This is a genomic window from Rhodococcus sp. KRD197 (assembly GCF_017168235.1).
Lineage (GTDB): Bacteria > Actinomycetota > Actinomycetes > Mycobacteriales > Mycobacteriaceae > Rhodococcoides.
Map to the genome: position 1 here is coordinate 128,922 of NZ_JABFAO010000016.1, position 57,671 is coordinate 186,592.

Annotated in this window: 57 protein-coding genes, 1 tRNA gene, 1 rRNA gene and 3 pseudogenes (1 of these 62 only partly in view); 49 read left to right on the top strand and 13 right to left on the bottom strand. The window is 63.3% G+C overall.

Annotated elements, in window-relative coordinates; genetic code table 11:
* Positions 1–6 precede the first annotated feature (6 nt).
* From rrf to J1M86_RS22585, 19 genes are all read left to right on the top strand, one after another.
* Positions 7–123, top strand: a 5S ribosomal RNA gene (rrf, locus tag J1M86_RS22495).
* Positions 124–264: 141 nt separating this feature from the next.
* Positions 265–1,191, top strand: a complete 927-nt coding sequence (locus J1M86_RS22500; RefSeq protein ID WP_206511419.1) for a hypothetical protein — start codon at positions 265–267, stop codon at positions 1,189–1,191.
* Entirely contained in the window at positions 1,188–2,213 is a 1,026-nt protein-coding gene (locus tag J1M86_RS22505) for an HAD-IIA family hydrolase (RefSeq protein WP_307786716.1), read from the top strand. The genes J1M86_RS22500 and J1M86_RS22505 overlap by 4 nt, the downstream gene beginning before the upstream one ends.
* Positions 2,214–2,265: 52 nt before the next feature.
* On the top strand, positions 2,266–2,481 hold the full coding sequence (locus tag J1M86_RS22510; RefSeq protein ID WP_075837526.1) for a hypothetical protein: 216 nt from the start codon (positions 2,266–2,268) through the stop codon (positions 2,479–2,481).
* Position 2,482: 1 nt separating this feature from the next.
* Entirely contained in the window at positions 2,483–3,334 is an 852-nt protein-coding gene (locus tag J1M86_RS22515) for a TlyA family RNA methyltransferase (protein WP_206511420.1), read from the top strand.
* Positions 3,334–4,272 (top strand): NAD kinase, encoded by a 939-nt coding sequence (locus tag J1M86_RS22520; RefSeq protein ID WP_206511421.1) that lies wholly within the window; start codon positions 3,334–3,336, stop codon positions 4,270–4,272. Before J1M86_RS22515 ends, J1M86_RS22520 begins: the two co-directional genes overlap by 1 nt.
* A gap of 2 nt (positions 4,273–4,274) precedes the next feature.
* A complete protein-coding gene (gene recN / locus J1M86_RS22525; protein ID WP_206511422.1) occupies positions 4,275–6,041 on the top strand; it encodes a DNA repair protein RecN in 1,767 nt (588 codons plus the stop codon).
* A gap of 90 nt (positions 6,042–6,131) precedes the next feature.
* Positions 6,132–7,316, top strand: coding sequence for a putative cytokinetic ring protein SteA (gene steA / locus J1M86_RS22530; RefSeq protein WP_206511522.1), 1,185 nt, complete (start codon positions 6,132–6,134; stop codon positions 7,314–7,316).
* Positions 7,313–8,254 carry a copper transporter gene (locus tag J1M86_RS22535; RefSeq protein WP_206511423.1) on the top strand — a complete coding sequence of 314 codons (942 nt, stop codon included), beginning with the start codon at positions 7,313–7,315 and terminating at the stop codon, positions 8,252–8,254. Before steA ends, J1M86_RS22535 begins: the two co-directional genes overlap by 4 nt.
* A 149-nt stretch (positions 8,255–8,403) precedes the next feature.
* Positions 8,404–10,164: a CTP synthase gene (locus J1M86_RS22540; protein WP_206511424.1), complete on the top strand. Its 1,761-nt coding sequence runs from the start codon at positions 8,404–8,406 to the stop codon at positions 10,162–10,164.
* Positions 10,161–10,805, top strand: a complete 645-nt coding sequence (locus tag J1M86_RS22545; RefSeq protein WP_206511425.1) for an NUDIX hydrolase — start codon at positions 10,161–10,163, stop codon at positions 10,803–10,805. Before J1M86_RS22540 ends, J1M86_RS22545 begins: the two co-directional genes overlap by 4 nt.
* Positions 10,806–10,811: 6 nt before the next feature.
* On the top strand, positions 10,812–11,726 hold the full coding sequence (gene xerD / locus J1M86_RS22550) for a site-specific tyrosine recombinase XerD (protein WP_206511426.1): 915 nt from the start codon (positions 10,812–10,814) through the stop codon (positions 11,724–11,726).
* A gap of 55 nt (positions 11,727–11,781) precedes the next feature.
* The gene (locus J1M86_RS22555; protein WP_241260532.1) at positions 11,782–12,864 is read left to right on the top strand and encodes a ParA family protein; all 1,083 of its coding nucleotides are present in this window, start codon (positions 11,782–11,784) and stop codon (positions 12,862–12,864) included.
* Positions 12,865–12,867: 3 nt separating this feature from the next.
* Positions 12,868–13,707 (top strand): ScpA family protein, encoded by an 840-nt coding sequence (locus tag J1M86_RS22560; RefSeq protein ID WP_206511427.1) that lies wholly within the window; start codon positions 12,868–12,870, stop codon positions 13,705–13,707.
* Positions 13,700–14,374 (top strand): SMC-Scp complex subunit ScpB, encoded by a 675-nt coding sequence (scpB, locus tag J1M86_RS22565; RefSeq protein ID WP_206511428.1) that lies wholly within the window; start codon positions 13,700–13,702, stop codon positions 14,372–14,374. The genes J1M86_RS22560 and scpB overlap by 8 nt, the downstream gene beginning before the upstream one ends.
* Positions 14,375–14,385: 11 nt before the next feature.
* Positions 14,386–15,510, top strand: a complete 1,125-nt coding sequence (locus J1M86_RS22570) for a pseudouridine synthase (protein ID WP_075837534.1) — start codon at positions 14,386–14,388, stop codon at positions 15,508–15,510.
* Complete coding sequence (gene cmk / locus J1M86_RS22575; RefSeq protein WP_206511429.1) at positions 15,510–16,193, top strand: (d)CMP kinase; 684 nt, start codon at positions 15,510–15,512, stop codon at positions 16,191–16,193. Before J1M86_RS22570 ends, cmk begins: the two co-directional genes overlap by 1 nt.
* Positions 16,190–17,629: a ribosome biogenesis GTPase Der gene (gene der, locus J1M86_RS22580; protein WP_206511430.1), complete on the top strand. Its 1,440-nt coding sequence runs from the start codon at positions 16,190–16,192 to the stop codon at positions 17,627–17,629. The genes cmk and der overlap by 4 nt, the downstream gene beginning before the upstream one ends.
* A gap of 86 nt (positions 17,630–17,715) precedes the next feature.
* A tRNA-Pro gene (locus J1M86_RS22585) sits at positions 17,716–17,789 on the top strand.
* Between the two features lie 132 nt (positions 17,790–17,921).
* Here J1M86_RS22585 and J1M86_RS22590 read toward each other — a convergent pair.
* The gene (locus J1M86_RS22590; protein WP_206511431.1) at positions 17,922–19,160 is read right to left on the bottom strand and encodes a site-specific integrase; all 1,239 of its coding nucleotides are present in this window, start codon (positions 19,158–19,160) and stop codon (positions 17,922–17,924) included.
* Positions 19,161–19,398: 238 nt separating this feature from the next.
* Between J1M86_RS22590 and J1M86_RS22595 the strand changes: the two genes are divergently transcribed.
* The 9 genes from J1M86_RS22595 (at position 19,399) to J1M86_RS22635 (ending at position 25,537) form a co-directional block, all read left to right on the top strand.
* Positions 19,399–19,614, top strand: coding sequence for an AlpA family transcriptional regulator (locus J1M86_RS22595; protein ID WP_206511432.1), 216 nt, complete (start codon positions 19,399–19,401; stop codon positions 19,612–19,614).
* A 282-nt stretch (positions 19,615–19,896) separates the two neighbouring features.
* Entirely contained in the window at positions 19,897–21,681 is a 1,785-nt protein-coding gene (locus J1M86_RS22600; RefSeq protein WP_206511433.1) for an AAA family ATPase, read from the top strand.
* Between the two features lie 291 nt (positions 21,682–21,972).
* Positions 21,973–22,239, top strand: a complete 267-nt coding sequence (locus tag J1M86_RS22605) for a hypothetical protein (RefSeq protein ID WP_206511434.1) — start codon at positions 21,973–21,975, stop codon at positions 22,237–22,239.
* Entirely contained in the window at positions 22,236–23,273 is a 1,038-nt protein-coding gene (locus J1M86_RS22610; protein ID WP_206511435.1) for a hypothetical protein, read from the top strand. The genes J1M86_RS22605 and J1M86_RS22610 overlap by 4 nt, the downstream gene beginning before the upstream one ends.
* Positions 23,273–23,557 carry a hypothetical protein gene (locus J1M86_RS22615; RefSeq protein WP_206511436.1) on the top strand — a complete coding sequence of 95 codons (285 nt, stop codon included), beginning with the start codon at positions 23,273–23,275 and terminating at the stop codon, positions 23,555–23,557. Before J1M86_RS22610 ends, J1M86_RS22615 begins: the two co-directional genes overlap by 1 nt.
* Before the next feature lie 408 nt (positions 23,558–23,965).
* Entirely contained in the window at positions 23,966–24,133 is a 168-nt protein-coding gene (locus J1M86_RS22620) for a hypothetical protein (protein ID WP_206511437.1), read from the top strand.
* 6 nt (positions 24,134–24,139) lie between these two features.
* On the top strand, positions 24,140–24,565 hold the full coding sequence (locus tag J1M86_RS22625; protein ID WP_206511438.1) for a hypothetical protein: 426 nt from the start codon (positions 24,140–24,142) through the stop codon (positions 24,563–24,565).
* Positions 24,558–24,899 (top strand): hypothetical protein, encoded by a 342-nt coding sequence (locus J1M86_RS22630; RefSeq protein WP_206511439.1) that lies wholly within the window; start codon positions 24,558–24,560, stop codon positions 24,897–24,899. Before J1M86_RS22625 ends, J1M86_RS22630 begins: the two co-directional genes overlap by 8 nt.
* Entirely contained in the window at positions 24,896–25,537 is a 642-nt protein-coding gene (locus J1M86_RS22635; protein ID WP_206511440.1) for a hypothetical protein, read from the top strand. Before J1M86_RS22630 ends, J1M86_RS22635 begins: the two co-directional genes overlap by 4 nt.
* 1,403 nt (positions 25,538–26,940) lie before the next feature.
* Here J1M86_RS22635 and J1M86_RS22640 read toward each other — a convergent pair.
* Together J1M86_RS22640 and J1M86_RS22645 are read right to left on the bottom strand one after the other, a co-directional pair.
* Complete coding sequence (locus tag J1M86_RS22640) at positions 26,941–27,612, bottom strand: hypothetical protein (RefSeq protein WP_206511441.1); 672 nt, start codon at positions 27,610–27,612, stop codon at positions 26,941–26,943.
* 62 nt (positions 27,613–27,674) lie between these two features.
* Positions 27,675–27,851 carry a hypothetical protein gene (locus J1M86_RS22645; protein ID WP_206511442.1) on the bottom strand — a complete coding sequence of 59 codons (177 nt, stop codon included), beginning with the start codon at positions 27,849–27,851 and terminating at the stop codon, positions 27,675–27,677.
* 434 nt (positions 27,852–28,285) lie between these two features.
* Between J1M86_RS22645 and J1M86_RS22650 the strand changes: the two genes are divergently transcribed.
* The 9 genes and pseudogenes from J1M86_RS22650 to J1M86_RS22690 all read left to right on the top strand — a co-directional run bounded on the left by J1M86_RS22650 (position 28,286) and on the right by J1M86_RS22690 (position 37,495).
* The gene (locus J1M86_RS22650) at positions 28,286–28,783 is read left to right on the top strand and encodes a hypothetical protein (RefSeq protein WP_206511443.1); all 498 of its coding nucleotides are present in this window, start codon (positions 28,286–28,288) and stop codon (positions 28,781–28,783) included.
* A 26-nt stretch (positions 28,784–28,809) separates the two neighbouring features.
* Positions 28,810–29,957 (top strand): IS3 family transposase gene (locus J1M86_RS22655; RefSeq protein ID WP_206511444.1). Its coding sequence is split into 2 segments (ribosomal slippage): positions 28,810–29,077 and positions 29,077–29,957, totalling 1,149 coding nucleotides; the frame shifts between segments, so codons are not numbered across the junction.
* A 125-nt stretch (positions 29,958–30,082) separates the two neighbouring features.
* The gene (locus J1M86_RS22660; protein ID WP_206511445.1) at positions 30,083–31,192 is read left to right on the top strand and encodes an MFS transporter; all 1,110 of its coding nucleotides are present in this window, start codon (positions 30,083–30,085) and stop codon (positions 31,190–31,192) included.
* Between the two features lie 102 nt (positions 31,193–31,294).
* Positions 31,295–31,696 carry a hypothetical protein gene (locus J1M86_RS22665; protein WP_206511446.1) on the top strand — a complete coding sequence of 134 codons (402 nt, stop codon included), beginning with the start codon at positions 31,295–31,297 and terminating at the stop codon, positions 31,694–31,696.
* Positions 31,697–31,711: 15 nt separating this feature from the next.
* A pseudogene (locus J1M86_RS22670) lies at positions 31,712–32,179 on the top strand (serine hydrolase); the annotation flags it as partial.
* 116 nt (positions 32,180–32,295) lie between these two features.
* Positions 32,296–32,646: a TetR-like C-terminal domain-containing protein gene (locus tag J1M86_RS22675; protein ID WP_206511447.1), complete on the top strand. Its 351-nt coding sequence runs from the start codon at positions 32,296–32,298 to the stop codon at positions 32,644–32,646.
* The gene (locus J1M86_RS22680) at positions 32,643–33,818 is read left to right on the top strand and encodes an SGNH/GDSL hydrolase family protein (RefSeq protein ID WP_206511448.1); all 1,176 of its coding nucleotides are present in this window, start codon (positions 32,643–32,645) and stop codon (positions 33,816–33,818) included. The genes J1M86_RS22675 and J1M86_RS22680 overlap by 4 nt, the downstream gene beginning before the upstream one ends.
* A gap of 38 nt (positions 33,819–33,856) precedes the next feature.
* The gene (locus J1M86_RS22685; RefSeq protein ID WP_206511449.1) at positions 33,857–34,003 is read left to right on the top strand and encodes a hypothetical protein; all 147 of its coding nucleotides are present in this window, start codon (positions 33,857–33,859) and stop codon (positions 34,001–34,003) included.
* A 468-nt stretch (positions 34,004–34,471) separates the two neighbouring features.
* Entirely contained in the window at positions 34,472–37,495 is a 3,024-nt protein-coding gene (locus tag J1M86_RS22690; protein ID WP_206511450.1) for a DEAD/DEAH box helicase, read from the top strand.
* Positions 37,496–37,608: 113 nt separating this feature from the next.
* Here J1M86_RS22690 and J1M86_RS27030 read toward each other — a convergent pair whose 3' ends face one another.
* From J1M86_RS27030 to J1M86_RS27035, 3 genes and pseudogenes are all read right to left on the bottom strand, one after another.
* Positions 37,609–37,971 carry an integrase core domain-containing protein gene (locus tag J1M86_RS27030; RefSeq protein WP_206511451.1) on the bottom strand — a complete coding sequence of 121 codons (363 nt, stop codon included), beginning with the start codon at positions 37,969–37,971 and terminating at the stop codon, positions 37,609–37,611.
* On the bottom strand, positions 37,893–38,300 hold the full coding sequence (locus tag J1M86_RS22700; protein ID WP_368857273.1) for a transposase family protein: 408 nt from the start codon (positions 38,298–38,300) through the stop codon (positions 37,893–37,895). The genes J1M86_RS27030 and J1M86_RS22700 overlap by 79 nt, the downstream gene beginning before the upstream one ends.
* A pseudogene (locus tag J1M86_RS27035) lies at positions 38,295–38,399 on the bottom strand (IS3 family transposase); the annotation flags it as partial. The pseudogene J1M86_RS27035 and the gene J1M86_RS22700, both read right to left, overlap by 6 nt.
* A 493-nt stretch (positions 38,400–38,892) precedes the next feature.
* Here J1M86_RS27035 and J1M86_RS22705 point away from each other — a divergent pair.
* From J1M86_RS22705 to J1M86_RS22715, 3 genes and pseudogenes are all read left to right on the top strand, one after another.
* Positions 38,893–39,198: a transposase gene (locus J1M86_RS22705; protein WP_206511452.1), complete on the top strand. Its 306-nt coding sequence runs from the start codon at positions 38,893–38,895 to the stop codon at positions 39,196–39,198.
* Positions 39,195–39,428: a hypothetical protein gene (locus J1M86_RS22710; RefSeq protein ID WP_206511453.1), complete on the top strand. Its 234-nt coding sequence runs from the start codon at positions 39,195–39,197 to the stop codon at positions 39,426–39,428. Before J1M86_RS22705 ends, J1M86_RS22710 begins: the two co-directional genes overlap by 4 nt.
* Positions 39,429–39,674: 246 nt before the next feature.
* Positions 39,675–40,292 (top strand): annotated as a pseudogene (locus tag J1M86_RS22715) (NAD(P)H-dependent flavin oxidoreductase); the annotation flags it as partial.
* Positions 40,293–40,367: 75 nt separating this feature from the next.
* Here J1M86_RS22715 and J1M86_RS22720 read toward each other — a convergent pair.
* Together J1M86_RS22720 and J1M86_RS22725 are read right to left on the bottom strand one after the other, a co-directional pair.
* On the bottom strand, positions 40,368–41,519 hold the full coding sequence (locus J1M86_RS22720) for an acetyl-CoA C-acetyltransferase (RefSeq protein WP_206511455.1): 1,152 nt from the start codon (positions 41,517–41,519) through the stop codon (positions 40,368–40,370).
* A 119-nt stretch (positions 41,520–41,638) separates the two neighbouring features.
* Positions 41,639–42,631, bottom strand: a complete 993-nt coding sequence (locus J1M86_RS22725; RefSeq protein ID WP_206511524.1) for a LacI family DNA-binding transcriptional regulator — start codon at positions 42,629–42,631, stop codon at positions 41,639–41,641.
* Between the two features lie 233 nt (positions 42,632–42,864).
* On the opposite strand from J1M86_RS22725, the gene J1M86_RS22730 reads away from it, so the two are divergent.
* Both J1M86_RS22730 and J1M86_RS22735 read left to right on the top strand, forming a co-directional pair.
* Positions 42,865–43,770 carry a sugar phosphate isomerase/epimerase gene (locus J1M86_RS22730; protein ID WP_075837611.1) on the top strand — a complete coding sequence of 302 codons (906 nt, stop codon included), beginning with the start codon at positions 42,865–42,867 and terminating at the stop codon, positions 43,768–43,770.
* Between the two features lie 24 nt (positions 43,771–43,794).
* On the top strand, positions 43,795–44,820 hold the full coding sequence (locus tag J1M86_RS22735) for a Gfo/Idh/MocA family protein (RefSeq protein ID WP_206511456.1): 1,026 nt from the start codon (positions 43,795–43,797) through the stop codon (positions 44,818–44,820).
* Between the two features lie 22 nt (positions 44,821–44,842).
* Here J1M86_RS22735 and J1M86_RS22740 read toward each other — a convergent pair whose 3' ends face one another.
* Complete coding sequence (locus J1M86_RS22740) at positions 44,843–45,304, bottom strand: MarR family winged helix-turn-helix transcriptional regulator (RefSeq protein WP_206511457.1); 462 nt, start codon at positions 45,302–45,304, stop codon at positions 44,843–44,845.
* Between the two features lie 181 nt (positions 45,305–45,485).
* Here J1M86_RS22740 and J1M86_RS22745 point away from each other — a divergent pair, with 181 nt between their 5' ends.
* On the top strand, positions 45,486–46,388 hold the full coding sequence (locus J1M86_RS22745) for a CPBP family intramembrane glutamic endopeptidase (protein ID WP_307786717.1): 903 nt from the start codon (positions 45,486–45,488) through the stop codon (positions 46,386–46,388).
* A gap of 96 nt (positions 46,389–46,484) precedes the next feature.
* Positions 46,485–47,861 carry an MCE family protein gene (locus J1M86_RS22750; RefSeq protein ID WP_206511458.1) on the top strand — a complete coding sequence of 459 codons (1,377 nt, stop codon included), beginning with the start codon at positions 46,485–46,487 and terminating at the stop codon, positions 47,859–47,861.
* Positions 47,862–47,924: 63 nt separating this feature from the next.
* Here J1M86_RS22750 and J1M86_RS22755 read toward each other — a convergent pair whose 3' ends face one another.
* Positions 47,925–49,079: an alpha/beta hydrolase gene (locus J1M86_RS22755; protein WP_206511459.1), complete on the bottom strand. Its 1,155-nt coding sequence runs from the start codon at positions 49,077–49,079 to the stop codon at positions 47,925–47,927.
* 184 nt (positions 49,080–49,263) lie between these two features.
* On the opposite strand from J1M86_RS22755, the gene J1M86_RS22760 reads away from it, so the two are divergent.
* Entirely contained in the window at positions 49,264–49,548 is a 285-nt protein-coding gene (locus J1M86_RS22760) for a DUF1490 family protein (protein ID WP_075840299.1), read from the top strand.
* 38 nt (positions 49,549–49,586) lie between these two features.
* Positions 49,587–51,761, top strand: coding sequence for a cation-translocating P-type ATPase (locus J1M86_RS22765; protein ID WP_206511526.1), 2,175 nt, complete (start codon positions 49,587–49,589; stop codon positions 51,759–51,761).
* 20 nt (positions 51,762–51,781) lie between these two features.
* Here J1M86_RS22765 and J1M86_RS22770 read toward each other — a convergent pair whose 3' ends face one another.
* The 3 genes from J1M86_RS22770 to J1M86_RS22780 form a co-directional block, all read right to left on the bottom strand.
* Complete coding sequence (locus J1M86_RS22770) at positions 51,782–52,075, bottom strand: protealysin inhibitor emfourin (RefSeq protein WP_075840297.1); 294 nt, start codon at positions 52,073–52,075, stop codon at positions 51,782–51,784.
* 26 nt (positions 52,076–52,101) lie between these two features.
* Complete coding sequence (locus tag J1M86_RS22775; protein WP_206511460.1) at positions 52,102–53,199, bottom strand: M4 family metallopeptidase; 1,098 nt, start codon at positions 53,197–53,199, stop codon at positions 52,102–52,104.
* A gap of 65 nt (positions 53,200–53,264) precedes the next feature.
* Entirely contained in the window at positions 53,265–54,599 is a 1,335-nt protein-coding gene (locus J1M86_RS22780) for an EAL domain-containing protein (RefSeq protein WP_206511461.1), read from the bottom strand.
* A gap of 220 nt (positions 54,600–54,819) precedes the next feature.
* On the opposite strand from J1M86_RS22780, the gene J1M86_RS22785 reads away from it, so the two are divergent.
* From J1M86_RS22785 to J1M86_RS22795, 3 genes are all read left to right on the top strand, one after another.
* Positions 54,820–56,481: an FAD-binding dehydrogenase gene (locus J1M86_RS22785; RefSeq protein ID WP_206511462.1), complete on the top strand. Its 1,662-nt coding sequence runs from the start codon at positions 54,820–54,822 to the stop codon at positions 56,479–56,481.
* 80 nt (positions 56,482–56,561) lie between these two features.
* Positions 56,562–57,182, top strand: a complete 621-nt coding sequence (locus J1M86_RS22790) for a CoA pyrophosphatase (protein WP_075837661.1) — start codon at positions 56,562–56,564, stop codon at positions 57,180–57,182.
* Between the two features lie 64 nt (positions 57,183–57,246).
* Positions 57,247–57,671 carry the 5' portion of a CDP-alcohol phosphatidyltransferase family protein gene (locus J1M86_RS22795; protein WP_206511463.1) on the top strand. It continues 187 nt past the right edge of the window, so 425 of the gene's 612 nt are visible here — the first part of the coding sequence; its start codon is at positions 57,247–57,249; its stop codon lies off the right edge, out of view.

A 57,671-nucleotide genomic window follows, 5' to 3' on the forward strand; every position in this document is an offset into this window, starting at 1 on the left:
CAGAGTTACGGCGGCCATAGCGGAGGGGAAACGCCCGGTCCCATTCCGAACCCGGAAGCTAAGCCCTCCAGCGCCGATGGTACTGCACTCGACAGGGTGTGGGAGAGTAGGACACCGCCGAACACAACCTCACAAAAAGGGGACCCACCAAGGTGGGTCCCCTTTTTGCGTTTCTACAGACGGCGTGCGTTTCGATGCCACTGCCTGTAGGACGGACTCTTTCTGATTTCATTGGAACACCACGCACGACCGAAAGGAACCCCTGTGTCGGAAGACAGCAACGACCGCCGACCCTTCCGCGGCGACGGATCAGGTCGACCGGACGGTCCACGAGGGCGCACTGGCGGTCGGCCGGACGGTGCCGGACGCTCCGGAAACCCACGTCGCCCCGAGGGGGGATCCGGTGGACGTGACGATCGGCGATCGGACGGCCCCCCACGTCGGCGCGGTGGTGAAGGTGGATTCTCGGGTGATCGCCGGGCCGAAGGTGGATCCGCCGAACGGCGTCCGCCACGTCCCGATGAGCCCGATCTGCCCGACGAAATCGAAGCCGGCCAACTCGACCAAGCTGTTCGACGCGACCTGCTCAGCCTCGACAAGAACAACGCCACGGCAGTCGCCCGCCACATGGTGATGGCAGGAAAACTCGTCGACGACGATCCAGAGCTCGCGCTGCAGCACGCGCGCGCCGCACGTCAACGTGCAGGCCGCATCGCCGTTGTTCGCGAGACTGCGGGATTGACCGCATACCACGCAGGCGAATGGGCCGAAGCGCTCTCCGAGCTGCGCGCTGCGCGGCGGATGGCCGGTGGACCAGGCCACCTCGCGGTGATGGCCGACTGCGAACGTGGACTCGGCCGCCCAGAACGCGCCATCGAACTCGGACGCAGCGACGAAGCACGCCAGCTCACCGGAGACGAAGCGTCAGAACTTCGCATCGTTGTTGCTGGGGCCCGGATGGACCTCATGCAGTTCGACCAGGCCGTCGTCACGCTGCAAACTCCGGATCTGGATGCGTCGCGATCCGGAACTCCGGCTGCGCGTCTGTTCTACGTCTACGCTGACGCCCTTGTCGCGGCCGGGCGAGTGGACGAGGGCATCAAGTGGTTCCTCAACGCCGCCGCCGCGGACATCGAGGGTGAGACCGACGCCGAGGAGCGTGTCGAGGAGCTGTCCGGGAACAACCAGTGAGCGCAGCGAACGAGCCGATCGCCTCGCCTGCAGCGACCCTGCGCGAGTTGTTCGATGTGCTGCTACTCGACCTCGACGGCACCGTATATCAAGGCAAGAACCCCATCGAGGGGGCTGTGGACGCGCTGCGGCTCGGCAGCGAGAAGCAGTACTTCGTCACCAATAACGCGAGCCGTTCACCGTCGGATGTCGCCGAGCATCTCGTCGATCTCGGATTCGACACCTCGGAGAAATTCGTGGTCACGAGTGCCCAGGTCGCCGCGCGGATGTTGGCCGAGCGTATTCCGGCTGGGTCCGCCGTCGTCGTCGTGGGAACCGATGCGCTTGCGCAGGAGGTTGCACTCGTCGGGTTGAAACCGGTGCGTAGCGCCGACGAGGGCGCCGTTGCCGTCGTTCAGGGGCACAGTGCCGAGACAGGGTGGTCGATACTCGCAGAGGCCACTCTCGCGATACGCGGCGGAGCGCTCTGGGTCGCCGCGAATACCGACGCGACACTGCCCACCGAGCGCGGTCTGGCCCCGGGCAACGGCGCAATGGTGTCGGCAGTGCGGGCAGCGACCGGCCAGGAACCGCTGGTTGCAGGCAAGCCGGCTGCGCCGATCATGGACGATGCCATCCGCTCGAGCGGGGCGAGGCGGCCCCTCGTGGTCGGTGACCGCCTCGATACCGACATCGCCGGCGCCAATGCGACGGCAATCGCATCCTTGCTCGTCCTCACCGGTGTCAGCAGCGCTGTGGATGTACTTCGCGCGGACCACAGTGAACGCCCACATCACATCGGATTCGACCTCGACATCCTCAACCAGAGCGCCGACACGTCCGCAATCGGGCCGAAACCTGGGTGGTCTGCCGAGATCGAGGGCGACGTTCTGGTCATCGTTCACGACGGCACTGCGCCAATCGACACGCTCGGCGGGCTACTGACGGCTACGGCCTCGGCCTGGGAGAACACAGGTTCGTGGAACAGCATCCGCGTGCTCGGCGCCGGGACGGACGAGCTGCGTCGTCTCCTCGAACTCTGACGATCGAACGCGGGCGGGCGTCCATCGGACCGATCCGATAGCGTTGGCGGCAATGAGCGCGCCGATTCCACTTCCAGGACAACATCGCCCGCACGGTCCAGAGACCGTTGCGGTGGATCCGGACGTGGTCCAGGCCGAGGTCGACCGTCTCCTCGACCGGCTGCCGACAGACGGTGACGCGCCGATGGACCTGACGGTCCAAGCGCAGATTCTCGAACGAGCCCACGACGTCCTCGTCGAGGCACTGTCCTCCGTGGACAAGAGCTGATATGGCGCGACGCGCACGCGTCGACGCCGAACTCGTACGTCGGGGTCTGGCGCGCTCACGTGAGCACGCCGTCGAGCTGATCGATGCGCGTCGAGTCAAGATCGCCGGCACGTTGGCCACCAAAGCGGCCACTGCCGTCGAAGCGGGTACACCGCTGGTGGTTCTCGTCGAGGACAACGAGGTGCACTGGGCCTCGCGTGGCGCTCACAAGCTCCTCGGCGCCCTCGAGGTGTTCGAGCGAGGCGGACTGTCGGTCGCCGGCAAACGCTGCCTCGACGCGGGCGCGTCGACAGGCGGTTTCACCGACGTTCTGCTCAGCAAGGGTGCCCGCGAGGTGGTCGCCGTCGACGTCGGTTACGGCCAGCTGGTGTGGCGCCTGCAATCGGACGACCGAGTTCACGTCATCGACCGCACCAACGTGCGTTCGATCGACGCGGAGACGATCGGTGGAGCGGTGGATATGATCGTCGCCGACCTGTCGTTCATCTCGCTCGAGCTGGTCCTTCCGGCGTTCGTGGCATGTTCTGGACCCGGGGCGGACATGGCGTTGATGGTCAAACCACAGTTCGAGGTGGGCAAGGACCGCGTGGGCTCGGGCGGGGTGGTCAGGGATCCGGAGTTGCGGATGTCCGCGGTGGTGAAGGTCGCGTCGGCGGCCGCCGGACTCGGTCTGGCGTTGCAGGATGTGACGGCAAGTCCGCTGCCAGGGCCCTCGGGCAACGTGGAGTACTTCCTGTGGCTACGATCGCTGGCCGATGGCCCCGACGCCAGCACCAACGATGGCCCCAAGGGCGAGGTCGAACGCGATATTCCAACTGCTGTACGCCGCGCAGTCGAGGAAGGACCACAGTGATGCCGGAGTCGGAATCCGCGCGCGAAGTTCTGCTCGTTGCCCATCCGGGACGGCGTGATATCGCCGACACCGCACGAAGAGTAGGAAAGGTCTTCGAGGAGGCCGGAATTTCACTTCGTGTCCTCGTGGACGAGGTCGACACCTCCCGCATCGAGGCGCAGGGCGTCACCCAGGGCGTCGGATCCGACCTACAACTCAACGTCGTCGAATTCGGACCGGAAGCGGCCCTGGGGTGCGAACTGGTTCTCGTCCTCGGCGGCGACGGGACGTTCCTGCGCGCCGCCGAAGTTGCGCAAGCTGCCGACATACCGGTCCTGGGAATCAATCTCGGCCGCATCGGATTTCTGGCCGAGGCCGAGGCGGATCATCTCGAGGACGCCTTGGCGCGTGTGGTCCGTCGCGACTACCGCATCGAGCATCGCATGACCCTCGATGTGAGCGTCCGGGTCGGAGACAGGGTGATCGAGCACGGCTGGGCGCTGAACGAGGCGAGTATCGAAAACGGTTCGCGGCTGGGCGTGCTCGAGGTCGTACTGGAAGTCGACGACCGTCCGGTGTCGGCTTTCGGGTGCGACGGTGTGCTGATCTCGACGCCGACGGGTTCCACGGCCTACGCATTCTCTGCAGGTGGCCCCGTGGTGTGGCCGGAGCTCGAGGCCATCCTGGTGATTCCGAGCAACGCGCACGCTCTTTTCGCGCGACCGCTGGTGACCAGTCCGGAATCGGTGATCGCCGTCGAAACCGATGGCGGGGGCCACGACGCCCTGGTGTTCTGTGATGGCAGAAGAACGATGAAGCTACCCGCGGGCGGACGTGTCGAGGTCATCCGAGGCGCCACACCGATCAAGTGGGTTCGGCTGGACTCGGCACCGTTTGCCGATCGTATGGTGACCAAGTTTGCATTGCCCACCTCTGGGTGGCGGGGGAGAGCGAGGTAAGCATGCTCGAAGAAATTCGAATCGACAGCCTCGGTGTCATCTCGGCGGCGAGTGCGCAGTTCCACGAAGGTCTGACGGTGCTGACGGGTGAGACCGGTGCCGGCAAGACCATGGTCGTCACCAGCCTGCATCTGCTCTCGGGCGCGCGGGCGGACGCCGGGCGGGTGCGGTTGGGTGCCGATCGGGCGGTGGTCGAAGGACGATTCAGTACCGAGACTGCGTCGGCGCAGGTGGTAGACGAGGTCGAGAGAGTCCTCGAATCTGCTGGTGCGCAACGTGACGAGGACGAGTCCATAATTGCGCTGCGTACCGTGGGCGCAGACGGACGCTCGCGCGCCCACTTGGGTGGCCGAAGTGTTCCCGCAGCTGTGTTGTCGGGGTTCACCGATTCGCTGCTCACCGTGCATGGCCAGAACGACCAGCTCCGGCTGCTGCGATCGGATCGCCAACTCGAAGCACTCGACCGCTTCGCCGGGGAGTCCGTCGCCGGTCCGCTGAAGAAGTATCGCGCCGCCCGGTCCCAATGGCTGGCTGCGAGAACCGAACTGATCGATCGCACCGAACGCAGTCGAGAACTCGCACAGGAAGCCGATCGACTGCAATTCGGGCTCCAGGAAATCGATGCTGTCGCCCCGCAGCCGCAGGAAGATGTCACCATCTCCGCCGACGTGCGTCGACTGGGTGACCTCGATTCGCTGCGGGAGTCGGCAGAGGGCGCCGGGGCCGCACTCGTCGGTGCATCCGACGATCTCGGCGAGAGCGTCTCGGCGCTGCATCTGCTCGGCGCCGCACGCACTCGGCTCGAAAGTGTCGACGACGCGGTTCTGACGGACCTGCTTCCTCGGCTGAACGAGGCCATGGCTGTGGTGACCGATGTCGGAGCCGACATCACCTCCTACCTTTCCGACCTGCCCTCGGACCCGAGTGCCCTGGAGACGCTGCTGACCAGGCAGGCCGAGCTCAAAGGCCTGACCCGCAAGTACGCCGCAGACGTCGACGGCGTGATCGCGTGGGCGGAGGACGCACGTGAGCGGCTGTCGAGGATCGACGTCTCGGCCGACGCGCTGGCCGAGTTGTCCACACGAGTGAAGGAGACATCGGAGCAGGTCGCCGCCGCTGCGAGCAAGCTCTCGGCCGCACGGAGCAAGGCCGCGGTCAAGCTCGCGAAAGCGGTCAGCGGCGAGCTCGCCGGTTTGGCGATGGGCAAGGCCAAGATCGAGCTCGATCTCCGAACCATCCCCGCGGGACCGCAGGATTCCGCGCCCTTGACCGTCGACGGAGTCGACCTCCATGCAGGCAGCAGCGGCGTCGACGAGGTGGAGTTCAAGCTGTCCGCGCATGACGGCGCGCAGGCGCTCCCGATCAGCAAGAGTGCCTCCGGCGGTGAGCTCTCCCGGGTAATGCTGGCACTGGAAGTGGTGCTCGCTGGTTCGGACAAGGGCGCGACGATGGTGTTCGACGAGGTCGACGCCGGAGTGGGTGGTCGCGCGGCCGTCGAGGTCGGCCGTCGTCTGGCGCGATTGGCCCGCACGCACCAGGTCATCGTCGTCACCCACCTTCCTCAGGTGGCGGCATTCGCCGACACGCATCTCGTCGTCGACAAGTCCGATGCCAAGAGGGGCGCCGCGAACAGCGGTGTGAAGACGCTCTCTGCAACCGAACGTGTCGTAGAGCTCGCCCGTATGTTGGCCGGTCTGGACGATACGGAGACAGGCCGAGCCCACGCCGAGGAGCTACTGGCGACAGCACGGGCAGACCGCGAACGCTGACCCCGGCACTTGTTGCAGATGTGAACAGTGTGGTAGTTGTTTCGGCGCGCCTCCAACGTCGGGTGTGTCGCCGGAGTCATCATGAAGAACATGAAGATGCCGGCACTGTTATCACGTAGTCAGGATTCGTTGCCCGGGATCAGCGGTATCGCCCGGGTCGATCGCAACACAGCCAAGCTGCTCAAGCGTGTCGGTCCGGGAGATGTCGTCGTTCTCGACGAACTCGACCTGGATCGCCTGACGGCAGACGCGCTCGTCGAGGCGGGGGTGCTGGCCGTCGTCAACGCCTCCCCGTCGATATCGGGCAGATACCCGAACCTCGGCCCCGAGGCCATCGTCGCCAACGGCATCATGTTGATCGACTCCGCGGGCTCCGAGGTCTTCAAGAAGATCAAGGACGGATCCAAGATCCGCCTCAACGAGGGCGGTATCTACACCGGGGATCGGCGACTCGCCAAGGGCGAGGAGCAGAGCGAAGCCGAGATCTCGGACAAGATGATCGAGGCCAAGACCGGTCTGGTGGATCACCTCGAGGCGTTCTCGGGCAACACCATCGAGTTCATCCGCAGCGAGAGCCCGTTGCTCATCGACGGCGTCGGCGTACCGGATGTGGACATCGTGCTGCAGGACCGCCACGTCGTCGTGGTCGCGGACGGCCCCGGTCATGCCGAGGACCTGAAGAACCTCAAGCCGTTCATCAAGGAGTACGCACCGATCATCATCGGTGTCGGCGCAGGCGCGGACACCGCGATGAAGGCGGGCTACCGTCCCGACCTCATCGTCGGTGATCCCGAGGACATCACGGCCCAGACGCTCAAATGCGGCGCGGAGGTGGTTCTTCCGGCCGACTCCGACGGGCACGCCAACGGACTGGAACGAATCCAGGACCTCGGTATCGGCGCCATGACGTTCCCGGCGACGGGTGCACCCGCAGATCTGGCGTTGCTCCTCGCCGATCATCACGGTGCCTCGCTCATCGTCACTGTCGGCTCTCCTGCGAGTCTCGACGAGTTCTTCGATCGGGGACGCCGGAACACCAACCCCGCAGCCTTCATGACCCGGTTGAAGGTCGGCGCCAAGCTTGTCGACGCCAAGGCCGTGGCAACGCTGTATCGCAGTCGTGTGTCGGGCGGAGCCATCGCGCTGCTCGTTCTCGCGGCGCTGGTTGCGATCATCGTCGCTCTCGTCGTGTCCAACATGGGCGGCGAAGTTCTCGACTGGGCTGTCCAACTGTGGAATTCGTTCGCAACGTGGGTTCAGGGGCTGCTCGAGTGATTTCCATGCGTCAACACGCCATCTCGATCGCGGCGATCTTCATTGCACTTGCCATCGGAGTGGTGCTCGGGTCGGGACTGCTCTCGAGCGGACTGGTCTCGGGATTGCGCGATGACAAGTCCGATCTCGAGAACGAGATCGGTGCGTTGCAGGAAACGAACAACCGGCTCGGCGAGCAACTCAATGCCGCCGACAGCTTCGACGACGCGGTGTCCGGCCGCGTAGTACGTGACGCGCTGGCCGATCGCAGCGTCGTGGTGATCACCACCCCCGACGCCGATCCCGGTGATGTCGACGGCATCGAGAACGCGATCGGAGCGTCCGGCGCCGCCGTGACCGGACGCGTCTCGCTCACCGACTCGTTCGTTTCCGCTGCCAGCGGCGACGATCTGCGAACCAGACTGACCAACGTGGTACCCGCCGGCATTCAGTTGCGTACGGGAGCGGTCGATCAGGGCAGCATGGCGGGCGACTTGCTCGGCTCGGTGCTCCTGCTCAACCCGGAAACGGCTCAGCCGCAGTCCTCGCCGGAAGAGCTGGCGCTGGCGCTGGAAACGTTGCGCAGCGGCGGGTTCATCGCCTACGACAACGGTGCAGTCGCCCCCGCTCAGCTCGCGGTGCTCGTCACCGGTGGCAGCAGCAGTGAGGACGGCAATCGCGGTGCAATCGTTGCGAGGTTCGCCGGTGGCCTCGACGGCAGAGGTGCCGGCACGGTCCTGGCCGGTCGAACCGCGGCTGCCGAGGGCAACGGCCCCATCGCGGTCGTGCGCGCCGACGCTGCATTGTCGGCCGGGGTGAGCACGGTGGACAACGTCGATCGTGTGGCGGGCCGCGTCACCACCGCGTTGGCTCTCCAGGAACAGCTGGACGGCGCTGCCGGTCGGTACGGAACGGGACCGAACGCCACAGCCGTCACCGTCGGAGCCCCGGCTCTGTAATTTCCGCGCTCACGCGTGCCGTTCGCGATGGATCCGCGCAAAGGTGTTACCGTGAAGTCCCGTGGGTAGCAGGCCCATTTTTCACGCATTACCTCTCTTGCCAGCTCTCTGGCAGGAGCAAGCCCTGCAGAGTGGTCACGGGAGCATCATTGTCACGCCTTCAGTCGCGATCTGACACAAAGCACATCTTCGTCAGTGGGGGCGTCGCGTCCTCGCTAGGCAAGGGCCTGACGGCGTCAAGCCTCGGCCAGCTGCTGACAGCACGTGGTCTACGCGTCACCATGCAAAAGCTCGATCCCTATCTCAACGTCGATCCCGGAACGATGAACCCGTTCCAGCACGGTGAGGTGTTCGTCACCGAGGATGGGGCCGAAACCGACCTCGACGTCGGCCACTACGAACGTTTCCTCGATCGTGATCTCTCCGGTTTCGCCAACGTCACCACCGGACAGGTGTACTCGACGGTCATCGCGAAGGAACGTCGCGGGGAGTACCTCGGCGACACCGTTCAGGTCATCCCGCACATCACCGACGAGATCAAGCGTCGCATCCTGGCGATGAACGGCCCGGATCTACAGGGGCATCTACCCGACGTCGTCATCACCGAGATCGGCGGCACCGTCGGCGACATCGAGTCGCAGCCGTTCCTCGAGGCCGCCCGCCAGGTCCGCCACGATGTGGGCCGGGAGAACGTCTTCTTCTTGCACGTCTCCCTCGTTCCGTTCCTCGCTCCGTCCGGTGAGCTCAAGACCAAGCCGACGCAGCATTCCGTGGCCGCGCTTCGAAGCATCGGTATTCAGCCCGATGCGCTCATCCTGCGCTGCGACCGTGAGGTCACCCCCGGGCTGAAGAACAAGATCGCGCTGATGTGCGATGTCGACGTCGACGGATGCATCTCCACCCCGGACGCGCCGTCGATCTACGACATCCCCAAGGTCCTCCACAAGGAGGGACTCGACGCCTACGTCGTTCGCAAGCTCGGATTGCCGTTCCGTGACGTCGACTGGACGGTGTGGGGCGGTCTCCTCGAGCGCGTCCACGAGCCCCGCGAGACGGTGCGGGTCGGACTCGTCGGCAAGTACGTCGATCTGCCCGACGCCTACCTGTCGGTCACCGAGGCGTTGCGCGCCGGCGGTTTCGCGCACCGCGCCAAGGTGGAGATCAAGTGGGTGCCCTCCGACGAGTGCGCAACACCTGCTGGTGCCCAGGCAGCGCTCGGTGACGTCGACGCCGTGCTCGTTCCCGGCGGGTTCGGTATCCGCGGTATCGAAGGCAAGCTCGGCGCCATCGAATACGCCCGTGTCCGCAAGGTTCCGCTGCTGGGTCTGTGTTTGGGTCTGCAGTGCATGGTCATCGAAGCTGCGCGGTCGGTCGGACTCACCGACGCCAACTCGGCCGAGTTCGAACCGGAGACCGATTACGCCGTCATCTCGACGATGGCGGACCAGGAAGATGCCGTCGCCGGTGAAGCCGACCTCGGTGGCACGATGCGACTCGGGGCGTATCCAGCGACGCTGCTCAAGGGATCGGTAGTTGCCGGTGCCTACGGCACCACGGAGGTCTCCGAGCGCCATCGTCACCGCTACGAGGTCAACAACACCTACCGCGATCGGATCTCCAAGAGCGGACTGGTCTTCAGCGGAACCTCGCCGGATGGTCATCTCGTCGAGTTCGTCGAATTGCCTGCCTCGACGCACCCGTTCTTCGTCGGCACGCAGGCTCATCCTGAGCTCAAGAGCCGTCCGACCCGTCCGCACCCGCTGTTTGCGGCGTTGGTCAATGCAGCGCTGAAATACAAGGCGGCCGAACGGCTTCCCGTCGACATTCATGGTGACGGTGGCAGCGACGAGCAGGCCGGCACGGACTCGGAGTTCCCGGTGTCGGGAGCCACCGCCGAGAGCATCGGATGACCGAATCGCCCGAGGGGACGCGTTTCGAATTCGCCACCGTCGGAACGAGGACCGTCTACGAGGGCGCAATCCTGGCGCTGCGACTCGACCAGGTCGAGATGCCCGGGGGACGCGTCGCCGAGCGTGAAGTGGTCGAGCACCACGGCGCGGTCGGTGTCGCTGCCGTAGACGATCAAGGCCGGATCGCGATGATCGAGCAGTACCGTCACCCCATGGGCCGTCGCTTGTGGGAGTTGCCTGCGGGATTGTTGGACGAGATCGGCGAGCCTCCGGTGGAGGCAGCCAAGCGTGAGCTGGCCGAGGAAACCGGTCTCGCCGCGGAGCGGTGGTCGGTGCTCGTCGATGTCGCAGCGTCACCGGGATTCACCGACGAGATCGTTCGGATCTTTCTCGCCGAGGGATTGAGCGAGGTCGATCGTCCCGAGGCCGAGCACGAGGAAGCCGATATCGTGCTCGAGTTCGTCCCGCTCACCGAGGCGGTCGAGCGCATATTGTCCGGGGATATCGTCAACGCCTCGGCCGTCTCTGGGATACTCGCTCTTGCCGCACATCGGGCCGGTTCGACGGCCCTTCGCCCCGCCGACGCTCCGTGGCCGGATCTCCCGACTACCTTCGAGCGTCGGAAGAATCCGCGCGGGTAGTCGCCCGTGCTGGCAGACCAGATATCGACCTACCTCGACCACCTCGAGGTCGAGCGCGGTGCTGCCAAGAACACACTGTCCTCGTACCGCCGGGACCTTCGGCGGTACGAGACCTTTCTGTCCGGGCACCGGATCGACGATCTGGACCGGGTGAGCGAAGGCGATGTGTCGGCGTTCGTCGTCGACCTGCGCCGGGGGAGCGAGGAGTTCCCGCCGCTCGCCGCGAGCTCGGCCGCTCGAACACTCATCGCCGTGCGCGGACTGCACAAGTTCGCGGCGGCCGAGGGGATGACTCGGCTCGACGTGGCCAGCGCCGTCAAGCCGCCCACGCCGAGCCGTCGGCTGCCCAAGTCCCTTCCGCTCGACGACGTGATCGCCATACTCGACTCGGCAGGCGTCGAAGGCGAGGATGCACCGCGCGGGCTGCGGGACAAGGCCCTGCTCGAGCTGCTGTACTCGACCGGAGCGCGGATCTCCGAGGCGGTGGGACTCGACGTCGACGACATCGATACCGACAATCGGTCGGTTGTGCTGCACGGTAAGGGAGACAAGCAGCGCCTCGTGCCCGTCGGCCGCCCCGCGATCGAAGCGATCGACGCCTATCTCGTCCGAGGCAGGCCCGCGCTGGCGAAGAAGGCGACGCCGGCACTGTTCCTCAACGCGCGCAGCGGTCGACTCTCGCGTCAGAGCGCATGGCAGGTTCTGCATTCCGCCGCGGAAAAAGCGGGGATCGCGACGCCGGTGTCGCCGCACACGCTGCGCCACTCCTTCGCCACCCACTTGCTCGACGGCGGCGCCGATGTGCGAGTGGTGCAGGAACTCCTGGGCCACGCATCGGTGACCACGACGCAGATCTACACGCTCGTGACCGTCAACACGCTGCGAGAAGTGTGGGCTGGGGCGCACCCGCGCGCCCGCTGATGGTTTTGCGCGTGTCCGGCGAAGGTGCCGCACGTGTACGCGGTAGCGTTAACCGTTGGCAGTACACACGCCAACCGAAGAATGGACAGGGGGCGCTGAGGAAGTGTCGACACCGCAGCCGCCAGCGGCGGAGTCAGGCCCAGGGCAGATGGCGCCGCGCGTTGCCGATACGTCGTACCGGTCCTACGAGGCGGTTCCCGACGGCCTGTCGACCGAGCATTCCCACAGTGACGGCGCCCTGTTCCACACGCGCCAACCCGAAACCAGCCGTGAGACACGAGACGTCGTTCCGGCGGCCAACGAGCTGGGTCCGACCGGGCGCAAGACCCGCGAGGTACCCCAGCCGACGCCACTCTCGAGCCATGGCCCGGCCAAGGTCATCGCGATGTGCAATCAGAAGGGCGGCGTCGGTAAGACCACGTCGACCATCAATCTCGGTGCCTCGCTCGCCGCTTACGGGCGCCGGGTCCTCCTCGTCGACCTCGACCCGCAGGGCGCGCTGTCCGCGGGCCTGGGCGTCGCGCACCACGAACTGGACCTGACTGTCTACAACCTGCTGGTGGAGCCGAAGATCTCCGCGGACGACGTGCTCATGCGTACCCGCGTCGAGAATCTCGATCTGCTGCCCAGCAACATCGATCTCTCGGCCGCTGAGATTCAGCTCGTCACGGAGGTCGGCCGCGAGCAGACCCTCGGCCGGGTGCTGCACCCGGTGCTCGATCGGTACGACTACGTACTGATCGATTGCCAGCCTTCTCTCGGCCTGTTGACGGTCAATGCCCTGACGTGCGCCGACGAGGTGCTCATTCCGATGGAGTGCGAGTACTTCAGTTTGCGCGGACTCGCCTTGCTCAACGACACCGTCGAGAAGGTGCGCGACCGGCTCAATCCGCGACTCAAGCTCGCGGGAATCGTCGTCACGATGTTCGATGCGCGCACGCTGCATTCACGTGAGGTGATGACGCGGGTGGTCGAGGTGTTCGGTGATGTCGTCTACGACACGGTGATCACCAGGACCGTGCGTTTCCCGGAAACCAGTGTAGCGGGGGAGCCGATCACCACGTGGGCGCCCAAATCTTCTGGCGCACAGGCCTATCGGGCGTTGGCCCGAGAGGTGATCTACCGGTCCGGCCCGTAGTCGATGACGCAGTCCGTTGCCGAGAACGTCGCCGTCGAGGTCCCTGAAAACGAGGATCCGTCGCGGTTTCGCGTTCGCTTGCTCAACTTCGAAGGCCCGTTCGATCTGCTGTTGACGCTTATCAGTCAACATCGCCTCGATGTCACCGAGGTGGCGCTGCACACCGTCACCGACGATTTCATCGCGTTCACCAAGAGCCTCGGCCGCGAGATGGGGCTCGATCAGACCACCGAGTTCCTCGTCGTCGCAGCCACGTTGCTCGACCTCAAGGCCGCCAGGTTGCTGCCGTCCGGTGATGTCGAGGACGCCGAGGACCTGGCGTTGCTGGAGGTACGCGACCTACTGTTCGCGCGGCTGCTGCAATACCGCGCGTACAAGCAGGTGGCGCAGTTGTTCGGAGAGCTCGAAGCTGCTGCTCTGCGGCGTTATCCGCGGTCGGTCTCGGTGGAGGATCGCTACACCGACCTCATCCCCGAGGTGCTGCTCGGCGTCGACCCGGCTCGTTTCGCCGATATCGCGGCTGCCGCGTTCCGGCCCAAACCGATACCCAAGGTCGGTCTGGACCACATTCATCAGCATTCGGTCTCGGTCCCCGAGCAGGCGCGGTGGGTGCTCGAACGACTCGAAGCCAAGGGCGAGAACATGTGGACGCCGTTCGGCGAGCTCACCGAGGGATGTGAGAGCACCGTCGAGATCGTGGCCAGATTCTTGGCGTTGCTGGAGTTGTTCCGTGAGCAGGTGCTCGCATTCGATCAACCGGAGCCGTTGGGGGAGCTGATGGTGAGCTGGACGGGGAAGGCGAAGTCCGACGAGGTTGTCGTGGCGGCGGTGGACTATGGATGAACTGACGAACGAAGTCGCCGAGGACGAGCACGAGCTCGACGACGCCACGCTGGAGTCCGCGCTCGAGGCCGTGTTGCTCGTCGTCGATTCGCCCGCGTCGAACGAGCTGTTGGCGTCGGCGGTCGGCAGCGATGTCGCCCGGATCAAGCCGATGCTCGAGCGGATGGCCGCGAGATTCACCGAGCGTGGCAGCGGAATCGACCTTCGCTACGCCGGCGACGGGTGGCGTTTCTACACCCGCACGGTCTACGCGCCGTACGTCGAAAGGCTCCTTCTCGATGGTGCTCGGTCGAAGCTCACACGTGCGGCACTGGAGACTCTCGCCGTTATCGCATATCGTCAACCGTTGACCCGCGCGCGAGTCAGCGCCGTGCGAGGAGTCAACGTAGACGGAGTGATGCGCACGTTGCTCGCTCGCGGTCTGATTTCGGAAGCTGGAGTCGACCCGGAATCGAATGCCACGATGTACTCCACCACCGAGCTGTTCCTGGAACGGCTCGGCCTGGCTTCACTGACGGATCTGCCTGAACTGGCGCCGTTGCTGCCGGGAGTGGACCTGATCGACGAGATCAGCGACAGCATGGATACCGACCCGAGAGTGACCCGCTCCACCAAGAACCGCGGATCGAAACCCGATCCGGTAGCCGAGCTCGACTCGGACGACTGATAGGTAAAGAAGTGAACAAGCCCGCTCGCCGTGATGGCACACCGGACAGAAACAAACGACAGGATCCGCGCAGGAAGCCGACCACAGGTAGGTCGGAGGAGCCGCGCGAGGGACGCCGCACAGGGGACTCGCCCCGCGCCGGAGGAAAGCCCACCGGGCCCCGGCCTCCCCGTTCCGCAGCCCCACGCAAGGGCGCTGAGCAGCGCAAACCTTTCGAGGACCAGTCTGCGGACAGTGGTGTGAACGACCGCAGCAACGACGCCGTGCCGCGCAAGAAGCCGTCTCGGCCCAAGCCGCCGAAGCCGCAGAAGAAGCAGGCACCGTCGACCATCATCAACAACGCCAAGCCGGCGAAGCATCAGTACATCGAGTCCGACACCAAGCGTCGCCACGTGCCGCGCGGTGAAGGTGTTCGGCTACAGAAGGTGCTCGCGCAGGCCGGTGTCGCCTCGCGTCGCGCAGCCGAGGAGCTCATCGCGGACGGCCGCGTGGAGGTCGACGGACGCATAGTCACCGAGCAGGGCAACCGCATCGATCCCGATGTGGCCATCGTCCGCGTCGACGGCACCCGCATCGTCGTCAAGGAAGAGCTCGTCCACCTCGCGATGAACAAGCCACGCGGGTGGCAGTGCACGATGTCCGACGATCTGGGCCGCCCCTGCGTCGGCGATATCGTCTCCGAGCGCGTGCAGGCAGGGCAGCGTCTCTTCCACGTCGGACGGCTCGATGCCGACACCGAGGGGCTGTTGCTGTTCACCAACGACGGTGATCTTGCTCACCGGCTGATGCACCCGTCGTTCGAGGTGTCCAAGACCTACCTCGCGACATTGTTCGGCACCATCCCGCGCGAGGTCGGCAAACAACTGCGCTCGGGCGTCGTGCTCGACGACGGCCCCGTCAAGGTCGACGGCTACTCGCTGCTCGATGTCAGCGAGGGCAAGTCCCTCGTGCGCATCACCCTGCACGAAGGCCGTAAGCACATCGTGCGGCGTCTGTTCGAGAAGGTCGGCTACCCCGTCGGTCGTCTCGTGCGGACCGACGTCGGCAACATCGCGCTCGGCGATCAGCGTCCCGGAACTCTTCGCGTTCTGGGTCGCGGCGAGATCGGCAAGCTCTACGAGTCGGTCGGTCTGTGATGGCGGGTCTCGTCATCGCCATGGACGGGCCGTCGGGAACCGGTAAGTCGACGGTCTCACGCAGGCTGGCCACCGCACTCGATGCCCGCTACCTCGACACCGGTGCGATGTACCGTGTGGCGACGGTGTGGGTGCTGCGCGCCGGCGTCGATCCGACCGATGCAGGCAAGGTCGCCGACGTCGTGGCTACTCTGCCGCTGGACATCGGCACCGATCCCGCCGCCGAAGCCGTCACGATGGGCGGTGAGGACGTCTCTTCCGAGATCCGCGGCGCAGCCGTCACCAAGGCCGTCTCCGCCGTGTCGGCAGTGCCGAGCGTGCGTGAGCAGCTGGTGCAGATGCAGCGCGATATCGCGGCGTCCGCGCCGCGAATCGTCGTCGAGGGTCGCGATATCGGCACCGTCGTGCTGCAGAACGCCGACGTCAAGGTATTCCTGACGGCAACGCCGGAAGCGCGCGCAGACCGTCGCAACAAACAGAACGTCGAGGAAGGGCGCGGCGACGATTACGAAGCCGTGCTCGCCGACGTTCAACGCCGCGATCATGCGGACTCCACTCGCGCCGTATCTCCGTTGCGGCCTGCCGAGGACTCCGTCATCGTGGACACCAGCGACCTGGGCATGGACGGCGTCATCGCCGCGTTGCTGCAGGTTGTGCAAGACAGAACTGGAGTGAAGCAGTGACCGACGAATTGTATTCGGCCGAAGCCGCGAACGACGGAACGTGGAACGACGAGGGGGAGTGGGAACTCGTCGATCTCACCGAGGACGAGAACGGTGAAGCCGCCGTAGCGGTTCCGACTCTCGCTGTGGTGGGTCGTCCCAACGTCGGCAAGTCCACACTCGTCAACCGCATCATCGGCCGCCGCGAGGCAGTGGTCGAGGATGTGCCCGGTGTGACGCGTGACCGTGTGTCGTACGAGGCCAACTGGTCCGGACGACGATTCATGGTGCAGGACACCGGCGGCTGGGAACCCGACGCCAAGGGGCTGCAGCAGTCTGTGGCTCGCCAGGCCGAGTTGGCGATGAACACAGCCGACGCGATCCTGCTCGTCGTCGATGCTCGGGTGGGTTCGACCACCACGGACGAGGCTGTCGCGCGGGTACTTCGGCGATCGAAGACTCCAGTGCTGTTGGTGGCCAACAAGGTCGACGACTCCCGCACCGAATCCGAGGTCGCGTCACTGTGGTCTTTGGGTCTCGGTCAGCCGCATTCGGTATCTGCGACCCACGGCCGCGGTACCGGTGACTTGCTCGACAACGTGCTCGAAGCACTTCCGGAGACGCCCCGTGAGGGCATTCCCGGCGGCGGTCCGCGGCGAGTTGCGTTGGTGGGCAAGCCCAATGTGGGCAAGTCCTCGCTGATCAACAAGCTGTCCGGTGACGAGCGTTCCGTGGTGCACGATGTCGCGGGCACCACAGTCGACCCGGTCGACTCGCTCGTCGAGTTGGGCGGCAAGACATGGCGATTCGTCGATACCGCAGGCCTGCGAAAGCGGGTCAGCCATGCCAGTGGCGCCGAGTTCTACGCGTCACTGCGCACGAAGTCCGCTATCGAGGCAGCCGAGGTCGCGATCTTGCTGATCGACTCCTCCGAGGTGATCTCTGAGCAGGACCTGCGGGTGCTGAGCATGGTGGCCGACGCCGGCCGTGCGCTGGTGCTGGCCTTCAACAAGTGGGACCTCGTCGACGAGGACCGCCGGATGCAGCTCGAGAAAGAGATCGACCGCGACCTCGCTCGGGTTCCGTGGGCGCAGCGCGTCAACATCTCCGCCCACACCGGTAGGGCCGTCCAGAAGCTCGTTCCCGCACTCGAGACGGCACTCGAGTCCTGGGACAAGCGCATCCCGACGGGCAGGCTCAACACCTGGCTCAAGGAAGTTGTCGCGGCCACGCCGCCCCCGATGCGTGGCGGACGACTACCGCGGATCATGTTCGCAACGCAGGCGACGACGCGTCCGCCGACGTTCGTGCTCTTCACCACGGGCTTCCTCGAGGCCGGCTACCGCCGGTTCATCGAGCGGCGTCTGCGCGAGGAGTTCAACTTCGACGGCAGCCCCGTGCGTATCTCGGTCCGTATCCGCGAGAAGCGCGAACGGCCAGGCAAGGGACACCGCTGACAATTGCTCCGACCCGCCCCTGAGCAGGCGATTTCCTCTCAGGGGTGGGGCTGGGGTAATCTCATCGAGCGCCTTACGGGGCGCGGCGGGCTGTGGCGCAGCTTGGTAGCGCACTTGACTGGGGGTCAAGTGGTCGCAGGTTCAAATCCTGTCAGCCCGACACAGAGTTATTGCAGGTCAGGGGCATTATCCGAGCAATCGGGTGATGCCCCTTTCTTTGTCTTGGACCGCAGACAGACCGCACAAATTTTCGTCAGACCGCACCAGACCGCACCAGACCGGATTATTACCCTCACTCGATCGCAGTCAGATCGTCGGGGAACTCGTGCGAGTACACGTCGAGAGTTATCGACGGCTTCGAGTGGCCGAGCAGCCGCGAAACTTGCACCGGAGTCTTGCCCTGGCGGATCGCAGCGGATGCCGCGCTATGCCGAAGTCCGTGGACCGTGATGTCAACGCCCGCCAATTCTGCCGCTGGCGTGAACACTCTCCGGGACCAGTTCCGAAGCCTGAGCGGGTGGCCGTCCCGCTGAGCGAAGACGAACGCAGCGTCGTCGTCCGCGATCCCCTGAGCCCTTAGATGCGAGTCCAGCGACGCGACGAGGGCCTTACGGAACGGAACACGCCGGACCGACTCCTGTGTCTTCGGCGCACCGACATACATCACGCCGTCGACCTCGACGGCAGCCTCTGTGATGAACACCGTGGGTCGCGGAGAGTCGATGTCGAGTCGACCGACCCGAAGAGCGGCCATTTCGCCGAATCGGCACCCGGTGGCACCGAGAAGGCGGATCAGAAGTCCGTCCGGCGAGACCGGCACTTCGACGGTGCTCCAGTCGTCGGCGGGCTCAGCGTCCGTGAGCAAGTCGTTTCGTCGTCCCGGCGTCTTCGGTTGCGCGGCTCGATAGTCGGCCGCAGTCGCGATGCGTTCGACGTCGATGAGAGACGCGAACTTGCGGTCGACCAACTCTGCTGATGTGGAGGAAGCGACCTTGACGCCCCGTGTGGGGTCGAGGGTCACGATCGGGTCCGTGGGGTCCATCGCAATGGCGAAAATCTGCCGAAGGAGCTTGAGGGTCTGGCGCGCCGTCGCAGTGCTGACCGGGGTGCCCTTTTTCGTCGTCAGCCCGCGCACCCACATTTTGACGTCCTGGTGTTTGATCGAGCGGATCGGCGTGTTCTCCCACTTCGGCAAGATGTGCCCTTTCACGAGCATCTTGTACGTGCTCAGTGTCGAGGCCCGTCCGGTCAGTCCGTCCCGCCACCGCTGTTCGACCTGACCAAGAGTGATGCTCTCCTTCGAAGGCGCGACGTACCCGCCCGTTCCCATCGCCGTAACCTTGTCGCGAAGCCACCCGGCAGCAGCCTTCTTGGTGGCGAACGACTGGCTGACTGGTTTGCCGTTGGGGTCGACGTAGGTTGCCTGATACCGGAGACCGGAACCGTGGCGCGTAGTGGGCTCGCCTGTCTTGCTACTGATCCACCTGTCGTTGACGGGGAAGGTATGTCCAGGTGTGCGCTGCGAACTCATTCAATAGAACCTGCCATAAACGGCAGCAATTGACCACTTAACCTCTGCGGTCTAGATGTGATCTACATCACATGCATATACCCGACTTGACCAGCTGTTTAAAGCTTCGATCGCCAAAGCTGACATAGCCCCTGACCTGGCGATGTCCGATTCTTTCGTCAAAGTTGACATGTGGCACAACGGTTTTCGGCGTGATCTTATGTGGACAGCAAGACGCCGATAACCACAGGAGAACGCAATGAGAACTACGACGATCACAGCTCTTGTCGAGAACCGTCTGACAATCGACGCCGCAGCAATGGCGATCGGACAGGCCAAGCAAACGATGTACCAGTGGCGGAACCGTGGAATCGGCCCCCGCTCATACAAGTTGGGTAATCGGGTTTTCTATGACCGCGAAGACGTCGAGCGCTGGATAGCCGAACAGAAAGAGCTGACCGGCGTCGGCGCGTAACCGGGGACCTGAAACTCGTCACCCATCCCACCAGGCGCTGCTCACGCCGCACAACGCCTACGAAAGATGGTCCCCAGCAATGCTTTACACAAAACAAGAAAGCCCCGGCATCTCTGCCGGGGCCTCCCACCGAAACCGTCACCTACCGCTAAGTCACCGGATTTCGTCTCCCGAGGCGATTCTAGCGCGTACGACCGACATTTTCTCATCTCCCGTTTTCTGGGGTTGCGTCGCGTTGCTCTCCAACGTCGTCGCGCTGGTCTCGATCTTCGGCGGTGCACGATGATCGCCGTCTCGCCCACGTACGCCGAACTCGCTGACTCCGGCATGACACGAGACGAATATCGCGAGTACTGGACCAAGGCGCAGGCCACCAGCCGACTCTCGCGCTCGGCTCAGCGGGTGCACGAGCGGTCGATGCTCGACGCGTTCCTTACGGACCGACGAGCAGTGTTCGCGCCCGACATTCGCACACTGCTCACTTTTCTGTCCGCCCTGCCGATCGACGTCTACGACTACTTGGACAACGCCGGCGACGTCGGTCGGCTCTGGACGAATGACCGGCTATGGGACTGGGATCAACTCGACGTGTCGGACCAGCGCGCAGTGCTGTTTCTTCGCGTGGACGATGACACCCGCCGACTGTTCGCGCCGGAGCACTTGGCCGAGCACCCTGGCGTGCGAGTGTTCGCGTCCGACCCTGGACTACGGCTGGACCACCAGTTCGACCAATTCGAGTCGGCGGGTTTGGATCTGGACGACTTCACCCCGCTTGTCGAAGTCGAAGCCGCCGAGACCGTAGCCGCCGAGCGGTTCTATGCCGCACCGGAAGCCTACGCAACCGTCGACATGTCGGTTCTCATGTGGAATTGGTCCCGTCTGAGCGCCAACGACATTCGCGCCGATGAAGCCCGCCTGGAGAAGTTCGACACGATCGCCGAAGGCTTCGGAGAACTGACCCGTCAGTTTCACGCTGCCAAAGCCCACGAGCTTGCCCGCGAACGCGAAAACCCACCCAAAGACACCGAGACAGCCGAGGACCCCGAGGACACGATGACTGACACCGACACCGAGTCGTTCGAGTACGACCCGGAAGATAAGCAAACGCTGGGTCTGCTCGATTGGTCCCAACTGCTCAGCGGTGAGCCCGAGCCGTTCGAATGGCTCGTGCCGGGGGTTTTCGGGCGCGGTTTGTTGTATCAGCTTGTCAGCGCGCCGAAGGTCGGGAAGTCGCTCATGGTGCAAGAAATCGCATACCGTCTCGCCGCCGGCAAGCCGACTTTCGGCACCGATCTATCCGAGGGTCATACCCGCTCCGAGGAGCCGATCACGGTGCTCTACCTTGATCGCGAGAACTCGCGCGAGCTGGTGCGTGATCGTTTTCTCGAGATGGGAGCGAGTCCCGAAGACCTTGCCCGCCTGCACTATGCGAGCTTCCCCGCAATCGAGCAGCTCGACGCCGGCGGTGCGCGCGACATCGTGGCCCTGGCAAAAGCTATCGACGCGCAACTAATCGTGCTGGACACAGTGTCCCGATTCGTCAGCGGAGCTGAGAACGACGCCGACACGTACCTAAGGCTGTATCGGGAGCTGTTGGTCCCGCTCAAGCGTGAGGGCCGAACGATCATCCGTATCGACCACACAGGTAAAGATGCGGCTCTCGGTGCGCGAGGCAGCTCAGCGAAGACCGGCGACGTCGACTGCTCTTGGATCATGCAAAAAGGCGCTAGCCCGTCGCGGTTCAAACTCGTGCGCGAAGTAGACCGAACAGCGCACCACCCCGACGTGGTTCACCTGTTGCGACGACAGAGCCCGCTACGGCACGAAGTGGTCACAGGGAAGGTGACGCTTTCGGACCTCGCCGCCGACGAGATCGAGGACGCGATTGAGCGTCTGCCGGAAGAAGTGCTCGCACTGATCGCGGACATGGACGCCCGCAACGTTCCATCGACAGCGGGTCGGGCCAAAGCTCAGGAGCAATACCTCGCGAGCGGCGGAGACCTGCGCGTCGGTACAGACGGATGGTCCGAAGCGGTGCGTTTCCGAAAGGCCAGAAATGCCCAGTAGTTCCACATTCCGCACCCCCTCTGACCAGGGCCGGGACAGTTTTCAGGTCAGGTCGGGACAGCCTGACCAGCGGAAATGCATTTTTGGGCCGATTTTTCGGAAACTGTCCCGGTCAGGTTTTCTGCCCCGGACAGGTCAGGTCAGAAACGCATTTCCGCTGGTCAAACTGTCCCGGACAGGTCAGGACAGTTTTTCACCGGTCGCCCCAGGACAGGTCGGGGTGTGTACGAAGTACACCCCCGGCTGGACGACTGACAGCGGGACAACCAAATAACAGGAAGTGAGCACATCATGCCGACCCTGACGTTCCCCACCGAACCGTGGGAGCAACACCGACAGCGGGCCTTGGAGAAGTTCGCGAACGTGCTCGACCAGATCGCTAGTTGCGCCGATTGGGTTCACGTCGACGTGGCCCCGTTCGAGGCAAGCGACGGCAAGACGTCCTGGGACGTGGTGGTCCGAATCGATGGGCACTACGCCAACCGACACGACGCCGAAGCCGTCGCAGAGTTTCTGCGCACACCAAGTACCACCAACGAAAGCGAGACCGCATCATGACCACCTTCAACCCCAACAAGCCGCCGACGAACGCCGACACCCTCGCCGAGGAAGTCGGCGACGACTACGAAACCGACGACAACCTGCTCAGTTCCGAGGCAGTGCAGCGGGGCAACCGAGCGGCCATGAGTGACGCCGCGCAGCGAGAGGCCAATCTCATCATCGGGACGACGCATGTGGGTGCGGCACAGCGCGACCTACGACTCTCCGAAGACCGAGCAACAGCCGAACGCACGAGGGCTCAGATCGACGCACAGCGCGGTGGACCGACGATCACCACCTCGTTGCGCGGAGAGGTCGGCGAGGCCGTGAGCGAGCTTCTGGACCTTCGCAAGATCGACGCCGCGTTCTCCAAGGTCACCGAACGGGTTCGCGGCGAGGTCGCGACCATCGAGGAGGAGAAGCGGGCCGAGGCGCGAATGCTCAATGGTCTGCTGGACGCTGCCCTGGACGCCGCACGAGCAAAGCAACGGACCCCTGACGTCCTGGCACCGTTCATTGGATGGATCGAGCACCAGCGACCGGATGGACGCCCGGAAGGGTACGCCGTGACCGTCTTCGCGAGCCTGAACGAACGACAAGCCCAGGAGCGGGCCGAGCGGGTACGGGACAGCGCGCTGGAGATTGAGAAGCTGCTCAATTCGGCGACGTTGCAGATTCTCGGCACGGCAGGCCGTGCAGCGGACGTATTGACCGAAGCCGGGTTGTCCGTGGACGCTACGGCCGACGAAGTGGTCGACTCGAACGACCCGGCCGTAAGCACTGCCTGGCGAGCATGGCGGGAAGCCGTGGTCCGGTGGACCGAGGTCCAGTCGACGCGTCGGTGGCTATCGGTCGTGTTGGCGTCGGGGTTCGATCCGAAGCGGCCCACCGAGTTGCTGAGCGACACAGACGCCGAGCGAGTTTCGTGGAGTGGCCAATACCAGGGGTCCGAACTGGTAGGGGTCCACGGAGCGCATGGTGCGCTGGCATGGTGGCTCAGCAATGGCAGGCCAGCAGCCGCAGGGGTCGCACACATCGAGAGCGAGGCGTGATGAGCGGCAAGAAGGGCTTCGGTCGTTACTTGTCAGACGATCATCGAGTGGCGTCCGTGCTTCGCGCGAAGAAGGCGAAGATCGAGCGCGACGAGCGCCGACGCGAACACGAGAACGAGATGGCGTTGAAGCGCTCGAAGCTCGAAGCTGATCGGCAGGCTGAGCAGTCCAACGCGCAGGCTCAGCTCGACGCAGGTCGGCAGGTCGGTGGAGGATCACCGCTCAAGAGCGCTCAGAGGCGCGAGAACGCCGGTAGAGGGTTAGGCCGGTACTTGGACAACTGACAGCAGCCGACGCCTCAGCGTGGCGCACAGCCCCGGCACTGCACTGGTGTGTGGTGACCGGGGCATCGTCGTGAAGGGGTAGGGGGTGGGACCCCGGTACCCCCTGTCTCGAGGAAGGCATCCGCGTCCTGCCAATCCTCACGCGAGAGGTTCTAAGAGTATGCCCTCCCAGGCCAGATATAGGCTCTGGCCAGGCGTTTTGACCCACCTAGAGGCCCTCCACATCGACCGTGGAGCGATGTCCCACCCACCAGCGGGGCGAACTCCACTGGCGCTTAACGCTTTTCGCTAGATCAAGCGGGTCGGACATCAGCGGGAAGCACCAGCGGGTTGGACTTTTGACAGCGTTCGTAAGCTGATCACATACCCCAACCGGGTACCCCTACAACGCGAAAGCGACGGCCGAACATGGCGATACCGCAACCCTCGGCGACCACCAGAGCCGAGCACATCACAGCAGCCGAGTACGCACTCGCGCGTGCCTACAAACTCGCCGACGCGAACGAGAACGTCGACCCCGAGTTCTGGCTGTCGCTCTCGGCGCAGCACTCGATCCTCGCGCAACTGAAGGCGTAACCGGACATGACCGAAACGACTATGAGCGGGACCCTGAAGAGCTTCTACTCAGGTAAGGCCACCGAGCTAGGTCTTGCCCTCGAAGACGACGACCTTGCGATTCTGGAGCAGATCACAGGCACGGCCGACGTGATCGCCGAGCTTCAGCTCGACATCGAGACGAACGGCGCTGTCCAGAAGACCCAAGCGGGCTCGACCAAAGTCAACCCGGCAGCCGCCGAACTGCGGCAACAACGTCTCGCCCTCACCCGCCTACAAGCAACCCTCGACCACCGAATAGACAAGGCAGCCGGACAACTACGCGCCGGCGGTTCCGGTGGTCTCCGGCCGGTGCGAGGAACCTACGGCACCAACGCCCCCGGCGAAACGTCGGAGAACAAGACCCGCAACGAAACTCGACAGCGGGGATCACGAGGACGGCGACATGGTTAAGGCCCTCACTGCACCGCAGACGGCCGAGCAACGATCCGCCGGCGTCGGCCCCTTCAGCATGTCCGATCTTCCCCAGGAGCTACGCCCCGACGCCTGGCGCGAGTGGCTCGCCGAGGTCAACCGCGAGCCTACGACGGAGTGGGAACGAGAGGCCGCATGGCCGGACGGTGACACACCGAACCCGTTCGCGAGTGTCGGTGAACAACGCGCATTCGCCCTTCCGACGCCGGCGAGCGGCTGGCGGGAGACTGTCGCCGACCGACTCCGAGACGACGCAGTGGCCGAGTGGTGTGAGAACAACGGCGTGAGCCGGTGGCAGCGGAGCGCGCGATGACTACGGCCGACGTCTCTCTGATCGTGCCGGCGACGTGTCCACGCGGTCACGTCCTGGAGCCGCGCACAGTGACGCTCGATGTTCGGGTCGTCCAGCACACGAAGACGAGTCGACGTCTCGACGCGACGTCTTGGACGTGCGTGCCCTGCCTGCGCGCCGAGTGCTACACCGCGCACACGGGTGAACCCGCACCCGCCGAGATACTTCGCGCCGACAACTTTTGTAGGCAGCACGGCTGGTCATCTTCGAGCGGCTGGTCCAAGCGGGTGCAATTCGGCAGCGGCCACCAGTTCACCGACCGCGACAACACCCCCGACAAGACCGACAAGAAACGGAGCAAGAGCATGTCTCACCGCGACCCGACCGCCGTTGCGGCACTCAGCGCAACCGTGGGAGCGACACAGAACCGACCCGAGCCCACCTGGCGCGACTTTCTCGACCTCACCGAATTGCCGACCGAGAGCGACCGAAAAGACGTCGAGCAGATCGGCTTGGACGCGTGGCGCGAAGCGCGCGCTTATGCCCGGTACCGGCGACACCGCCACGGACGCGCGGCGGGTACCTCCGGCGCCAACGGCAGCGACCGCCGATCGTCGCCGTTTCCAGACCGCACTCAGACCGCACTCAGACCGCAGTAATTCAGCCAAGCGGGTTTCAGGCCAAGCAAACGGAGATAGAACGAGATAGCATCGGTGCAGGTCAGAGGCTAAATGCGGAGAAACTGCGATAAAACGAGAAAGCCCTGGTCAAGCAATTACACATAACTGGGGGTCAAGTGGTCGCAGGTTCAAATCCTGTCAGCCCGACAGATATTGCAGGTCAGAGGCGGTTTCGGAGAAATCCGGGGCCGTCTTTTCTGTGTGCGTGCCGCGAGGATGTCACTACTCGTTTCTTGCCGCCCGAGATGGTGCTGTTTTCGGGGTTCAGGTGGATCTACCACGGTCCTGGCATTTTTGGCTTGGTCGGGTGTGGACGGTGGCACTTGATTCGGCCAGTTGGTGGTCAGGTGGCCAGGCGACGGACGGCGGGTCCGGTGGCGGGCCGGTCCGTTCGGGATGTAACGCGCCGCTGGGAATGGTTACCCGTCGTGGGTGGCATTACGGGCATAACGTCCTTATCGACGGGACGCGCGTTCCGTCGAGAGCGAGTGGCAGTGTTCTTGCGGCGCGCTCGGTGACCAGGTCGAAGTCGATGACACCGAGCGCCGTTCTGCGGCTGGCGAGGTGACCAATCACGAGGTCAGTGTCGTCCGACGGGAGGGGGATGGCGGGGTGTGAGCATCGAGATCGTCGATCGGTGGCTCGATGACATTCCGTCGATCGCGGGTATATCTTCGGCTGTGGCCGCAGTCGTCGTCTCGAAAGGTGCTGGTGCAGCTATGACCGACAGGGGACGAGTTCGTCGGTATTCGGTCGATGAGGGGTGGGGGATCATCGAATCGGACGCAACCCCCTGGTGGATGCCTCGTCCAGGTCCTCAGCATCCACACTGCGTCCGGAACACTGACTGCGGGAGAGGAAGTCGACCTCGGGTCCGAACCTCTGCCGGCGGGAGTCGAGGAAGAGTCGTTCCGCTTCGCCGCTCTTTCCGTGCGTCCAGCGGGGTCCGATGTCGAGCCGCCTGCGGTCGCCGCTGATCGACCGCGGTTCACCGGCAGATCGTGGACATCGAAGTCCTAGGTGCCGGTCGCTGGCTTGTTTCGATGATCGCCAGCACCGGTGGGATTGTCGACCAGGGGTACGGGGTGTGTGCGGGATTGTCGTAGATGTCCGTTAGGTGACTCTGGGCGTTGGCCAACATTTCAGAAGCCGGCTTTGAATGCGGTTACCGGTCGTGGCGAGCGTGCTCAGCCGTGAATGTAGAACATGAATCCGGCGGTCGGCAAGATCGCCTCGCTGAGACCCAGTGCCGCTGTTGAACAGCCAGCGTGGTGTTAGCGTGCTGGCGTCGCTCGGAGCGTTCGGCGTCTGCAAGCACAGCAGGGGCGTCACGGACGAGGCGCACGTCGATATTTCGGTCGCGCTCCCGTGAACCGAACTGTCTACCGCGAGGCGTCGACCGGGTCCGCCGGATCGGGCTCCGGATCGAACAGTGGCTTGAACGTGCGAGGAAACAACTCCTCGAGGGGGGTCAATGCAGGTTTGGTGATCTGAAGGCTTTCGCTTTGCAGGTGCCGCGCGCAGCAAGCGTTGTGGTACTGAGCAGCCCATACGTACTTCTCTCGGATCCGCGACGGTTCGGTGTACGTGGTCAGGGCTCCGACGACAGTGTCTTTGTGTTCTTGTAAGAAGTCTTCTGCCAACCTGACATCGTCCTGTTCGGCCGTCAACGCCGTATCGAGATAGTTCACGAACGCACGCCCGTCTGCATCGACGATGTACGTTCTGTTCCATTCCGACTGGTAAGCCTCGCTTCCATATCTCGAATAGCCGGTGTACAGGGCATATTGGAGAGCCTCGGTACTCAACAGCACTCGGGGCACGACTGCTGTGTTTTCTTCGAGAAGGACGGCCTCTACAAGGGCGGGGCCGGTGATGTGCGCGTAGTCCGCGTAGACATCACCGGTGGAGATACCCCCGCGCAGGAAACGTCCGCTGAGGGCGAGCTGAAACTGGTAGGTACTGATGGAGTCGGAGAGGATGCCGAGCTCACTGCCGGTTTCCGTAGCAACGATAGGAACAGCGACAGCGATGCTGTCGCTGAACGTCAGCATTCGTTGGTAGCGTGATTCCCAACTCGGATCGTGCAGTGTGCTGTTCAGTTCATCGAGCAGCCCTATCTGCCGTTGCAGGCCTGCGTTGTCGTGGTTTGGACGGCTTCTTTGGTCCCCAAGGCGTCGAGGTACGCGGCAACTGACCGGCGCAGACGCGGCTTGCCGGTGTCATCGCTGTACAGCTCTCGCCCCTCCAACAGTCGTTCTTGTTCTCGTTCGCGGATTTCATCGCTGTCCATGAATCGACGCTACAGTCGCTTGCGCTGAGATCCGCTAGGTAGACTCGCCGCGGGCAGGCGGCCGGATGAGCAACAGGTTCGCGATGCCGCCCTGATTCACGCAGTCCTGAGCGACGTCGTGAACGTGCCAGTGGAAGTCTGACTCCGGCTCTGTTGGGTCTACAGTGGTCTCGACCGGTGTGTAGCGGTGCAGAGAGGGATCGAAACGCCGTCGTAGGTCTACCCCATGCTGTCTTTGGTCAGGATTGTCAACGGATGCTCGCCGGTCTACTCGATCCCCAGGCGTAGGTCGTATTCGTCGTTGTCGGTCGCCTTCGCGCGCCTTCTCACCAGCGCCATGAGATCGAAAATTGCGCACTCGACGGCGGGCTATGGTCTATGGACGCCGCAGGATTGGAGTCGGCGCCTGTCAGTGGCCAGAAGTGAGGTGTTCGGTGAACGAAATCGTCGCGGGCTTGTTGGCGAACCCGACCGGTGCTCTCGGTGCTCTCGGTTTGGGAGTGATATTCGGAGCCGTGTACACCGCACGCGCCACAGACCGTCGTGAACGGCGAGCATGGCAGCGTGAAAAACAGGTCGAGGCCTATAGAATTTTCCAAGAAGCATTATGGTCGTCCTACTTTCGAATTACCGGAGGTGACGCGCGGAAGGTCACTCAGGAGACACGCGAGGACGGTCTCGAGGCACTCAACGACGCGAATGCAGATGACGTCGACGCTGTATTGCGGGCAGTCGTCGACGTGGCGGCCTACGGAGACAAGAACGTGTCGAGATATGCTTCCGGGCTCGCGGCGGCCTGGGAGCAATGGCTCTACGAGGCTACTCCTTTGAGTGGTACGCAATGCTGGCCCTCGACGTTGCAACGAAAGAGAGCATTGTGGCGTGTCCCCGGTGAACGGGGCCATCTTGTTTTAGAGTCTTGTTGCCCGTGAACTGGGCGGATAGGACGATGGAGACTATGGCTGGACGGAAGCGGAACTCTGCTGAGGACATCGTGCGCAAATTGCGCCGTGCCGACGAGCTCGCTGCTGCAGGTAAGACGCAGGAGGAGATCGCTGCGGAGCTCGAGGTGTCGGCGGCGACGTTGTACAACTGGCGACGACAGTACGGCGGGATGGACACCGACGCCGCGAAAGAACTCAAAGAGCTCCGGGAGCAGAACAGCAAGCTCAAACGCCTGCTCGCCGACGCCGAGCTGGAGAAGGACGCGCTGCGGGAGGTAGCGAAGGGAAAATTCTGAGCCCAGCCGCCAAACGCCGCGCCGTCGACATGCTCGTGGACACGATGAGCATGTCGAAGCGATTGGCGTGCAAAGCTGTTGGGCTTGCCCGCTCCACCTACGCACGAACCCCGATTGCTCAGACCCCAGCGGATCCTGACGCGGCCCTGAGGGCGACTCTGCGGGAATATGCACGCGATCATCCGTTGCACGGTTTCCGTCGCGCCTGGGCGCATCTGAAGCACGACCAGGGCTTGTCGGTGAACAGTAAGAAGGTCCACCGGCTATGGAAAGAGGAAGGTCTGCAGGTTCGGATCTATCATCCCCGCAAACGCGCCGGCGTCAGCTCCTGCCCACAGATCGAAGCCGACGCGCCGAAAGTGGTGTGGGCTATGGACTTCCAGTTCGATTCGACTGTCGATGGGAAGGCGATCAAGATCGCGTCGATGATCGACGAGCACACCCGGCAGTCCCTGTTGAACATTGTGGAGCGGTCGATCACCGCGCAACGACTGACCGACGAGCTCGACAAGACGTTCGCGCTGTGGGACGGGCCGCCGATGGTGTTGCGGATGGACAACGGTCCGGAGTTCATTTCGCATGTGCTGCAGGAGTTTTGCCGCGACCGTGTCGGTATCTCCTACATCCCGCCGGGGACGCCGTGGAACAACGGGCACATCGAATCGTTCAACAACCGACTACGGAAGGAGTGCCTGAACCGCAATCACTGGACGAGCCTGCTCGAAGCGAGGGTGGTGATCGAGGACTTCAAAGACGACCACAACCATCGACACCGTCACTCATCACTGGGCTACCTCACGCCCGCTGAGTACGCTGCACAATGCACCCACAACCACCAACCGGTCGAGGGTTGCGAGATCGACTGAAATCAATCACACCGTGGCTCTAGAACACGGTGGCCCGAATATCGGGGACCTGCCACCAACTCGGTTCCCTACCTGGCATTCAAGAGAAGACTCCACGTCGCAGACACGGCATTCTGCTGGTGTCGATGAGCTGCCTACCGGTGCTCGGCGCGGTACTTCTCGCTCCGATTCAACCTCAGATGCTCGACGCCTTCGCCGACACTCCGGGCGTGAACGCGCTGGTCCCACTCACCATCACGGCACCGGCCTTGATGATCGGCCTCCTTGCGTTCGGAGCGGGACGAGTAATCGACGCGGTGGGCCGCATCCGGTTGCTGACCGTCGCTCTGGTCGTGTACTCGCTGTTCGGAGTCGCGCCGTTCTTTCTCGACTCGCTGCCCCTGATCGTCGCTTCCCGCCTCGGCGTCGGCATCGCTGAGGCCGCCATCATGACGTGCTGCACAACCTTGATCGCCGACTACTACTCCGGCAGACAACGCGCCCAATACTTCGGTCTGCAAGTGGTGTTCACCAGCGTGTCGGCGGTGGTCTTCATCGGCCTCGGTGGCGCGTTGGCGCAGGACAATTGGCGAACGCCGTTCTGGCTCTACACCGTCGGCATCGTGTTCGCCGTAATCGCGCCAATCATGTTGTGGCAGCCACATTCAGTGACCAAGATCAAGGACCACGCTGTCTCGATCCACTGGCGGCCGCTCCTGCTGCCCTTGGCAGTCACCCTGTTCGGCGGAGCTGTCTTCTACGCGCCGATCGTCCAAATCCCGATCAAGCTGGACGCCGTCGGAGTGGACAATCCGGGCGCGATCGGCGCAGTCAGTGCAATCGTCGCCATTGCCACCGCAATTGCCGCGCTGACGTTCGGCCGGGTGGCGGAGGTCGGGCCGAAGCGATTGCTGCCCATCGCCTTCAGCACGGCAGGCCTCGGACTGGCATTCTTCGGTCTGGCCTCGACTCCACTGACGGTTGCGGTGGGCGGGGTAATCGCGTCCGCCGGATGCGGGCTGTTGCTCCCCACCCTGCTCCTGTGGGTTGTCAGCGACCTCGAATTTGCCCAACGCGCCCGCGGAACTGGGGCTTGGACCGCAGCTACGTTCTCCGGTCAATTCCTCAGCCCACTACTCGTTCTCGCACTCGGAGGTTTGCCGATTGCGCTAGTCGCGATAGGAGCGGCGTCGGTGGTTCTCGCGGTCGCGCTTCCCCGGCTCGGCGCCTTCACCGCTCAGCCTGTGCCCGCATAGTCGGCACAGATCGGTCTGTCTACAGAACGACCGACTGCCGCGAGATTCTCGTGCCGTTCTCGAGCGGACAGGATCTCGGCGGTGGTCGGGTGCGGTGCGAGATTGGTTGCCACATTTCGGTTCGCGGTCCAGTCCACACCGTGCCCTCGGGGCAAGGTCAAGCCCATTCTCGGTGCGGCAGTCGATTCCCCGGGAGCCCGATATCGGAAGTTGCCCGACAGGTATCGTCTGAATCACTACATCGAGGAGCGAGCGCTGTTGCGCCGCCAACGATGTCGCAACTGCGAGACGATCAGCTACCGCGGGACGGAACGGTTCGGCTTCGCATCGACACTCAAGGTGTTCGCGGTGGCAGAGTTTCTGCGCCGAACATCGGCCGACGGACGAGACGAGCTCGTTCGCTGGACCGAGTTCGATATCGATCGAGCCGGATACTCGCCGGTGACCACCGAGGCACTCGACACCGGGCTTACAGCAGCCGAGCTCGCCGAAGCGGCCGTCTGAGACAGCGACAACACAGCGACGAATCTCATTCTCGACCGTATAGGCGGCCCCTCAGGTCTCGACGCCGCCCTGGAAGAGCTCGGTGACGACATCACGGAGGTGGTCGATATCGAACCAGATCTCAACACTGTCGCACCTGGCTCCACCGCCAACACGACGACCGCGGGCGCGTTCACCGCAAGCCTGGCCGCTATTCGACGAGACGACTTTTCGACCGAGAGCGACCGTGCGATTTTGCTCGACTGGATGAGCGGGAACGCCACGGGTGATCTTCTCTTGCGCGCGGTGGCGCCCGACGGCTGGGTCGTCGCCGACAAATCCGGTGGCGCCGGCCCGATTCGCAACGACATCGCCATCGTCACACCACCGGGGCGCTCACCGATCCTCGTCACAGTTCTGACGGAGAAGAACGATCCTTCAGCACCTTTCGACGATGCCGTCGTCAGTGATACCGCCGCGGTCGTGCTGGGGGCGCTCGAGTAGGCGGATCGCACAGCGGCCTCGCTGACCTCCGGGATGGCATTACTGCCCTGGCCCTCGGTGAACTCGCAGCGAATATCGGCGACGCCATAGCCGGTCGCTCGAAGAAGGATGCGCTGGTGGGTTTCGCGGCCGCGCACCGTGAATACTCGACCGACCACCCAGGCCGGTGGGCGTCCTTGCAGCGGCGTGCAGGGCAGGCCGCCGTCGACACAGACGCCGCACGCCGCATCGTTCAGGTGACCGACGCCGTCCTGATCGGCTACGACATCGCCGGCCCCGATCGGACTCACGCCACGCGCATCATCGGTAGTGCATTGAGCGGGTTTCTGAACCTCGAACGCAGCGGAAGCTTCGCGCACAGCCTGCCACCGGCCGAGCAGTCGTGGCCGGAACTGATCGACGCCCTCGACTTCCTCCTGACTCATTGGCACAACCGCGGCACCGCCCGCCAGAAGGCAACTAGATGATCACCACACGCCTCACTCACGAATTTGTCCGCGGTGCAATCGAACTCGAATCGACCGACCGCGGCGTGCGTCCCCACAGACTCCCCCGGTTGATCCGAGAACGGTTCGCCGATCCGCAGCTCGCCCTCATGGAAGCGCAGCCTTCCGGGGTACGGATCGCCGTGCGTACAACGGCCATCGACATCTCCTTGGAGGTGCACGCCACCCGCATCACTTACCGCGGCGCGAGGCGCGCCCGCGGCGCAATCGACGTGATGGTCGACGACGTCTTCCACCATTCTCACGTCCTCACCGGCGGCGACGCCATCGAGATGGATGTGCAGACCGGCACCCGAACCTTCGAGCCGGGGGCACCCGAACTCGTCACCGTCACCGACCTTCCAGCCGGGCAGAAAACGGTCGAGATCTGGCTTCCCCACAACGAACAGGTAGATCTGATCGCACTGCACTCGGACGCTCCATTGCAGCCCGCACCGACGAGCGGGCCGGTGTGGTTACACCACGGCAGCTCGGTCAGCCACGGCTCCAACGCCACGAGCCCCACTCGCATCTGGCCCGTCGTCGCGGCGCGGCGCGCCGGCGTTCAGGTACGCAACCTGGGGTTCGGCGGCAGCGCGCTCGTGGATCCGTTCATGGCTCGCCTCATGCGTGACACTCCAGCGGACATGATCACCGCCAAACTCGGACTCAATGTGGTGAACCGCGACTCCATGAGGCTCCGCAGCTTCGTTCCCGCCGTTCACGGGTTCCTGGACACCATCCGTGACGGCCACCCCACCGCGCCGCTGCTGATGATTTCGCCCATCCAGTGCGCGATCCACGAGGACACGCCAGGCCCCGGCGCGATCGATCCGAACACGCTGGGCACCGACTCGGTGCAGTTTGTTGCGACCGGATCGAAAGGTGATACCGCCCTGGGGCGCTTGACACTTCGGGTCATTCGGGACGCCTTGATGGAAATTGTCGACAGCAGGTCCGACGATCCGAACCTGCACTACCTCGACGGTCGCGCACTTTACGGCGAAAGCGACGCACAGTGCTATCCGCTCCCCGATGGCCTGCACCCGGACACAGACACTCACGCCCTCATGGGAAAGCGCTTCGCGGACAGAGCATTTGGGCCAGGAGGGGCATTCGAGAAATCTCGAGGCCGAAAGGCTGCAACCAACTAGCTCCACCAGCATGCAGATATCCGACGGGGACCGTTCTGTTGATCGTCTTCATCCTCGTCGCAGCACGCACCGCACATCCTTTAGTGCCGCTCAGAGTCGTGACCGACCGCAGTCGCGGCGCCACGTACCTGGCCGCCTTCCTTCTCGGTGCCGACATGTTCGGAATGTTGCCGTTGATCAACTAACCACCTGCAAGTGAACATTGGCTACGAGCCGTTCATGGCCGGTCCTGCACTACTGTCGTTCAGCGTGGGGATCATGGCTACCGCGGCTCTCACATCCTGACTCTTGCTGCGCGTCTGTCCCCTGCCACTTATGGCCGCCGCAATGGCAACCGCAACGATAGGAGTAGCCTCGTCGATCACTGTCGACAGTTCATCGACGTACTTCAAACGGTCGATCACCAACATTGAACTCGGTGCGAACCGCCCCCGAGCAAGTCCACAACGGCGGCAACTTCTCCGACACCGTCTGCGGGAGTCACAGTCCACCATCGGACGATCGACTACACACGTTCGAGGCATGCTTACACGTTTCTGTCCGCCCTGCAGCATCAGACTGCAACCGATATCCGAGTCCACAATCGAAATCTGGCTAGATATGCCACGGCGTTTTGCAAACCTTCTACGCTTTGAATGTGGTAGTACCAATAGGTGACGAACCCGGGATCCGCAGAATACATCGAGAAACAATTCAGCTTTGGAACCGTGCGTCGGGTGTGTACTCATTCGGAATCTTCCGACCTAGATTTTGACGAACACGACGTCGTACTTCAAAGCTGGATGCCTGGAATTAACTTCCACCCTGCAGGGCCCAGTCCAGAGGCCAAAGGACTACGACGCGCTCAGCTCGGCGCAGTGCATGCAGTGCTTGCCTATTGGTCGACAGGAAATCACGAACCCGCGACAGTTGTGCTGCCAACTGGGACTGGGAAAACCGAAACAATGCTCGCGCTGCTCGTAGAAGCCCAGGTGCAACGACTGCTGGTCATCGTTCCGAGCGACGCTCTACGCACGCAGTTGGCGCGCAAGTTCGAGACGTTAGGCCTGCTAGGAGGACTAGGCGTGCTTCCTGACGGCGCCCAGTGTCCATCCGTGGGCGTGATCACGGGTCGACCCAAGGACCTTGGGGAGCTACAAACTTTTGTAGAAGCCTGTCAAATCATCATCTCGACGCCAAACGCTCTGGCGGCGGCGGCCGTCGAGTTGAAGTCGATACTGTTCGATGCTTGCGAGGCACTCTTCTTCGACGAGGCACATCACGTCCGGGCGTCTACTTGGTCTCAGATTCGCGATTCATTCAGCGCCAAAAAGGTCGTCCAGTTTACTGCTACACCGTTCCGAGAAGATGGTCAACACTTGCAGGGGCGATTTGTGTATGTCTTTCCCCTGCGCGAAGCTCAAACCGATGGCGTCTACGGACGGATAAACTACGAGTCAGTGTATGACCTTATCGACCCAGACGCCGCCATCGCGGCTCGCGCCACTGAAGTTCTAAATGGCGATCTGAATAGCGGCCTAGACCATCTACTCATGGCCAGATGCAGGTCCCGCGCCGATAGCGAACGTGTACACAAGAAATACCGGCAAATCTCGCCAGAACACCATCCGGTCCTTCTACATTCCGGCATAGGAAAAGATGGCCAGCGCACGGCGATGAGCGAGGTTGATGCCCGTCGTTCCCGCATTATCGTGTGCGTGGACATGCTGGGAGAAGGATTCGATCTGGCACAACTCAAGATCGCAGCTCTCCATGACCCAAAGAGGTCCCTCGCGCCGACCCTACAATTCATTGGCCGATTTGCGCGGGTCGCAGACGGTACAGGAGATGCCACAGTAATTACAGCTCGATCGGAGCGGATATTTGACCGACGCCTATCACGTCTGTACGGCGAGGACTCGGACTGGAACCTCATCGTTGCGGAACTCTCTGACCGCGCGATCGTGGACCAAGAAAAAGTCTCACAGTTCGAGCAGTCATTCGGATCTCAAGCCACGCGGGTAGCAACCAGAGCTATCTCGCCCAAAATGAGCACCGTCGTCTACCAGACTGCATGTACCGATTGGACACCGGACGGTGTTCTTTCACTCTTCAACGACGAAGACATCTTGTCTCTCCCACTCCCCATAAACCATGCTGATCGCGTCATGTGGTTCGTAACTCGTAGTCGACAGATCGTCCCGTGGATAGAGGGGCCCGGGGTTGAAAACGTAGCCCACACGCTCTTCGTGCTGCATTGGGACTGCGACCAGCATCTTCTGTTCATCAACCACTCATCGAATGAGGGTGCGAATGCCGAAATCGCCAAAGCGGTCGTCGGGGACTCTGCGCAACTAATCAGCGGCGAGCAGATATTTCGTGCCATGGGCGGTGTCACGCGACCAATTCCGACGAACGTCGGCGTACTCGACATATACAGCAGGGCACGCCGTTTCTCGATGTACGCCGGAGCCAACGTTACAGACGGATTTCCCGCAGCGGAAGAAGCTACCAAGGTCCAGACCAACCTATTCACTGCAGGATTCCGCGATGGCGAGCGCGTCACAGTTGGCGTAAGCCTTAAGGGCCGAGTTTGGAGCTATCTGATCGCCAGAACTCTGCTCGACTGGGTTGAGTGGTGCCGCGATACTGGCAGCCGCCTGATCGACGATTCTATCGACGTAGCGGCAGTCAAACGCAACTTCATTCGACCAGAAGTTCTCGAAGCGTGGCCCGATGAAGTAGTCCTAGGTGCCGAATGGCCGACCGAGCTGTTGATGTCCCCACCGATATCGTTGGCAGTTCGTCTCGAAAACCATAGCGTCCCGCTCACCGAAATTGACTTATCCGCGCAATCTGAGCTTTCCAGCAGTGGCGATGTGCGCATCACCCTGGCTTCCGACGTGGCATCAGTCCAGTACGACATTATCCTGAACAAGGATGGGATGCGCGCCCAGGCAGTGGATGAGGAAGCAACTTTTACGACCAGTCGAAATGTACACCTGGGTTCGGATTTTCTGACCAGGCACTGCCCAATCGTTCTCCTAGGCGGAGATGGAATCGTGTCGCCACCGGGAATTCTGTATCGCCCGAACCGCGACATCCCAGCCCTTGCTAGGGAAGAGATTACACCGATTGAATGGAACGGAATTCCCCTAAACAGGGAGTCCCGCGGGGAAGATAGGAATCCCGCAACGGTTCAAGGTCGATCGCTTGACGAATTACAAAATGATGATTGGGACTTTCTGATTGATGACGATGGAAAGGGCGAAATTGCGGATCTAGTCGCCCTTCGCGTTCAAGATGGAACCCTTCAGATTGTGCTGGTCCACTGCAAATTCGCGCACGGTGGGACAGTAGGTGCGCGGTTAATTGACCTATATGAGTTGTGCGGGCAGGCTCAGAAGAGTTCGGTTTGGCGCAGACACCCTGAGAATATGATTCGCAAGTTGTTAGCACGGGAGCGACATCGCATTAGCAAGGGGCGAGCGACAGGATTCGAAGTGGGAAATTCGTCGGACCTGCTGCGTTTTCTTGGCGAAGTACCAGCGCTTCATATCGACATGACGCTAATCCTAGCCCAACCCGGGCTAAGCCAGACTCGCGCCAGTGCAGCGCAACTCGAGCTTCTGGCGGCGACAAAAACCTACGTTCGCGAAACCAGCTCCTCGCGCTTGAGAATCTGGTCCAGCCTATAAACTGCGCGGTAGCCCTGGTGCGCTTCACTCGTCCCAGTCGGCCAAACCCGATCGGGCGAGCGGTCGTCAGATACTCGTCGAAGTTTATCTGGCGATGCTGCGAGACCGTCACCTCAAGCGCAATCCGTGCTCAGTGCATCGGATTTAGAGTGGCAGGTCCCCCATAGTCGGACCACATCGTTCTGGAGCCGGTTCTGATTGATGTCAGTCGATCTCGCAGCCGTCCACCGGTTGGTGGGTGTGGCAGCATCTCGCAGCGTACGCCCCCGCAAGCGGGAGGGACCCCAGGACGGGGTGAGGTAGCCCAGCGACGAGTGGCGGTGCCGATGATTGTGGTCGTCCTTGAAGTCCTCGATCACCACCCTCGCCTCGAGCAGGCTTGTCCAGTAGTTCCGGTTCAGGCACTCCTTCCGTATCCGGTTGTTGAAGGATTCGATGTGGCCGTTGTTCCATGGTGCCCCGGCGGGATATAGCATTTCCCGACCTGGTCACGGCACAACTCTTGCAGCACTTGCGATATGAATTCCGGACCGTTGCCCACCCGCAACACCAACGGTGGTCCGTCCCACAATGCGAACGCCATCTCCAACTCCTCCGTCAGCCGCTGAGCGGTGATCGACCGCTCGACGATGTACAGCACCGACAACCGGGTGCGCTCGTCGATCATCGACGCGATCTCGATGGCCTTCCCGTCGACGGTCGCGTCGAACTGAAAGTTAAGTGCCCATACGACTTTCGGTGCATCGGCTTCGATCTGCGGACTGGAACCGATACCGGCGCGTTTGCGAGGGTGATAGATCCTCACCTGCAACCCTTCCTCTTTCCAGAGTCGGTGCGCCTTCTTCTTGTTCACCGACATGCCCGCATCGTGCGTCAGATACGCCCAGGCGCGCCGGAACCCGTGGAGCGGGTGCTTCCCGGCGTAGGTGGATCAGGGAAGCCCAACTACTTTGCAGGACAACCGCTTCGGCAGCTTCATCCTCCTGACGAGCATGTCCACGGCTCGGCGCTTGGCAGCCGGGGCTAAGACTTTCCAGTGACAATAAAAATCAACCCGCTGACGGAACGGCCTGACCCAGAATTTTCCTGGCCGCGAAGTGCCTTTCGAAAGACCCGTCGACCCAACCGTCAGCGGGCCGCCACAACACCACAGTGGAACACGCGACGTAGGTGACCTCATAGGAGCCTGCCGCCCGGGCCCGTCACTGGCCTGTCCGAACCTCGCGCCACGCACACCCGAGGAAAGCCACCACGTGACACCAAGCCCCGCTCCGCAGCGTATCAACTGCGTCATCGACACGCACGAAAACACCCATCACGCAGCAATCATCACCGACACTGGACTACTTCTCGAACACCGCCAATTCGACACGACCGCAATTGGATAGGGTGAAATTGTGAACTGGATCTGTAGTCACGGCGACCCGATCTCCGTCGGCATCGAAGGGACCTCCTCCTACGGCGCCGGCATCAGCCGCCACCTTCGTCGTCACAAAATCAAAGTCGTCGAGGTGCCTAGACCGAACCGCAAACTACGCCGCAGCGTCGGCAAGTGCGACCCTATCGACGCCGAAGCCGCAGCGCGCGCAGTCCTCGCTCGTCACCAACTCGCCGAACCCAAACACGGCGACGGTCCAATCGAAGCGTTCCGTGCGCTGCGCGTCGCGCGATCCAGCGCCGTCAATCTGCCACTGCATCGATGAACGCCGTACAATCCATGCTCGTCACCGCCCCGGATACGTCGCGTGCTCAGTTGCGCAGCTACAGCGCCACCGCGTTGCTCGATGCCCGCCTCGCGCTCGAAGTCGATCCCGCACGACTGACCGATCCCACCAACGCCACCAAAAACCGCGTTGCGCTCCCTGGCGCGACGAACTCGTCAACTGCGTTCGGAAGAAAACGAACTCAAGAAATACTTGACGAAGCTTGTTGAGGAAACAGCACCCCGCACCTCGGATGTCTTCGGGCTTGGCCCTGACACCGCAGCCGCGCTGCTCGTCACCGTCGGAGACAACCCCGAACGTCTTCGATCCGAATCATCCTTCGCACACTTGTGCCCCTCCTTACCTTTGTGTGGGTAGCTTGACCTCGATTCCGCCGAGGTTGAGATAGATCATTGCTTTCAGCGATGCGGCAGAATGGTGGCCGTAGCCTCGGGCGTTGATCAGCCTGATCTTCGGTGGCAACGACTTTGTTGCTGCCCTCGGTACTGGACGCTGTCGACATCCCGGTCGTCGCTGCCGGTGGCTTCTTCGATGGGCGAGGACTGGCGGCGGCATTATCGTATGGCGCTGCCGGAGTTGCGATGGGAACACGGTTTCTCTTGACGCAGGAATCGACGGTGCCCGACGCGGTCAAGCAACGGTATCTGTCCGCGGGTCTCGACGGAACGGTGGTGTCCACTCGGGTGGACGGAATGCCGCACCGGGTGCTTCGAACCGAACTGGTGGACACACTGGAAAAGTCCTCGCGCGCCCTCGGTTTCGTGCATGCCGCGCGCAACGCTGCCCGATTCAAGTCGATGACGGGAATGTCCTGGTCGACGATGGTTCGTGACGGTCTGGCCATGCGCCGCGGTAAGGATCTTTCCTGGGGTCAGGTACTGATGGCCGCGAACACCCCCATGCTGCTCAAATCGGGACTCGTCGACGGTAACGCGCAAGCAGGTGTGCTCGCGTCCGGTCAGGTCGTTGGCATGCTCGCCGACCTACCGACCTGCGCCGACCTGATCGAATCGGTCGTCTCCGAGGCTGTTTCGGCGATCGACGCGGCGTCCCGAACGATCACCGAGCGTTAGCGACTCAGCTGAGCCGAGCGTTAGCGACTCAGCTGAGCCGAGCGGTGGCGGCTCAGCTGAGTCGGATAGTAGCGACTAGCTGAGCCGCTCGATGATCGTCACATTGGCTGTTCCGCCGCCCTCGCAGATGGTCAGCAGCCCGTAGCGTCCTTGGATACGCTCGAGTTCGCAGAGCAGTGTGGCCAACAGCTTCGTGCCGGTAGCGCCGAGCGGGTGTCCGAGAGCGATGGCGCCGCCGTTGACGTTCACCTTCTCCGGATCGGCCCCGATCTCCTTCATCCAGGCCAGTACGACGGGTGCGAACGCCTCGTTGATCTCGACGGCATCGATATCGTCGATCGTCAGACCGGCGCGTTCGAGCGCGTACTTGGTTGCCGGTATCGGAGCGCTCAGCATGAAGACCGGGTCGCTGCCGCGGGCGCTGAGGTGATGAATCCGTGCGCGGGGACGCAGCCCGTATTCGCGCACGGCGGCTTCGGATGCGAGGAGGGTCGCGCTGGCGCCATCGGAGATCTGACTGGCCAGAGCGGCGGTCAGACGTCCACCGTCGACGAGAGTCGGCAACGCCTGCATCTTCTCCAGCGTGGTGGAGCGTGGACCTTCGTCGACGGTGTGGCCGTCGACTGCGATGATCTCCCGATCGAAACGGCCGGTTGCGATCGCCGCGCGTGCACGGGTGTGACTCGTCAGCGCGAACATTTCCATGTCCTGCCTGCTGACATCCCACTTGTCCGCGATCAGCTCTGCGCCACGGAATTGCGAGATCTCCTGTTTGCCATAGCGGTGTTCCCATCCCGTCGAGCCGACGAACGGGGTGTCGAAGCCGTACTGTTGCCCCGCCGTCATTGCCGATGCGATGGGAATCTTCGACATGTTCTGGACGCCACCGGCGACGATCATGTCTGCTGTGCCGCTCATGATCGCCTGCGCGGCGAAGTGAACGGCCTGCTGGCTCGACCCGCATTGGCGGTCCACGGTCACTCCGGGCACCTCTTCCGGGTATCCGGCCGCCAACCATGCGGTTCTGGCGATGTTCCCCGCCTGCGGTCCGATCGCGTCGACGCACCCGAACACGACGTCGTCGATGTTCACGGGATCGATCGGGGAGCGGTCCAACAGAGAGCGGATTGCGCCGGCTCCCAGGTCCGCCGGGTGGATCTCCGACAGCGCACCGCCTCGTTTCCCTACGGGAGTTCGGACGGCGTCGATGACGTAGGCCTCGGGCATGGCTCTCCTCGCGATCGGTCGCGATCGGGTGTCGACGCGACTGGTGACACCGCGATGATAACAACCAAGCAGTTGTTTAACTACAGAACCCGGTGGGTGATCCTCGACCGTCCCGACGGTCAGCTCCGCCGATCGCGATGCCCTGGCGCGGGTGCCGTGGTTCCGCGCACGACCAAGTGCGGTTCGATCACGGTGTTGGCGGGTTCGGCGTTTTCGTCCTCGAGGCTGGTCACGGTGAACTCCACAGCTTTTCGGGCAAGTTCCGCGCTGTCCTGACGCACCGTCGTCAGGTCGATTCGAGACAGGCTCGACAGGGGTGAATCGTCGTATCCCACGATCGAGACGTCGTACGGTACGGCGATCCCGGCCTTGACCAGCTCGTCCATGACACCGAGAGCGCTCCGGTCGTTGCCCGCGAGGATGGCTGTGGGAAGGGCCGATTCCTGCAGCAGCGCAACGGCTGCCGCAGCACCGGCGGCCTCGTCGTGTGCGCCGGGGACTATCCGGACATGTCGGCCCAGGCCGTGTCGACGCATGCACGCCATGTAGGCGCTGCGCCTGTCCTTCGATGCCGCTTGCTCTCCACCGTCGATATGCACGATGTCGCGGTGGCCCAGCGCTACGAGATGATCGACCGATTGCGCAATCCCTGTGCTGTCGGCGGAGCGTACAGAATTGATGGGGTCGACACGGCGCCCGACCATCGTCAGGACGGCGCGTTCGTTCACCGATCTCAGATATTCGGAATCGGAGAATGGATCGAACAGCACGAGTCCCTCGCACCGATGACTGAGCAGAGCCTCCATGGCCTTGTGTTCATCACGGTTGGGTCCGCCGACCGACAAGAGCACGTCGTAACCCGCTGCTTCCGCGGCGTCGTAGACGGTGCCGACCATCTCGGCTTGGAAGGTCTGTTTGACATCGGTGAGCAGGCCGATGGTCCGACTGCGTCCGCGTGCCAGCAGTTGGGCGGCGCGGTCGGGCTGATAGCGCAGTTCGTCGGCAGCGCGCAGAACCCGTTCGCGTGTCGCCTCGGAGGCGCCCGGCTTGTCGCTGAAGACGAGCGAAACGAGGGTGCGGGAGACAGCTGCGCGTTCGGCCACGTCGGCCATGGTCGGGCGGCGACGAGAGGCTTTCGGGTCCGTCGAGCCGCTGGGTGTCTGCACGCATCCTCCTGGTCGGTGTGGCTACCACAACTGCGATGTTCAAATGTCTTGACAATCACACAACGCATCACGATAGTTGCTTCCTGAAGCGCGTTAGTGACGCGCGTCAGTACCCACTCACAGTAGCCAGGCAACCGCGTCTTGGCTCGCGTGCAACCGAGACCGTCGAAAGGACAACCATGAGCGTGATCCACGTGGGATCTGCACCGGATTCGTGGGGCGTATGGTTCGCCGAGGACCCTCGGCAGACCCCGTACACCCGTTTTCTCGACGAGGTAGCGGCCTCCGGTTACGAGTGGATCGAGCTGGGGCCGTACGGATACCTGCCAACGGACCCGGAGAAGCTCTCCGACGAGCTCGCATCGCGCAGCCTGAAGCTGTCGGCCGGAACAGTGTTCGAACATCTGCACCAGGACGACGCCTGGGATGCGGTGTGGACTCAGATCGAGGACGTCGCCAAGCTGACTGCGGCAGTCGGCGGCAAGCACGTCGTCGTCATCCCCGAGATGTGGCGTGACCCCGGTACCGGCGAGGTGCTCGAGGACCGCAATCTGACGGCCGACCAGTGGCGCAAGAAGACCGACGGCATGAACGAACTCGGCAAGCGCATGTTCGAGCAGTACGGAGTCAAGGCTCAGTATCATCCGCACGCCGATTCTCATGTCGACACCGAGGAGAACGTCTACCGGTTCCTCGACGGTACGTCCCCTGAATTCGTGAATCTGTGCCTCGACACCGGACACATCAGCTACTGCGGCGGCGACAACATCGCGATCATCGAGCGAGCACCCGAACGTATCGGGTACCTCCACCTCAAGCAGGTGAACGAGGTGGTTCGGGCCAAGGTCGAAGCCGAGGACTTGCCGTTCGGTGAGGCCGTCAAGCTGGGTGCGATGACGGAGCCTCCACTCGGAATTCCGGCAATGCCGCCGTTGCTGGCCGCCATCGACAAGCTCGACATCGAAGTTTTCGCCATCGTCGAGCAGGACATGTACCCGTGCTCTCCCGACGCCCCGCTGCCGATCGCGCAGCGCACCCGCAAATACCTGGGTTCCTGCGGGGTTTCCTCCGTCACCTTCGAGTGACGCCCATCTATCGAAAGAGAATCGATGTCGAACGAACTGAGAATCGCCGTACTCGGCGTAGGCATGATGGGCGCCGATCATGTTGCCCGAATTCAGTCCCGGATCGCCGGAGCACGGGTAACTGTCATCAACGACTATGTGACCGAAAGGGCCGAGGAACTCGCCGCGACGATCGACGGATGCCGCGTGGTGATCGACCCGATCGACGCCATTGCCGACCCCGAGGTCGATGCAGTGCTGTTGGCGACGCCGGGGCCCACGCACGAGAAACAGTTGCTCGCATGCCTCGAGCACGCAAAGCCTGTGCTGTGCGAAAAGCCGTTGACCACGGACGCCGCAACATCCCTCGAGGTTGTCAAGGCAGAGGCCGCGCTGGGAAAGACTCTGATTCAAGTCGGCTTCATGCGGCGCTTCGACGCCGAGTATGTGGAGTTGAAGGGGCTCATCGACTCCGGTGATCTGGGCCGCCCCCTCGTCGTGCACTGTGTGCACCGCAACCCATCGGTGCCCTCGCACTTCGACAGCGCGATGGTGGTCAAGGACTCCTTGGTACACGAAGTCGACGTCACTCGTTTCCTCCTAAACGAAGAAATCACCTCGGTGCAGATAATCAAGCCGTTTCCCAGCTCGAAAGCGCCCGAGGGGCTGCAGGATCCGCAGATCGCAGTGTTCTCGACGGAGTCGGGACGTCACGTCGACACCGAGGTGTTCGTCACCACCGGCGTTGCCTACGAGGTTCGTACCGAGGTTGTCGCCGAACTCGGCAGCGCCATTATCGGTCTCGACGTGGGCCTGGTACGAAAGAGCAAGCCCGGGACGTGGGGTGGCGCCATCACGCCGTCGTTCAAGGAGCGTTTCGGGCAGGCGTACGACGTGCAGATTCAGCGTTGGGTCGATGCCGTCGTGCGGGGCGCAGAATCGGGCAACTACGTCGACGGCCCGGGCGCTTGGGACGGATATGCTGCGGCGGCCGTGTGTGAGGCCGGAGTGAGTTCGCTCGAAACCGGTGAGCGGGTGCAGGTCGCCATGGTCGACCGTTCGTCCGTCTGAGCCGCCGGTATTCGAATGAGCTTCAGCGGCGCTCGGTCATGTGTGCGCGCATCGTTTCGCAGATCTGGGCCAGGGTTTCGAGAGACTCAGGCGTGAGTAGGTCGAACATGTTCGCGCGAACGGCGTCGACATGTCCGGGGCTTGCGGCGGCAAGTTTTCGCTCGCCATCGGCGGTGAGTTCGGCGAGTGTTCCGCGCCTGTCGTTCTCGCATTCGACCCGGCGTACCCAGCCGGCGGCAACCAACCGGGAAATCGCGCGGGTGACACCGCTTCGGCTGGTGGTCACCGCTTCGGCCAGTGCGCTCATGCGCATTCGGTGCTCGGTGGCTTCGGAAAGCAGCACGAGCAACTCGAAGTCGGTGAACGATATGTCCGAGTCGCGTTCGAGTTGGCGGTCGAGGGTAAGCAGTAGAAGTCGTGTCGCATCCAGGTAGGAGCGCCACATCCGCTGCTCTTCGCGGTCGAGCCAATGTGTCGATTTCACCTGCCCAGAGTACCGAGAGTGGTTGATTGGGCAACTACTTTTAGGTGCACAGGCTCGAGTGATACCGCGATCGTAGAACCGCCCAATGCGCCGTTGCCGTGATAGACAGATCCCTGTCCGATGAGACCTCGAGGGGCGAAGCCTCGACAGGGCGAGAATCTGCAGAGAGTGGGAGACGGCGGTGGCGGACGCGCGATCGATGGACCCGGGTGTCGATTCGCCCCGCGGGGTCAGTCGATGGCTGACGGGCCTGCTCGTTCTCGGTCTTGTGTCCGCGTGGCTAGTTCTGTACTCGGTGAGCATTCTCGGCTCGATATGGCGCTTCCGGGAGCCGGGCGCCCCGCCACCTGTGCTCACCACGCACGATCAGGTCATCGATCTCGTCGTGCTCGCGGTGCAGCTGGTGGTCGGTGCAGCCGCACTGTGGGTGGTGATCGCGGTCCGCGGGCGGTCCCTGACGGCTGTGCTACCCGAGCGATCGGGCAGCGCGATGGACGCGGCCGTCGCATGGTGTGCGGCCATCGCGGTGGCGTCAGCTGTGGTTCTGGTGCTCGATCGCACCGGTGTCATGCGCTTCGAGTTTTCAACTCCCGCCACGGTCGAATCGCCGTGGCTTGCTGTGCTGGCCGCTCTGTCCGCGGGCCTTCGTGAAGAGCCGCTGCTTGCTGCGCTACCGCTGGTACTCCTGGTCGGCCGCATTCCGATCGGGTGGATCATGGTTCTCGCCGGGGCGATGCGAGGACTCATCTACCTGTATTTCGGTATGGGGGGATTTCTCTGGGCCTTCGTGTGGGGTGCCGCTGCAGTGTGGGTGTACTACCGTTTCAGGCGGTTGTGGGTGCTGATCCTCGTGCACGGCATGGTGATGAACATTCAAGCGCTGGACAGAGTGCTCGTGCACGACAGCATGGCGACCCTGTTGCAGTGGGTCAATATCCTCGTCCTGTTCGGTGCGCTGATGTGGTGGCTCGTGCCGCGCGCGCTCGATAGTATGATTCCCGGTGCCAGTAGAAGCGGGACCGCGATCCCAGTGCTCGAGACGGATGTAAGCCGTCTCACACCTGTGGATAATGATCGTTACTAACCGTTACATTAATGTCTGGGGAATGATCGTTCCTCCCTCGTTCGCTGTTTCCGCCGTGTCCGACTGCCTCGGTTCTGTTCCGGGACGCAGCGCCTCGTGATCGTCTCAGCGTCTCCGCTTCGACGCCGTATGTTGGGCGCGCTTCTCATCGTCGCAGTAATTCTGTTCGTCGGTTGGTCGGTCACCAGTTACAACAAGACGTTCAAAGAGGTGGTCAGTGTGGATCTGATCACCGATTCGGTGGGTAATGCGTTGCCGCTGAACGCCGATGTGAAGGTTCGCGGTCTGATCGTGGGCGAGGTTCGCTCGACCTCGGCGGTCGACGGTGTGGTGACCGCGCGGATGGCGATCGATCCGGACAAGGCGGAGATGATTCCCTCCAACACCACCGCCCGGTTGCTGCCGAAGACGTTGTTCGGTGAGCGGTACGTGGCATTGATGGTGCCGGAGAAGAACTCTGCGTCGCCGGTCGTCGACGGCACGGTGCTGCGGCAGGATGTCAGTGGCAACGCGATCGAGGTCGGTCAGTTGCTGGACAACCTGTTGCCGTTGCTCGAAGCGATTCCGCCGCAGGATCTGGCGAACACGCTCGGCGCGCTCTCTCAGGGTCTCGACGGTCGCGGCGCGGAGTTGGGGTTGACGATCGATCGGCTCGAGAACATTTTCGCCGGCTTGAACACCGAGTTGCCGAACATTCAGCAGGGGTTGCGCGGTCTCGCGGACTTCTCGCAGACGTACGCCGATGCGGGGCCGCAGTTGATCGATGCTCTGGACAATCTGTCGGTCACGGGCAACACCTTCGTGGAGCAGCGTCCGGCGGTCGATACGTTGATCGGGTCGCTGACGGCGACGAGTGCGTCGACGGCGGATTTCTTGGAGGTCAACGCGGACAACCTGATTCGTATCTCGGCCGATTCCCGTGAGGCGCTCGAGCTGCTGGCTCAGTATTCGCCGGCGTTCGGGTGCACGTTCTCGCAGTTCGTCCCCATCGTCGAACGAGCTCAGACGGTCATCGGTGTCGGTGAGGAATACCAAGGCATCAACGTTCACATGCCAGTGGTCAACCCCAAGGGCCGTTACCTGCCCAATCAGGACGAGCCGAGGCTCTTCGACGATCGTGGACCGCGCTGCTACACACCGGCCGACACCGAGGCGGGGGAGTTCTTCCCGCAGTACCCGGGAGGCTCGCCCAACGACGGCTCCTACCAGGTTCCCTCGCGCAACCCCGGTCCGCAGGACATCCCGGAGCTTCCGGCGCCGCAGTACTCGGCAATTCCCGGGTCGCTGGTGGGTGCGCCCGGTGGCGCGGCACCAGCGAGCTACCAGGGTTCGGACTTCGAACGTGACACGCTGGCCGTGATCTACGGCCAGGCAACTGGAACATCTCCGACAGAGGTTCCGTCGTGGGTGACATCGGCGGGGGCGCCGGCGCTCAGAGGGGCACAAGTGAGTTTCACGAGTACCTCCTCGTAGCTGAAGCGGCAGCGGCACCGGAGTCCGAACCGACGACCCGGCACCGAGCGTGGCCGCACTCGATCAGGGCTCTGACACACCGGCCCGTAGCACCGGGTCTACGGTCAGCGACGAGCGGAGGTCTCGGACAATGCTGTCTTCGAGCGCCGGTATCACCCGCGATGTGATCGATCCGTTGTAGGCACCGGGTGCTTGGCGCGGATTGGCATGCCCGGTGCCGTGCATGCGCACAACTCGCAGAGTGCCGTCGGTGCCGCCGGACCGTTCGAACAGGATTCGCTGGGAGTAGTCGACATCGACCACGTTGTCCGACGCCGCCCGTGCCGGACGCAGGAACACGATTGCGGGCCTGGGTTTGTCGGCGACGGTTTCGGCTAGAGCATCCAGATTGTCCAACGCACCGGATGCCACGATCGTCCTGAACTGAGATTCGATGAAGCCGTTGCTGGCAACCGTTGGATTGAGAATCTTGTCCATCATGACCTGTTCGAATGCTTCGCCCGCCGCAGCGAAATCGATTCTTGGATACCACGTCGAGTGCATGTCGACGTACCTGTCCTTACGGGCAGCCATCTCGACCATGGAACGGAGCGAACGACTTTCTCGTGCTCCCGGCAGCCAACCGATCCAGCGCAGGAGATCTTGTCCGGCGTCGCGAGCGTCGCCGCGTACTGCATGCAGGTCCAGCGGTGTGCAGTCCAGAACCACCCCAGTCAATACACGGTCGGTGTCCTCGTAGATGTGCTGTGCCACTTCGAGAGCGATCACGCCACCCATGCTGTGGCCGACCAATACGATGTTGCGGACACCCTCGGTGCGGGCACGCAGAGCAACGAGATCGCTTATGACTCGAGTGTCTATGCCACGGTTGTCGAACGTCACCGACCACACCCGCCCGATCTCGGTGAAGCTCGTCAGTGCTCGGGCGGTCGGCGCGCCGTCTACGTTGCCGAGCCCGACCAAGTCGACGACGGCAGTCGTACTGTCGGCTGGGTCCGCTGCGTCGTATATCTGGTCGATGCTCGGTTCGGTCTGGGCTAGACGGCGTTGCTCGGGTGCGACGTCCCACCGCCAGTACATGCCGGCCAGGACGAGGATTGGCACGAGTCCGAGAGCGAGATACAGCGCGGCACGGCGTGTGCGCCCGAGGAAAATCCAATTGTGCCCCAACCGCGTCGAGGCCAGCCGCTCCCTGCGTCGGCCGCCGTCCCACTCCACCGAACACTCCGATCCCGTCGTTCCTACCGTTAACGGTCACTTCAGCGGACGAATTCCACGCTACGCCCGCCACGGTTGGCCCGCCGCCGGTGATGGTCGACATCGCATCGTGCGCATGTGTGCACCTGAAACTGCAAGGCATCCGGCCCTCACACCCTGGTGTCGGACGCCATATGATGTCGAAATGGCCTTTCAGATAATGCTCGCGAAAGCTGTGTCCACCGTCGTCACTGGAGCGGTGGGCGTGGCAGCCTATAACGGCGCCAAGACGCTGATCGCGAAAGCTCCGCTTCGCGAAGCGGCCGTCACGGCGACCGAATGGAGTCTGCGCGGCGTCCGAAAGGCAGAGGAGGGTGCCGAATCTGCTCGGCTTTCCGTATCCGACGTGGTCGCCGAGGCCAAAGAGCGGTTGGGTGAAGAGGTTGCGCCACCGGTAGCCGGTGAAACCGGACACGGTCACAGTCACTGATCGTGTCTTCGACGGTTGTTTCGTTTCGAAGGCCGGACATGCCCGTCGGTGAGTCGGCCACCAGTATCCGGATCGTCTCCGACGCCGCAGGACGCATCAGATTCGAGGTACCCTGGCTCCGCGCGAGCCCCGGCCGAGCCGTCGCGATCGAGGATGCAGTCGACAGGGTTCTCGGGGTTCGCGCCGCACACGCCTACCCGCGAACGGCCTCAGTTGTTGTATGGATCTCACCGACACGCATCGACCGCGCCGAGCTGATCGCGGCGATCGAGACCGGTTGCGAAGTCGAGTGGTCGGATGTTCCCGAACGCACCCCGCGATCGGCCGATGTCGGCAGCGCCGAGGTCCTGCGAATGGCTGTCGGTGGAGCGGCGCTGGTTCTACTGGGTTTTCGCCGCTACGGCTTGAACCGTCCGCCAGTTCTCGGACCGACCAGTCGCCTGGTCGCCACCGGCGCAACCGTCTTCACCGGTTACCCATTTCTCAGAGGCGCGTTGCGCTCACTGTCGGGCAACCGAGGCGCAGGCACTGATGCACTCGTCTCCGCTGCCACCGTCGCTAGTCTCGTGCTACGGGAGAACGTGGTCGCACTCACTGTGCTGTGGCTTCTCAACATAGGTGAGTACCTGCAAGAACTGACTCTGCGACGAACGAGACGCGCGATTGCCGATCTCCTCAACGGCACCCAGGACACCGCATGGGTCAGGCTCGCGGACGGCAGCGAAGTCTCGGTCGATACCGAATCGCTGTGCGTCGGCGACGACGTAGTGGTGCACGATCACGTCGCGGCTCCTGTCGACGGGATCGTCGTCGAGGGGGAGTCCATCGTCGATCAGTCGGCGATCACGGGTGAGACACTGCCGGTATCGGTAGCCGCGGGCGCACGCATCCACGCCGGATCGGTCGTCGTTCGAGGTCGGCTCGTGGTTCGTGCAACCGCCGTCGGAAACGACACGACCATCGGACGCATCATCTCTCGCGTGGAAGAGGCGCAGGAGGATCGCGCGCCGATCCAGACGGTGGGCGAGAACTTCTCACGACGATTCGTGCCGACGTCGTTCCTACTGTCCGCACTCACGCTCGTGGTGACCCGAGATGTGCGTCGCGCGATGACGATGTTGCTGGTGGCGTGTCCGTGCGCCGTCGGGCTGTCCACCCCCACTGCGATCAGCGCTGCGATCGGAAACGGTGCCCGACGCGGGATCCTCATCAAGGGTGGCTCACACCTGGAACTCGCCGGCCGCGTGGACACCATTGTCTTCGACAAGACCGGAACCCTGACCATGGGACGGCCGGTGGTGACGAACGTCGTGGCCTTCGCCGACGACTGGGAACCCGAGCAGGTTCTGGCCTACGCGGCCAGTTCGGAGATTCACTCACGACACCCACTGGCAGAGGCAGTGATTCGCTCCACCGAGGAGCGGTACATCGCCATCCCGCCGCATGAGGAATGCGAAGTCCTGGTTGGGCTCGGGATGAGGACCTGGGCTGACGGACGCACGATGCTGCTCGGCAGCCCGTCACTGTTGCAGGGGGAGAATGTCGCAGTATCGGAGAAGGCCGCGGAGTGGGTCCGCAGGCTGCAGCAGCAGGCCGAGACCCCGCTGCTGCTCGCGGTCGACGGTGATTTGGTCGGTCTGATCAGTCTGCGTGACGAAGTTCGGCCCGAGGCAGTCGACGTCCTGTCACGCCTGCGATCCGACGGAGTGCAACGCGTGCTCATGTTGACCGGAGACCACGCCGAAACCGCGGCAGCGGTGGCGGCGGAACTCGGTATCACGGAATGGCGCGCAGAGGTGATGCCCGAGGACAAGTTGGCCGTGGTGCAGGAACTGCAGCGACAGGGACATGTCGTTGCCATGGTCGGCGACGGCACCAACGACGCTCCGGCGCTGGCGGCCGCCGATATCGGCATAGCGATGGGATTGGCTGGAACAGACGTTGCGGTGGAGACCGCCGACGTTGCTCTGGCAAGTGACGATCTGTACAGGCTTCTCGACGTCCGCGACCTCGGAGGGCATGCAGTGGAGGTCATCCGTCAGAACTATGGAATGTCGATTGCGGTCAACGCGATCGGGCTACTAGTGAGTGCAGCGGGGGCATTGTCACCAGTCCTCGCCGCCATTCTGCACAACGCGTCATCGGTCGCCGTAGTTGCCAACAGTTCACGGTTGATCACGTATCGGCTCGAACCCAAGCGGGCTCAGTACTAGCCCCTGGTCCTGTAAGACGATCAGACTCTGCGGCCCTCACGCAGCGCGCGTTGCGCCAGGTCGCGGAGCGGTCCGGTCATCGACGCATCGTCGATCTGACAGGTGCTCTCGTCGACGGAGACCGTCCACACGAAACCGTCACGCACGCGCGTGGGCGCGACAGCCGCAGGCTGCGAAAGGATCAGAGGCCGGGCTTGCTCGACGAGGCCACGCCACTCGCGGGCCGACGCCTCGTCGACTATCGCATCCAGGTCCACCCGGGCCCGTCGGATGGAACCAGCGATACCACCCGACCGAACCACCTCGATGAACATGTCATGTCCTTCGCGTCGCAGACTCGTCAGAAGTCGGGGTCGTGCACTGACACTCCCACCGTAGCCCAGGCTCGTTCGACGACCCGTCGAACGTCGGACTCGTTGCCGTAGCGCGACCGCGCAGCCGCAACGGTGGCCGAAGCAAATCCCTCGAAGTCGACCGTGGGCGGCAGGGCAGAATTCGTGGTGACGTCGAACCACACCTGCCCGGCCCTTTCCCAGGCTGCGCCGCCGAGCCCGATAGCGGTCAGCGCGAAGGCGCGGTTCGGTATTCCCGAATTGATGTGCACGCCACCGTAGTCGGCTGTGGTGACCACATAGCTGTCCATATCGGCCGGTTGTGGATCGCGACCGAGTACATCGTCGTCGTATGCGGTTCCCGGTTCGATCATCGACCGGAGTGCTCTGCCCTGCACAGCGGGCAGGAACAATCCCTTCCCCACCAACCACGAAGCCTCGTCAGCACTCTGGCCCAGCGAATACTGCTCGACGAGGACGCCGAACACATCGGACAACGACTCGTTCAGGGCACCTGCCTGGCCGGAATACTCGAGTTGCGAGGAGTACTGCGTGAACCCGTGGGCAAGCTCATGCGCGATGACGCTGAGCGAGGCCGTGAAGCGTCCGAACACCTCACCGTCACCGTCGCCGAACACCATTCGCTCGCCGTCCCAGAAAGCGTTGTCGTAGTCCTGGTCGTAGTGCACCGTCGCGACCAGGGGCAGCCCTCGACCGTCGAGACTGTTGCGCCCGTACACCTGTCGAAAGAACTCGTAAGTCACACCGAGACCCGCGTATGCCTCGTCCACCGATCGGTCACCCGTCGGCGGCTGCCCTTCTCGGCGAACCAGCGTGCCCGGCAATTCTCGGGTGTTCTGCGCGTCGTGGATGGAGCGCATCAATGCTCGGGTGGTATCCGGTGCGCTGTCGTTGTCGATACTCTGCGCATGTGCGCGGCGGTCGAGAAACTCGCGGTCGACCTCCAGCGTGTGGGCTGCGCTCGACGAGGCATGAGGGACCCTGACGCCCTGCCTGTTCTCCGCGGAATGCTCTGCTATCCGCTCCAGCAGGAACGGCGGGACCACGGGACGGATTCGGTCACGCGCAGCGGAAGGTACGGGCATCTGAACACCTCTCGGTCGACGTCGCTAGGACCATAGACGACGGGGCCGACAGATGCGGGGCGGTTTCAGCTTCGCTCTGCGTCCAGCCGTGGCCACTCCTGCGCGGACCACTCGTAGAGAAAGCGCGGGACATCCTCGGCGTTCATCGCGGTGGAGAAGAGATGCCCCTGGCCATGGGTGAACCCCAGCGTCCGTGCCCTGCCGAGGCGGTCCATGTTCTCGACCCCCTCCAAGACCACACAGTGGTCCAACTCCCCGGCGAACTGCAGCATCGCGTGGGCGACCGCCTCACCGATCTTGGTGTGCAACGACGCCGCCAGCGCCCGATCGAGTTTGAAGCCATCGACGGTTACGTGTGTGATCCGAGGTATCGGCGACCACCCGGAGCCCAAATCGTCGAGAAGCACGGTGAATCCGCTCGATCGGAGCGCCGCGACTATTCTGGCCTCGTCGTCGACTCCCGCGCCGCGAGCCGTCTCCGTCACTTCCAGTACAACCGACTTCGGGGACACACCGGACGCGTGTACGGCGCTGACGATGCGGTCCACGCAGTCCAGGCGTTCGAGGTGGTGTCCGGAAATGTTGACGGACAACTTGAGTCCTGGGCGATCGAGGTGCCACTTCACGAAATCGGACAACGCTCGAGACAGTATTCTCAGGTCCAGGTCGACGATGAGGTCGGTGTTTTCCACCTGCTCGATGAACTCCCCGGGAGTGAGCAAACCTCGGGTTGGATGCTCCCATCTCGCCAGTGCCTCGAGCGCGAACACGCCGCCGGTATGCAAATCGACGATCGGCTCGTACCACGGGGTGATCTGTCCGTTGTCCACAGCCGCGGTGAGCTCACTCGAGGTAGCGGGATTCGCGGCGACCCGTGCGCGATCCCTTTGGGTATCGAGGTGTTCTTCCACCATGACCGCGAGTTGTTCGAGAAGGCGAAACTTCTCCGGCGACAGGGTCCGCGGCAGCACGTCGAGGATGCACAGAGTGCCGATCGGTACTGATTCGCGGCCGAACAGCGGGATGGAGGCGTAGGCGCGTAGCCCTGACTCCCGCAGCACTTTCAGGAGTGAATCGGTGGGGTTCCCGAACGCCCGTGCTGTGCTCCAACGAGCGCCGTTGGGCGAATCGACATCCTGAACGACAATGGGTCTGCCTTGTTCGACCACCGCATCGCATGCCGCGCTCGACCGGGGAATGACCTGTCCGCGAACCGCATCGGAGCCGTGGGCTACCAGCGTGTATTGGTTGCAGTCGTCGAGGATGTTGACCAGAGCTACAGGGAAATCCAGAGCCCGTGCCGTAACTTCTGCCGCGTTCTCCAGCGCGGGCGATACCGCTGCGAAGTCCAGATACTTGTGGGCGGACTCGCTCTGCCTTTGGTCGCGAGATCGGAACAAAGCGCCTCCATCATTGCGCGGCGCATCGCCGAGCAGAACGAATCATCCCGACTCCGGAGAAAGTATCTCAGATGGTTCAGCGAGCGCTGCAAAGCGGTCGTTTCGGGCATTTGTGCTGCACAACCAAAGCTGCGTCGGACGCCGGGCTCGACGTGACGCAGGCTACAGTCGAACTCGTAACCAGTGCGAACGAGAAGCACGAACCGGGGGAGTGGTGACCGTGAAGGGCACAGCACATGTCGACGGCGCAGCAGACGTCATCGTCGTCGGAGCCGGCCTGGCCGGACTGGTGGCCACCGCCGAACTGATATCGAGGGGTAAACGCGTCATCCTCCTCGACCAGGAGAACGAGGCCAACCTGGGTGGGCAGGCTTTCTGGTCGTTCGGTGGCCTGTTCTTCGTCGACAGTCCCGAGCAACGAAGGCTCGGTATCAAGGACTCCTACGATCTGGCCCTGCAGGATTGGATGGGCACCGCGGGCTTCGACCGTGACGAGGACGCCTGGCCTCGACGCTGGGCGCAGGCGTACGTGGAGTTCGCGGCCGGGGAGAAACGAAGTTGGCTGCGTGAGCGCGGACTGAAGATCTTTCCGCTCGTCGGGTGGGCCGAGCGCGGTGGGTACGGTGCAACGGGTCACGGCAACTCTGTGCCGAGATTTCACATCACCTGGGGCACAGGCCCCGCTCTCGTCGAGATCTTCGCTCGTACTGTCCGTCAGGGGATCGAACAGGGATTGGTGACGATGGCGCACCGACACCGCGTCGACGACATCGTCGTCACCGACGGTCGAGCCACCGGTGTTCGCGGCGTCGTACTCGAACCGTCCTCGGCCGCCCGCGGCGTCGCGTCCTCGCGCGAGACGCGTGGCGAGTTCGAGATGGAGGCAGGGGCGGTGATCGTCACCTCCGGCGGTATCGGCGCCAATTGGGAACTCGTGAAGCAGAACTGGCCCGCACGTCTCGGATCTCCGCCGAAGCACATGCTGACGGGCGTGCCGGCGCACGTGGACGGTCGCATGCTCGAAATCAGCCGCAATGCCGGCGCCAGCGTGATCAATCCGGACCGAATGTGGCACTACACAGAGGGAATCACCAACTACGAGTCGATCTGGCCGAACCACGGCATCCGGATTCTGCCCGGGCCATCCAGCCTCTGGCTGGACGCGACGGGCAAGCAACTGCCCGCACCACTGTTTCCGGGTTTCGACACACTCGGCACGCTCGAGCACATCGTCCGCACCGGGTACGACTACTCGTGGTTCGTACTCGATCAGAAGATCATCGAGAAGGAGTTCGGGCTGTCCGGTCAAGAGCAGAACCCGGACCTCACCGGCCGCAGCGTGCGAAAGCTGCTCGAACGAGTTCGATCCGGAGCCCCGGGTCCGGTGGAGGCGTTCAAACGTCGGGGTGAAGATTTCGTCGTCGCGGACTCGGTCGACGAGCTCGTGGCAGGGATGAACAAGATCGGCGAAGTCCAGCTGGAAACCTCGGCGATCGAAACCCTGTTGACGGCCAGGGATCGGGAGATGGACAACGACTTCAGCAAGGACCTGTCCGTGTCGGTGATCCACGCCGCCCGGAAATACAAGGGTGACAGGGCGGCGCGGATCGCGGCGCCCCACCGCATGTTGGATCCGAAGTCCGGTCCGCTGATCGCCGTCAAGCTGCACCTGCTCACCCGCAAATCGCTCGGCGGCTTGCAGACCGACCTCGACTCTCGTGTTCTTCGGCCCGATGGAACACCGTTCGAGGGATTGTTCGCCGCTGGTGAGGTAGCGGGATTCGGCGGCGGAGGGGTGCACGGATACCGTTCGCTCGAAGGGACCTTCCTCGGCGGTTGCATCTTTTCCGGCCGGGCCGCCGGTCGCGCGGCAGCCCGCTGAGGACCTCGTGGTCGGCGTTGTCGGACCGGGCGCACGACTTCGATGCCGATGGTCGCCGGTCGGCCTCTAGGCTCGTTGTCATGAACGGTGATCCTGATGGTCGGCTCGAGCGGCAGTCGATCGACTCGGCCCTCGCCGAGTTCGTCCCTCGGCGCGTCGCCATCGAGGACCGTCGTGCGGCCGCCGTCGCGGTGACCATCGGCGGCCCCGTGGGGCAGCGCCGGATGCTTCTCACAATGAGGCCGGTACAGCTTCGCGCGCATCCCGGGCAGTTCGCTCTGCCGGGTGGTCGTATCGACCCAGGAGAGACGGCGGAAGAGGCTTGCCTACGTGAGCTCGAGGAAGAACTCGGTGTCGCGGCCGAACCGTCGAGCATCCTCGGTCGACTCGACGACTTCCTCACCCGCTCGGGCTACGTGATCACTCCGTTCGTGGTGTGGATCGGTGACTCGCTGGGCGATGTCGTGCCCAGTCCCGACGAGGTGGCGACCGTCTACGAGGTGCACGCGCACGAGCTCGACACCGACCCTCGATTCGTCTCCATCGCGCAATCCGACAGGCCGGTCGTGCAGTGGCCGTTCCGTGGCTCCCTGGTACATGCTCCGACCGGTGCGATAGTGCACCAGTTCAGGGAAGTCGTGCTACACCGTCGGCATACTCGCGTGGCACACTTCGAGCAGCCGGTGTTCGCGTGGCAATGACGTGCGGCGACGTGGTCGGATTTCGACGGCGGGCGCGCAGCAACTTGGGATCGAGGTGGGCACGGTGAGCATTCCGCACACAGGGCTCAGCGACCGCATCGTCACCGTGCCCAACGTGCTCAGCGTGGTCCGACTGCTGTTCATCCCGTTGTTCCTGTATCTGTTCCTCGTACTCCGCGCGGACGGGTGGGCTCTGGCGATACTGCTCACGAGCGGCGCAACCGACTGGCTGGACGGCAAACTCGCTCGCGTGCTCGACCAGTCCTCGCGGATCGGCGCACTGCTGGACCCGCTCGTGGACCGTTTGTCCGTGGTAACGACGCTCGTCGCATTCGTTGTCCGAGGGATAATCCCGTGGTGGGTGGCGGCAATTCTCATCGGCCGGGACCTGATCCTGGCCGCAACGCTACTGATCTATCGACGACGAGGTCTCCCACCGCCGGAGGTCATATACCTCGGCAAAGCAGCGACGTTCGTCATCATGATCGC

Bases quoted from the DNA above. Each gene is read 5' to 3' on its own strand.
- J1M86_RS27030 (WP_206511451.1), bottom strand. From the start codon at position 37,971: ATGCTATATCCCGCCGGGGCACCATGGAACAACGGCCACATCGAATCC.
- J1M86_RS22620 (WP_206511437.1), top strand. From the start codon at position 23,966: ATGGCGATACCGCAACCCTCGGCGACCACCAGAGCCGAGCACATCACA.
- J1M86_RS22770 (WP_075840297.1), bottom strand. From the start codon at position 52,075: ATGTTCATCGAGGTGGTTCGGTCGGGTGGTATCGCTGGTTCCATCCGA.
- J1M86_RS22615 (WP_206511436.1), top strand. From the start codon at position 23,273: ATGAGCGGCAAGAAGGGCTTCGGTCGTTACTTGTCAGACGATCATCGA.
- J1M86_RS22630 (WP_206511439.1), top strand. From the start codon at position 24,558: ATGGTTAAGGCCCTCACTGCACCGCAGACGGCCGAGCAACGATCCGCC.
- steA (WP_206511522.1), top strand. From the start codon at position 6,132: ATGAAGATGCCGGCACTGTTATCACGTAGTCAGGATTCGTTGCCCGGG.
- J1M86_RS22680 (WP_206511448.1), top strand. From the start codon at position 32,643: ATGATCACCACACGCCTCACTCACGAATTTGTCCGCGGTGCAATCGAA.
- J1M86_RS22560 (WP_206511427.1), top strand. From the start codon at position 12,868: ATGACGCAGTCCGTTGCCGAGAACGTCGCCGTCGAGGTCCCTGAAAAC.
- J1M86_RS22590 (WP_206511431.1), bottom strand. From the start codon at position 19,160: ATGAGTTCGCAGCGCACACCTGGACATACCTTCCCCGTCAACGACAGG.
- J1M86_RS22610 (WP_206511435.1), top strand. From the start codon at position 22,236: ATGACCACCTTCAACCCCAACAAGCCGCCGACGAACGCCGACACCCTC.
- cmk (WP_206511429.1), top strand. From the start codon at position 15,510: ATGGCGGGTCTCGTCATCGCCATGGACGGGCCGTCGGGAACCGGTAAG.
- J1M86_RS22510 (WP_075837526.1), top strand. From the start codon at position 2,266: ATGAGCGCGCCGATTCCACTTCCAGGACAACATCGCCCGCACGGTCCA.
- J1M86_RS22730 (WP_075837611.1), top strand. From the start codon at position 42,865: ATGAGCGTGATCCACGTGGGATCTGCACCGGATTCGTGGGGCGTATGG.
- J1M86_RS22595 (WP_206511432.1), top strand. From the start codon at position 19,399: ATGAGAACTACGACGATCACAGCTCTTGTCGAGAACCGTCTGACAATC.
- J1M86_RS22725 (WP_206511524.1), bottom strand. From the start codon at position 42,631: ATGGCCGACGTGGCCGAACGCGCAGCTGTCTCCCGCACCCTCGTTTCG.
- J1M86_RS22635 (WP_206511440.1), top strand. From the start codon at position 24,896: ATGACTACGGCCGACGTCTCTCTGATCGTGCCGGCGACGTGTCCACGC.
- J1M86_RS22660 (WP_206511445.1), top strand. From the start codon at position 30,083: ATGAGCTGCCTACCGGTGCTCGGCGCGGTACTTCTCGCTCCGATTCAA.
- J1M86_RS22625 (WP_206511438.1), top strand. From the start codon at position 24,140: ATGACCGAAACGACTATGAGCGGGACCCTGAAGAGCTTCTACTCAGGT.
- J1M86_RS22775 (WP_206511460.1), bottom strand. From the start codon at position 53,199: ATGCCCGTACCTTCCGCTGCGCGTGACCGAATCCGTCCCGTGGTCCCG.
- J1M86_RS22640 (WP_206511441.1), bottom strand. From the start codon at position 27,612: ATGCTGACGTTCAGCGACAGCATCGCTGTCGCTGTTCCTATCGTTGCT.
- J1M86_RS22790 (WP_075837661.1), top strand. From the start codon at position 56,562: ATGAACGGTGATCCTGATGGTCGGCTCGAGCGGCAGTCGATCGACTCG.
- J1M86_RS22760 (WP_075840299.1), top strand. From the start codon at position 49,264: ATGGCCTTTCAGATAATGCTCGCGAAAGCTGTGTCCACCGTCGTCACT.
- J1M86_RS22735 (WP_206511456.1), top strand. From the start codon at position 43,795: ATGTCGAACGAACTGAGAATCGCCGTACTCGGCGTAGGCATGATGGGC.
- J1M86_RS22605 (WP_206511434.1), top strand. From the start codon at position 21,973: ATGCCGACCCTGACGTTCCCCACCGAACCGTGGGAGCAACACCGACAG.
- J1M86_RS22765 (WP_206511526.1), top strand. From the start codon at position 49,587: ATGCCCGTCGGTGAGTCGGCCACCAGTATCCGGATCGTCTCCGACGCC.
- J1M86_RS22600 (WP_206511433.1), top strand. From the start codon at position 19,897: ATGATCGCCGTCTCGCCCACGTACGCCGAACTCGCTGACTCCGGCATG.
- J1M86_RS22645 (WP_206511442.1), bottom strand. From the start codon at position 27,851: ATGGACAGCGATGAAATCCGCGAACGAGAACAAGAACGACTGTTGGAG.
- recN (WP_206511422.1), top strand. From the start codon at position 4,275: ATGCTCGAAGAAATTCGAATCGACAGCCTCGGTGTCATCTCGGCGGCG.
- J1M86_RS22515 (WP_206511420.1), top strand. From the start codon at position 2,483: ATGGCGCGACGCGCACGCGTCGACGCCGAACTCGTACGTCGGGGTCTG.
- J1M86_RS22710 (WP_206511453.1), top strand. From the start codon at position 39,195: ATGAACGCCGTACAATCCATGCTCGTCACCGCCCCGGATACGTCGCGT.
- J1M86_RS22520 (WP_206511421.1), top strand. From the start codon at position 3,334: ATGCCGGAGTCGGAATCCGCGCGCGAAGTTCTGCTCGTTGCCCATCCG.
- scpB (WP_206511428.1), top strand. From the start codon at position 13,700: ATGGATGAACTGACGAACGAAGTCGCCGAGGACGAGCACGAGCTCGAC.
- J1M86_RS22720 (WP_206511455.1), bottom strand. From the start codon at position 41,519: ATGCCCGAGGCCTACGTCATCGACGCCGTCCGAACTCCCGTAGGGAAA.
- J1M86_RS22545 (WP_206511425.1), top strand. From the start codon at position 10,161: ATGACCGAATCGCCCGAGGGGACGCGTTTCGAATTCGCCACCGTCGGA.